We start from the raw sequence: 53,346 nt of genomic DNA on the forward strand, positions 1-53,346 counted from the left end.
CAACCGATCATGCGGGTGCAAATTCATGTGCCCTCTGTCTTTACCGGCGGGCTGGTGCCGATGGTTAGCGGCATGAAGGGGCAGATCCTGGGGTTCGAGGCCGAGGACGGCGTTGCGGGCTGGGACGTGTTCGAGACCCTGCTGCCGATGGCGGCCCAGGACGAGCTGTGCAACACGCTGGCCAGCGCAACCCGCGGCACCGGCTGGTTCAGCACCGACTTCGACCATTACGAGGAAGCCAGGCGAGCCGATTTCGCGGACGCGTGAAGCCCGCTTGTCCGCAAAGCTGGATGCAGGCGGCGCTTCGCCCCTTGCATCCGGCGGCAATCCGGCGTGATCTGCGCCGCAATTCGAACCCGAACTGCGGAGTAAGACTATGGACGCATCCTCGGCCTTTCAGGACAGCCTGCCTGTCACCTCGGACGCGCTGTTGCGCCAGCTTGACGATTGGGGGCTCGCCTGCACGCTGCACGAGCACGTGCCGCTGCGCACGGTGGAGGATGCCAAATCGGTGGAAGCGCAGTTCCTGTTGCCGGGGCAGAAGGCCTTGCGCGTCAAGAACCTCTACCTGCGGGACAAGAAGAAGCGGAACTACCTGGTGACACTGCAGCAGGATCGCGAGATAAACCTCAAGGCGCTGGCGGCAGCGCTGGGCGCGGGCAACCTCTCCTTCGGTTCGGCCGACCGGCTGATGGAGAACCTCGGCATCCGCCCCGGCGCGGTGAGCCCTCTGGCGATGATCACCGGCGCGGAGAAGGGCGTGGCGTTCTACCTCGACAAGGCGGCGCAGGAAGCAGAGGTGATCTGCATGCACCCGCTGGTGAACGACCGCACCGTAGTGATGGCGCGGGAGGACGTAATGGCGTTTTTCGAGAGAACCGGCGTCACGGTGAACTGGATCTAAGCCGCAGGCAAAGCCGTGCGGCGGCCTTCGGCCCTGTCCCGCGCTGGGCACCCATATTGCCGGTCTGAGGCGGCCAATCACGAAGCAGGGCCGCAGGAAAAAGGGCCGGAGTCACCTCCGGCCCTCGCTTTCAGCAGGGGTGCCCGGTCAGGCAGCCAGCGCCTCGATCTGGCCCTTTGCCTTCTCCAGCGCGCCATCGGCATCCACCGCCATGGCATCTGCCGCGACCAGCTCCACCTCGGTGATGCCGAGGAAGCTTAGCATGTGGCGCAGGTAGCCGGTGGCAAAGTCGATCTCGGACCCGGCCGGGGTGCCGCCAGAGGCCAGCGCAATGATCGCGCGCTTGCCTTCAAGGAGCCCAACGGGGCCGTTTTCGGTGTACTTGAAGGTCAGCCCGGCGCGGGCCACCAGATCAATCCAAGCCTTCAGCGCCGCGGGCACCGAGAAGTTGTAGACCGGGGTTCCGATCACGATGGTATCGGCGCGCTGAAGCTCCTCCACCAGCGAGTCCGACAGCGCCAGATGCGCCTCCTGTGCCGCGCTGCGCTGATCGGCTGGGGTGAAATTGGCAGCGACCCAATCCTCGGTCAGGAGCGGAAGCGGGCTGGCGAGATCGCGGCGGATGACCTCCTCAGCGCCCAGCCGCGCGGTGATGCGGGCAGACAGATCGCGGGTGACCGAGCCTTCGCGGCGGGCCGAGGAGTCGATGTGCAGAACGGTGTTGGTCATGGTGGTGTTCCCTTGCTCATTGCTGAGGGAGAAATGGGATATTGCATTTACGAACTCAATGCTGCTTTCTTCACATGGGGTGTGCGCCTGCGCGCAGCTGATGGGGCGAGGAGCCTAAGATGGAGTGGTCTGATGGATAACTGGGACGAGGTCCGCACTGCCTATCAGGTGGCGCGCATGGGCACGGTCAGCGGCGCCGCGGAGGTGCTGGGCGTGCATCATGCCACCGTGATCCGCCATATCGACGCGATCGAGGCGCGGCTTGGGGTCAAGCTGTTCCACCGCCACGCCCGCGGCTACACGCCGACCGAGGCGGGGCAGGACCTGCTGCGCGTGGCGCAGGCCACCGATGACCAATTCAATCAGCTGGTCGGGCGGCTGAAGGGGCAGGGCGATGATGTCTCGGGCGAACTGGTGGTAACCTCGCTCGCGTCCTTCGCGCCGATGATGGTGCCGGCGCTGAAGGACTTCCAGGACATGCACCCGGGGCTGATCATCCGCTACCTGACCGGCGACAGGCTGTTCCGGCTGGAATATGGCGAAGCACATGTGGCGATCCGCGCGGGCTCGGTTCCGGATCAGCTCGACAACGTGGTGCAGCCCTTCATGAAGCAGCAGATCGGCCTTTATGCCTCTAAGGACTACGTGGAGCGATACGGGCCGCTCAAGGGGCTGGAGGATTTTGCCAACCACCGCTTCGTCGGCCAGGATGACGAAAACACGAGGGCGCCGTTTTCGCGCTGGCTGAGAGCACATGCTCCGGCCGAGGCGATCGCCTTCCGCTGTACCAACGGCTTCACCATGCAGGCCGCGTTGCGCGCCGGTGCAGGTATCGGCTTCATGGCGGCCTGGGAGGCGCGCCAGCAGCCGGATCTGGTAGAGATGATGGCGCCCCTCGAGGAATGGTCGGGCGCGCTTTGGCTGGTAACCCATGTCGACCTGCACCGCACCACCAAGGTGCAGGCCTTCCTCAGCTTCCTCAAGGAACGGGCCAAGCAGTGGCAGCTCTGAGCGAAGCGCTGAAGGGGCATCTGGCGATGCTTTTGTTCTCGGCCCTGGTGGCGGGGTCGTTCTCGCTTGGGGTGATGGTGGCAAACGAGATCGCACCCGCGGCGCTGAATGCGGCGCGCTTCGGCATTGCCGCTGTTGTGATCGGCATCGCGGCGCTTGCGACCACCGGGCTCAGGCGCAGCCAGTTCCGGGCGTCCTGGCGTTACGTCCTGCTCGGCGGGCTCTTCGGCGGTTATTTCGTGCTGATGTTCTACGGGCTGAAGACGGCGGCACCGGTAAGCGCGGCAGCGGTCTTTACCCTGGTGCCGGTGATGAGCGCGCTGTTCGGCTGGCTGCTGCTGAGGCAGGTGACCACGCGCTGGATGGCGCTGGCGCTGGCGATCGGGGCGGCGGGCGCAGTCTGGGTAATCATGCGCGGCGACCTGCAAGCGCTCGCTGCCTTCGAGATCGGCCAAGGCGAGATCATCTATTTCTGGGGCTGCGTGCTGCACGCGATCTACACGCCGATGGTGAGGAAGCTGAACCGGGGCGAGCCTGCGGTGGTCTTCACCTTCGGCACGCTGATTGCCGGGGCGGCACTGCTGCTGACGCTGGGCTGGCGCGACATAACTGCCACCAACTGGCTGGCGCTGCCGCCGATTGTCTGGCTCGGGCTGTTCTACCTTGCGCTTTTTGCCAGTGCCGCGACCTTCGTGCTGCTGCAATATGCGGCGATGCGGCTGCCTTCGGCCAAGGTGATGGCCTATACCTACCTTACCCCCAGCTGGGTGATTTTGTGGGAGATCGCCCTGGGCCGCGCCGCACCGCCGGGACTGGTGCTGGTGGGCGTGGCGATGTCGGCGCTGGCGCTGGTGATGCTTCTTGAAAGCGACGCCAAGCCTGCGCGCGCCAAGGTCTGAGTCTGATAAGGCTGTATCGGGCGGGAAGAATCGGATTTTCCGGCGGCTTAGCTTTCGCCGCCCTCGCCCAGCTCGGTTTCGAGGAAACGTTCGAAGGCTTCCAGGTTCACCGGCTCGAACTGGCCGAAGCCCTGCATCCAAACCGAGACCGCGCGCATCGCGTCGGGTTCCAGCTTGCACCACTTCACCCGGCCGCGCTTCTCCTGCGCGATCAGCCCGGCGCGGGTGAGGATCGCCAGATGCTTGGAGACCGCGGCCAGCGACATCTCGAAGGGCTCGGCCACGTCGGTCACCGCCATGTCATCTTCCAGCAGCATGGTCAGGATCGCCCGGCGGGTCGGATCGGCCAAAGCGGCAAAGACGCTGTCGAGAGGATCGCTCATGCCTTCACTCCTAGCCAGCGTCCCGCGGTTTGACAATCTGGCAAATCCGGCAGAGGCTGCGCGTTTTCAGGCAGGGGCGGCTGTCATGGCATTGAAATACTGGCTTGTGATTTTCATTCTCGGCATCGGCTGGGGCATGTCCTTCATGTTTAACGCCATCCTTCTGCGCGAGCTCGGGCCCCTGTCGGTCTCGATGGGGCGGGTCGGCTTCGGGGCGCTGGGCTGCTGGATCTACGTGCTGGCGGCGCGGAAGCGCGTGCCGCTGGCGCCGAAGCGCTGGCTGGCGCTGTTCGGCTTCGGCGCGCTGACCTATGCCGGGCCCTTTGCCTTCTACGCCATCGGCCAGCAGCATATCGCCAGCGGCGTCGCCGGGATCGTCAATGCCTCCACCCCGGCCTTCGCGGTCGTCGTGTCGCATTTCTGGCCCAGCAGCGAACGGGCGACGGTACTGAAGACGCTGGGCGTGGTCTGCGGGTTTGCGGGCATCGTGGTGCTGTCGCAGCCGATCCTGGCAAGCGGCGAGACGTCGGCGGCCTGGGCGGTGCTGATCACCCTGCTGGCGCCGCTCTGCTATGCGATCTCGGTCAACATCGCGCGCAACTTCCGCGACATGGAGCCGGTGGCGCTGGTGGCGATTGCCATGACCGGCGCCACGGCGGCGATCGCGCCGCTTGCGCTCTGGAGCGACGGCCTGCCGCATATCACCCGGGCTGAGACCTGGGCCTCGCTCTTCGTGATCGGCTTCGTGCTGACTTCCGCCGCCTTCATCGCCTTCTACTGGGTGCTGCCCAAGGTGGGGCCGACCAATACCACGCTGCCGACCCTCATTGCGCCGGTCTCGGCGCTGGTTATGGGCACTTGGATCCTGCAGGAGGAGCTGCTGGCCGAACACCTCTGGGGCATGGCGGCGATCCTCTTCGGGCTGCTGCTGATCGACGGGCGCATCCTGCGCTGGCGCCGGGCCGGAGCGCCTGCGGGTTAAGATCAACCGCGCGGTTGAATATGCATTTTGGCGGCTTTCCGCGGGGATACGCACCGCGCGGGCAGCGCGATGCCCGTGATGTGATATTTTTATCCATTGTTTTTCAGCGTCTTGCGCGGAGATTTCAGCGGCAATCCTTGTAATTGACTCTGGCGCCCCGCCGGCTTAGCACCCTTCCAAGATTTCGCGTGAGGATGGCGCCCGTGACAGACGACGACCAAAAGCAGCGCCTGGCGCAGCTGGAGGAGAGGCTGGCGAAGGCGCGTAAGGCCCAGGAGCCCAAGCCGCGCGCGGATCAGCACTATTCGATGGCGAACCTCGCCTGGCGGATGGTGATCGAATTGGTGGCCGGTCTCGGGATCGGTTTCGGCATCGGATACGGGCTCGACCTGCTGTTTGGCACGCTGCCCGTCTTCATGGTGCTGTTTGTATTTCTGGGGCTTGCGGCCGGGGTAAAGACGATGCTCCGCAGCGCGCAGGAGATCCAAGAGAAGAAACTGGCCGAAGAGGCCGACGAGAATGCGCAGGACCGGGACTGATCCGGCGGGATCGGCAGACGGTGACAGGAGAAGCGGACAGATGGGCAAAATTTTCTTTTACGTAGCGCTGGCGCTGGTGCTGGTCTCGGGCCTGATTTTCACTCCCGCGGAGTCGAAGCTGGCGATCCACCCGATGGACCAGTTCGAGGTAAAGCCGCTGTTCGGCGGTGAGCACGTGGCCTGGTACACCCCAACCAACGTGACCCTGTGGATGGCGCTGGCCGTGGCCGCGGTGTTTGCACTTCTGGTGCTGGGCTCCTCGCGCCGCGCCATCGTGCCCTCACGCGCACAGTCGGTGGCGGAGCTGGCCTATGGCTTCATCTACAAGATGGTGGAAGATGTGACCGGCAAGGAAGGCGTCAAGTTCTTCCCCTATATCATGACCCTGTTCATGTTCATCGTGATGGCCAACTTCCTGGGCCTCATTCCGATGTCCTTCACCACCACCTCGCATTTTGCCGTCACCGCTGTGCTGGCGCTGCTGGTCTTCGTGACCGTGACCGTCACCGGCTTTGTGCTGCACGGCACCAAGTTCCTCGGCCTGTTCTGGGTGAGCTCGGCGCCGCTGCTGCTGCGCCCGGTGCTGGCGGTGATCGAGCTGATTTCCTACTTCGTGCGTCCGGTCAGCCACTGCATCCGTCTTGCAGGCAACGTGATGGCGGGCCACGCGGTTCTGAAAGTGTTCGCAGGCTTCGCAGGTGCCCTCGGTGTAGGTGCCTTCCTGCCGGTCTTCGCGATCACCGCGGTCTACGCACTCGAAGTTCTCGTGGCCTTCATCCAGGCCTACGTGTTCACCATTCTGACCTGCGTCTACCTGAAAGACGCGCTGCACCCCGCCCACTAAGGGCAGGCTGCACGGTCCGGAAATCTACAATCAACTTCCAATCGTAAGGAGATATCACAATGGAAGGCGATCTCGCATACATCGGCGCAGGCCTGGCAGGCATGGGTACCGGCATCGCGGCTCTCGGGGTTGGCAACGTTGCAGCCAACTTCCTGGCCGGCGCGCTGCGCAACCCCTCCGCGGCTGCTTCGCAGACCGCAACCCTGTTCATCGGCATCGCATTCGCAGAAGCACTGGGCATCTTCTCGTTCCTGGTTGCCCTGCTGCTGATGTTCGCCGTCTAAGACCTTAGGAACCTTTTTCCTTACGGCCGGGCGGTGCGGAACCCCGCACCGCCCGGTGTAACGGCAAGTTCCCAAGGAGGACGACATGGCATCTAGTACGAATGATGCAGCTCAGGGCGCAGCGGACGCGGCGCACGGCGGTGGCGGCATGCCGCAGCTGGACTTCTCGACCTTCGGGAACCAGATTTTCTGGCTCGCAGTCACGCTGGTCGCGATCTACCTGATCCTGTCGCGCGTCGCGCTGCCCCGCATTGGTGCGGTGCTGGCCGAGCGCCAGGGCACGATCACCAACGACATTGCCGCGGCCGAGGACCTGAAGGCCAAGGCCGCCGAGGCTGAAGCTGCCTACAACCAGGCGCTGGCGGATGCCCGTGCCGAGGCGCAGCGGATCGCAGCCGAGACCCGTGCCGAAATCCAGGCTGACCTGGACGAGGCCATCGCCAGAGCCGACGAGCAGATCGCCGCCAAGGCGGCCGAGTCGGAAAAGGCGATTGCCGAAATCAAGGCGGGCGCGCTGGAAAGCGTGAAAGCCGTCGCCACCGACACCGCAGAGGCCCTGGTGGCCGCTCTGGGCGGTTCGGCGGAGAAGGACGCGATTGCCAAGGCAGTTGCAGAACGGACGAAGGGATAAGGACATGCGCAACATTCTCGCTCTTGCCCTGACCTTTGGCGCAGCCGGCCCGGCACTGGCGGCGGAAGGCCCGTTCTTCTCGCTGGCCAACACCGACTTCGTGGTGGTGCTGGCGTTCCTGCTGTTCGTCGGCATCCTGCTGATGGCGAAGGTTCCGAGCATGCTGGGCAAACAGCTCGACGGCCGGTCCGAAACCATCCGCAAGGAGCTGGAGGAAGCCCGGGCGCTGCGTGAAGAAGCGCAGACCATCCTGGCCTCCTACGAGCGCAAGCAGAAGGAAGTTCAGGCCCAGGCAGAGGCAATCGTCGCCGCAGCCCGGGACGAGGCTACCCGCGCGGCCGATCAGGCCAAAGCGGATCTGGAAGTTTCCATCGCGCGCCGGATCAACGCCGCCGAGGAGCAGATCGCTGCGGCGGAAGCATCGGCAGTGAAGGAAGTCCGTGACCAGGCGATCACCATCGCCGTCGCCGCTGCGGATGAGGTGATCTCCAAGCAGATGACCGCAGCCGAAGCCAACAAGCTGATCGACGCGGCAATCGCGGATGTGGACGCCAAGCTGCACTAAGCAGCCCCTGGGCCGGTCGTATCCGCCTTAAGAAAAGAACCCGGCCCTCGCGGCCGGGTTTTTCGTTGGCAGGGGGAGGGGCCGCGCCGGGCAAGGCGCCGCGGCCTTCTTTTCACGCAGCGGCATCGCCGCGGGCGGCTTGGCTTTGCAGGGCTGGCTCGCATTCAAGCTCCAGTGTCAGCCCGAGGCTCTTGAACAGGGGCAGACGGCGGGCGGCAAAGGCATGGGCACGGGCCCGCAGCACCGCGAGGTTCTCCTCCTCCGTTTCCAGCACCCGGCCTTCGTGCTGCAGCCGCTGGCCCTGCGGCGCGAGGATCTGCCAGGCGAGACCGGCCCAGTCCTGGGGTGTTTCGCGCCCTTCGCTGCGGGCCAGCAGGAACAGCTGCTCGAACCAGTCCACCGCGATTCCGCCACCAGTGAGGGGGGAGGCGAGGAAGCGGTAGGTCTCGATCTCCTCGGCCCGTTTGCAGACCGCAAGGTTGAAGGCGCGGCATCGCTCGGCACGCTCGGCCAGTCCTTCCCGCGGCAGGCAGGGCGCGATATGGCCTGCGCCTGTGAGCAGCGTCAGCATCCGGGTGATGCGGCCCCAGACCATGTCCCCGAAGGCGCCTTTGTCCAGCAGCTCCCGCACCGTGGCGGGACCGCGGGAGAGCGCGCTGAGGACCGGACCATAGTGCGCCTGCTCCAGCAGCTCGCCGGTCTGGCTTTCGGGCAGTTTCAGAACGCCGCCATTGTAGGGTCTGGTCAGCGCCAGCGGGGTTTCGAACCAGGCCCCTACAGCGCCGCGCTGGGTGTGGGGCAGGCGCCCGCGCACAAACAGGTCGCTGCGGAACTGGGCGTTCACAAGGATGTCGCGCAGCCCCTCGCGGCACACCGGGTCGGCCTCTGCCGCGAGCATTTCGCATTGCGCGCCGGTCAGCACGATGTCGTCGACGCGGTCGAGCGGACTGGCGGCACCGAGGAAACTGAGCTTGGAACCTGCCAGATCCTGCGCCACGTCAGCGAAGTGAAACGGCGTCCAGTCCTTGTTGAAGAACTCATGCGCGAGGTAGTTGGCGGGCATGCCCTCCAGCTTGGCAAGGCGTGTGGTGGCGGAGGGGTTGGCGGCGAAATAGCCCGCACCTGCCTGTTGCAGCAAGGAGGCGAACTCTACTGCCTCGCCGATGCGCGGCGCCAGCGGGCCGCTGCCCTGGGCGGCACGGTCCGCAAGGATGCGCCGGAGCGGCAGCGCCGCGGCCCAGCCGGGCAGGGCGTTGTAGCTGATGTAAACCAGCCCGCCCGGCTTGAGCCGCTGCGACAGAAAGCCGAGGATATGCTGCTGGTTCTCCCGCGACACCCAACTGTAGACACCATGCAGTGCGATCACGTCGAAGGCATCGGGCAGACCCGGGGCATCCCCGAATTCCAAAAAGCTGCGTTCGTGGAAGGTGACATTGTCCAGCCCGGCCTCCGCGGCCAGCTCGGCCGCGCCCGCGATCATCGCCGGGTTAAAGTCCATCGCGTGGAACTGCACGTGCGGATTGGCCGCCGCCAGGAGGTTCGCCGAAAACCCCTGCCCGCAACCCAGCTCGCAATAGGTAAGACCCGGTTTGCCCAGCCCGTGTTTCATCCCTTGCGAGGTAACGCTGAAGGCCATGTTCGCAGGAGAGAGCTCCTGGAAGAAATCGTGCGTGTAGTCGAGGTCGGCGACGTAGCCGGACGTCCAGTCGTTCATGAAATGCCTTGCCTAACCGGGTGTGGGACGGTGGGATGTAGGCCCAGTTTTTCTCAAATTCGTGAGAAATGCGTAAACGCCCGCAAAGCGTCCGTCAGCGTAGCGTGAAGGCGGCGGCTTAGGCGCGCCGGGTCTCGTGCTCCAGCCGCTGGCGGGCAACTTCGGCGTTGCGCTCGGCGCGCTGGTGGTCGGCCAGCGCCTGTTTCACATAGTCGAGGTGCGCCTCCACGGCAGCGCGGGCGGCCTTGGGGTCGCGTGCCTGCAGGGCCGCGTTGATGGCCCGGTGCTGCTGCAGCAGCGCATCATAGGTCGTGTGCTGCTGGAACATGATGCGGCGGTTGTAGAACACGCCCTCCCGCAGGAGGTCGAACATCGAACGCATCATATGCAGCATGACCACGTTGTGGCTCGCGTCCATAATCGCGGAGTGGAACTCGGCATCGAGCCGTGCCGCCTCCTCCGATACCGCCGGATCGCCCGCCGCTTCCATCTTTTCGAAGATGGTCTGGATCACCTGAAGGTCGTAGTCCGAGCCGAATTGCGCCGCGCGCTCGGCCGCAAGCCCTTCCATGTCACGGCGAAAGGAGAGGTAGTCAGCGACCGCCTCGTCATGAGTGGCAAACAGCTGGATCAGGGCGGGCGAGAAGGCATTGCCCAGAACCTCCGCGACGAAGACGCCGGAGCCGGCCCGCGTCTCCAGGAGACCCCGGCCCTGCAGCTCACCGATCGCATCGCGTAGGGACGGGCGGGAAACGCCCAGCCGTTCGGCCAGTTCACGCTCGGCAGGCAGGCGCTCGCCGGGTGACAGGATACCGCGCAGGATCAGCTGCTCAATCTGCCGGACAACCGCGGCGGAGAGTTTCTCGGACTGGACTTTCTGGAAGGGCATGCGAGCGCTCTTGCGGATTGGTCAAAACATATGACCACGGCGCGGGCGCAGCCGCAAGACTGCGCCGCTTGGCGTGCTGGTGCGGCGCCCCGGCAGCGGGGTATGGCTTCAAATCGGCAAAACCCCGCTGAGGTAGGGATTTATCCCCAAGATATGGTGGGGGTATATGGCCCCTTGCCCCGATTTGGGGGTGCACCACATTGACACGCCGGCTAGGTAGCGATGAAAATCTACGGCAAGAAAACACGAAGGGGCAGCTTTGCGGTTTTCCAAACTCAGGCTGAACGGCTTCAAGAGCTTCATCGATCCCACGGAGCTGGTGATCGCGGACGGGCTGACCGGCGTGGTCGGCCCCAACGGCTGCGGCAAATCCAACCTGCTGGAGGCGCTGCGCTGGGTGATGGGTGAAACCCGCGCCAAGGCGATGCGCGGCGGCGGCATGGAGGATGTGATTTTTGCGGGCACGTCGACGCGTCCCGCGCGCAACTTTGCCGAAGTGGGCTTGCAGATCGACAATGCCGAGCGGCTGGCGCCCGCGGGCTTCAACGACAGCGACGTGCTGGAGATTGTGCGCCGGATCACCCGCGACATCGGCAGTGCCTACAAGTTGAACGGCAAGGACGTAAGGGCGCGCGACGTGCAGATGCTGTTTGCCGATGCCTCCACCGGCGCGCATTCGCCCGCGCTGGTGCGGCAAGGGCAGATCGCCGAGCTGATCAATGCGAAACCCAAGGCGCGGCGCCGCATTCTCGAAGATGCGGCCGGGATCTCGGGGCTTTACCAGCGCCGACACGAGGCCGAACTGAAGCTGAAGAGCACCGAAGCGAACCTGCTGCGCGTCGATGACGTGATCGAGCAGCTGGCCGGGCAGCTGTCCTCGCTGGCGCGGCAGGCGCGGCAGGCGCAGCGCTACCGCGAGATCGGCGAGAAGCTGCGGCTGGCGGAGGGCATGCTGCTTTACCGGCGCTGGCGCGAAGCGGACGAGGCGCGGCTTACCGCCGAGGAGGAACTGCGGCTGCGGGTCGAACAGGCCTCCAAGGCCGAAGCGCTGGTGCGCGCCGCCGCTGCGAGCCGCGCGGCGGTGGAGGAACGGCTGCCGCCCCTGCGCGAGGAAGAGGCCATTGCCGCGGCGGTGCTGCAGCGGCTGACCGTGCAGCGGGATTCGCTCGACGGGCAGGAGGCGCAAGCACGCCAGATCATCGAACGGCTGACCGGGCGTATCGAGCAGCTCGGCAACGACATCGAGCGCGAAACCGGCCTCAACCGCGATGCGGGCGATACCATCGAGCGGCTGGAATGGGAGCAGCGCGAGCTGTCCCGCGCAGGCATCGGCGAGGACGAGCGGCTGGCGGAGGCTGGGGAGCTGGCCGCCGAGGCCGCCGCGGTACTGGAAGACCGCGAGGAGCACCTGACCCGCGTGACCGAGGAAACCGCCCGCCTGGCGGCGCGGCACCAGTCGGGCCGCCGCGCGGTGGACGACAGCCGCCGCGCGCTGGAGCGCTCGGAAGCCGAGGCCGCCCGGGCCCGCGCGGCGCAAGGCGAGGCGGAGGCGGCTTTGGCGGAAGCTGAGGCTGCTTTCGAGACCGCAGTCGCCACAGAGGAAGAGGCCCGCGAAGCCGCGGAGATGGCCGAAGAGGCGCTGGCCGCCGCCGAGGAAACCCGCGGCGCGATCCAGGACCGGGAAGCCGAAGCCCGCAACGGCCGCGCCGAAGCCGAGGGCGAGCTGGGCACCCTGCGCTCGGAAGCCGCGGCGCTGGCCAAACTGGTCGAGCGGGAGGCCTCCGGCGACGGCCAGGTGCTGGACGCGCTCACCGTGGCGCCGGGGTACGAGAAGGCGCTTGGCGCGGCGCTTGCCGATGACCTGCGCGCGCCCCTGGCCGAGACCGATGGCCCGACCGGCTGGCTCTCTCTGCCAGGATACGACACAGAGGCTGCGCTGCCTGCCGGGGCAGAGACGCTGTCGCAGCACGTGGCCGGCCCCGCGGCGCTGTCACGGCGTCTGGGGCAGATCGGTATTGTCGAGGCGGACACTGCGGCCGCGTTGCAAAAGCAACTGCAGCCCGGCCAGCGGCTGGTCACGCTGGCGGGCGATCTCTGGCGCTGGGATGGCTACCGCGCCTGGGCCGGGGACGCGCCGAGCGCGGCTGCGCTGAGGCTGGAACAGAAGAACCGGCTGGCCGCGCTGCGCGAGGCGCTGGCCGGGGCCGAAGCCCGCGCCGAAGCCGCCCGCGCCGCGCATGAGGCGCTGCTGCGGCAGCTTGAAGACGCGACGAAAGCCGGACAGGACGCCCGCCAGGCCCGCCGCATGGCCGACCAGCGGGTGGCCGACGCAGGCCGCGCCCTGAGCCGCGCCGAGGCCGCGCGCAACCTCGCCGAAGGCAAGCTGGAAACCCTGGCCGCAGCACTTGCCCGCCACGACGGCGACGCCGAAGCCGCCCGCGCACAGCTGCAGGAGGCCGAGGCCGCGCTGGCGGAGCTCGGCGATCTGAACGAGGCCCGCGCCGCGGCCGAAGACATCAAGCAGTCGGTCGAGGCCGCGCGCATCACCATGCTGACGCACCGCTCCTCGCACGACGAGCTGCGCCGCGAGGGCGAGGCCCGCACAAGGCGTGTGCAGGAGGTGACCAAAGAGCTGTCGGGCTGGCGCCTGCGGCTGGAAAGCGCCGAACAGCGCATCGAGGAACTGGCCGAGCGCCGCGAGGCTTCGCTTGAGGAGCTGGAAACGGCTAACGCCGCCCCCGCCGAAATCGCTGAGAAGCGCGAGGAGCTGAACAGCGCGATCCGCGAGGCGGAGGCGCGGAAATCGGCGGCGACGGAGATGCTGGTGGCGGCCGAAGCCGAGCTGCGCGAGACCGTGCAGAACGAGCGCGAGTGCGAGCGCCTGGCCTCCGAGGCGCGCGAGGCACGGGCCCGCTCGGAAGCGCGCTGCGACGCGGCGCGCGACGGCGTGACCCAGGCTGCGGGCCGCATCATCGAGGCGCAGGAGATCACCCCGCAGGCGCTCCTGGAGAAACTTGGCCTGTCGCCGGACAACATGCCGCCGCTGAAGGCGCTGGAAGACGAGGTCGACCGTTACAAGCGGCAGCGCGACGGGCTTGGCGCGGTCAACCTGCGCGCCGAGGAGGACGCCCGCAGCGTGCAGGAGGAGCACGACCAGCTGGCGGCCGAAAAGCGCGACCTGGAAGAGGCGGTGAAGGCCTTGCGCAACGGCATCGCCAGCCTCAACCGTGAGGGCCGCGAACGGCTGCTCACCGCGTTCGAGCAAGTAAATAGCAGCTTTGCCATGCTGTTCACCCATCTGTTCGGCGGCGGCGAGGCCAATCTGGTGATGGTCGAAAGCGACGATCCGCTGGATGCGGGGCTCGAGATCATGTGCCAGCCGCCGGGCAAGAAGCTCTCGACGCTGTCGCTCTTGTCGGGCGGCGAGCAGACGCTGACGGCGATGGCGCTGATCTTTGCGGTCTTCCTGTCGAACCCGGCACCGATCTGCGTGCTGGACGAGGTCGACGCGCCGCTGGATGACGCCAACGTCACCCGCTTCTGCGATCTTTTGGACGAAATGTGCCGCCAGACCGACACCCGCTTCCTCATCATCACCCACCACGCGGTGACAATGGCGCGGATGGACCGGCTCTACGGCGTCACCATGCAGGAGCAGGGCGTGAGCCAGCTGGTGTCGGTTGATTTGAAGAAGGCCGAGGCGCTGGTGGCCTGAGCGCCGTGCGGCCGCGGCTCGGCGGCGTAACCCGATCGTGACCGCGGGGTGATGCACAAGCAGCTAGGCTCGGGGCATGAGACATTTGATCCTTGCCCTGATGCTTGCCCCGCTGCCCGCCGCGGCCGCCGAGTGGCAGCTGAGACCCGGCGACGAGCCCCTCAGCGCAGCGGAACTTGCGGCACTGCCGGGGCAGGCGTTCCGGTTTTTTGACGGCGGCGAGTCGCGCTATGGCATGGCGGGGGCCTATTCCTACACCTACTCGGCGGAGAACGGCGGCGGCACCGCCTGGGGCAGCTACCGCCTGCTGCCAGACGGCAGCATCTGCGTGGACTTCGTGAACGGTTTTTCGCGCTGCGACATCTACGTGCGAAACGGCGAACGGATGCTCCTGATCACCGAGGAGGGCGCGCGCTTCCCGGTGCGGCGCTGACCGGCGGCAGTGCGCTTACTGCTTAACAATTCGGCAACCAGCTTACCAACGCTCAATCATAACCGGTCACAATGGCTCCACCGCCAACCTTGGCGGTGAGAGGAGGTGATGAACCTGGATCAAAAATCGTTCTCTAAATGGATGGTGATCCTGTCAGCCGCAGCGCTGATAGTCTCCATCGTGAAGCTTGTTCTGGAGTACCTGTAGGCCCGGAATAAGAAGCCGGGTAGAGCGGCAACTCTACCCGGCACTTTGATTCAGTGATGAACTGGATCACGTTCTCTAGCCCTGTTTATACCCCAAACCTTGCCAAAAGGCAAACCTCGCAACCGCTCAGAGACGCCCTAGCAGCCCCGGAGTGGGCCAGGCGTCGGCGGGCAGGCCGAGGCGTTTCTGTTCCTTTTTCACCGCCATGCGGGTGCGCGCGCCGAGGATGCCGTCGATGCCGCCGACATCGTGGCCGCGGGCCTGAAGTTTCTCCTGCAGCTCGCGAATCTCGGCGCCGCTGAGGCCCGGTTCCGGGCGGCCCGGATCGTAGACCGCGGCCCCTTCCAGCCGGGTGGCGAAATAGGCGGCGGTCAGCACGTAGGTGAAACTCTGATTCCAGTCGAAGAACACGTCAAAATTGGGGTAGGCGAGGAAGGCTGGCCCCTTGTGCCCCTGCGGCAGCAGAAGAGCTGCTTTCATCTCCGGGCCGGCCAGTGCACCGCTGCGCGCGCGCAGTCCGAGCTGCTGCCAGTCGGAGGCCGGTTTCTTGTGCAGAAGCCCGCTCTCGCCCGGGGCAAAGCCCTCTGGCAGCACGACTTCCTGCAGCCAGGGCTCCCCCGGCCGCCAGCCCAAATGTGACAGCATCCGGGCTGCCGACATCAGTGCATCGGCGGCGGAGCCTTTAAGGTTCACCTGCCCGTCGCCATCGGCGTCCACCCCGTGGTTCAGGATGTCGCGGGGCAGCATCTGAACCATGCCGATCTCGCCCGCCCAAGCGCCGGTGGTGTTGGCAGGATCGAAATTGCCTTGCCGGTAGAGCTCCAGCGCGGCCAGCACCTGCGGACGGAACAGCTCCGGGCGGCGGCAGTCATGCGCCAAGGTAACCAGCGCGTCGCGGGTGTTGAAATCGCCCTGGTAGCTGCCGTAGTCGGTCTCGAACGCCCAGAAGGCCAAGAGCACGCCGCGGCTGATGCCATAGGTCTCTTCGATCCGGCGGAAGATGCGGTCGTGCTCCGAGGCCATGCGGCGGCCGCGCTGCAGGCGCTGCTCCGAGATCAGGCGCCGGGAGAACTCGAGGAAGGGTTTCTGGAACACCCCTTGGCTGCGGTCTGCCTTCAGCACCTCAGGGTCCTGGCGGGTGCCGCCGAAGAAGCCCTGGATGGTGGCAGCGCCGTAGCCTGCGAGCACGGCCTCGTCCTTCAGGGCTTGCACAAAGCTGCGGAAATCGCCGCCGCACTGGGCCTGCACGGCGGCGGGCATCAGGGCGGCCACGATGGCGAAGGGCAATAGGCGCATGGGTCCCGGGTTCCTAGTCATGTCGCTCTCCCCGGTCCATATGTGCTAAAAAATCGCGGCGATGGCAACCAGCAGAACAACGGCGAGGCCCCAGGTGCGCCAGAGCATGGAGACGGAGCGTGTGATGGTTTCAGCGCTTGCGCTTTTTGAACCGGCGCTATGGACCCAGGGGAAATCGCGGATCTTGCCGTCATAAGAGCGGGGGCCGGACAGCGCGCTGTTCAGCGCCCGGGCCATCGCGGCCTCGGGCCAGCCGGCGTTGGGCGAGCGGTGCTGGCGGGCATCGGCGGCAATGGCGCGCCAGTCGCCGAGCTGGCCGCCGGCCAGCGCGATGAGCAGGCCGGTGAGCCGTGCAGGGATCAGGTTCAATAAGTCATCCAGCCGCGCCGCGGCCCAGCCGAAGTCTCTATAGCGCGCGTTGCGGTATCCGATCATGCTGTCGGCGGTGTTGATCAGCTTATAGGCCACAAGCCCGGGCAGTCCCGCCAGCAGGAACCAGAAGGCGGGCGCTATAACCCCGTCGGAGAGGTTCTCGGCGCCGCTTTCGATGGCGGAGCGAGCGACTTGCGGCGCGGTCATCTGGCCGGTGTCGCGGCTGACGATCATCGCGACGGCCTCACGCCCGGCGGCGAGGCTCTGGCGCAGGCCGTCTGCCACCGCTTGCACATGCGCGGTAAGCGAGCGGTGCGCGATCAGGATGGCGGCGATCACGATCTCGGCGGGCGCGCCGGGCAGGGCCAGCAGCGCGCCAAGCAGCAGCCCGCCAACAAGCAGCGCCAGCGCCGCAAGCACGCCCTTGGCACGGCGGTTGTCTCCGTGGTTCAGGCGGGTGTCGAGCCAGCCTACCGCGCGGCCCATCAGCACTGCCGGATGCGGAATCCGCGACCAGAGCCACTTGGGTTCGCCAAGGGCGGCGTCGAGCATCAGGGCCAGAACCAGTATACCCGCGGTACTCACAGCGCTGCCTCCAGCCGGTCCCAGCCCTCGGCGGGCGGCAGGCCAAGCCGCAGGAAGCTTCGGGAATAGGGGAAAATGCGGCTCCAGATCCGGGATCTGGCCAGGCGGTCCTGCCAGGCGGCGGCATCCGGCACCTCGCAAAGGCGGATGAGGTCGGTGCCGCCCAGAACACGCGCGCCCTTGCGGGTGAGCAACGCGTCCATGCGGCGCGCGTCCTCCGCAAGCCGGGTGCGGGTGGTTGCGGCCCAGGCCTGATCCGCCAGCGCCATCCGCCCGGTGCGCAAGGCTGGGCCGGAGACCGCCCAGGGTCCCTGCCAGGCTGCGAGCTTCGCGATCAGCTCCGGATCCCCGATGGCGAAACCCAGCCGCATGCCGGCCAAGCCCCAAAACTTGCCGAAACTCTTCAGGACAACCACACCAGGGCGGGTGGCCATTTCGATCAGGCTCTGCTCCGGACAGGTGTCGCAGAAGCTTTCATCGATCACGCTAAAGGGCGCCTTCAGCTCGCATGGCTGCCAGAGCCGGCCGTCCGGGTTGTTGGGATGCACCGCGACCAGCGCTTCCGCAGGGCCGTTCTGGCGGAGCTTCCAGCCGTGTGCCTCGAAGGCGGCGGCGTGTTCGTTGTAGGTAGGCTGCGTGATTTTCACCCAGCGCGGCGCTGCGAGTGCGGGCAGCGCTGCGATCAGCGCCGAGGCGCCAGGGGCGGCGAGCACCGCGGCGCCGGCGGGTACGTTCCAGAAGTCCCGGGCGACCCGTTCCAGATCCGCAAGCGAGGCTGCGTCCGGAAGCGCCGCCCAGTCGGCAGGCGTGAACCCGGGCAGCGGATAAGGCTGCGGATTGATACCGGTCGAGAGATCGATCCACTCACCCGCGCGGCCGCCATAAGCCGCGATCGCAGCGCTGAGATTTCCGCCGTGGTCCCGCCCGGGCGGCGGGTTTGTGATCTCGGATTCAGGCATCGCGGTATAAACGTGGCAACTACTCTATTAAAACAGGCTCCTCGCCGTATGAAACATGCGGTTTGATAAAGCAACTGCGGCGGCGCACCCGTTGGGGAAATGATGCATCAAATTCCCGCGGCCCGTCAGTCCCGGCCGTGCGGCGCCGTCCAGTCGGGCCGCGGGTTCACCGGGATGATGCGGTGCGGATTGATGGTGTCGTGGCTGTAGTAGTAATGGCGCACGATGTGATGCATGCCCACGGTCTCTGCCACCCCCGGCCATTGGTAGAGCTCGCGCGCGTATGCCCAGAGATTGGGGTAGTCGATCAGCCGTGCCCGGTTGCACTTGAAATGCACATTGTAGACCGCATCGAACCGCACCAGCGTGGTGAAAAGGCGCCAGTCGGCCTCGGTCAGCTTGTCTCCCATCAGGTAGCGGTGTTCGGACAGCAGGTCCTCCAGCCAGTCAAGGGTTTCGAACAGCGGGCTCACGGCCTCGTCGTAAGCCTCCTGCGAGGTGGCGAAGCCGCATTTGTAGACTCCGTTGTTCACGGTGCTGTAGATGCGGACGTTCACCGTCTCGATCGGCTCGCGCAGCGCCTCGGGCCAGTAGTCGTCCTGGTTGCCGGTGATGCCGTCGAAGGCGCTGTTGAACATGCGGATGATCTCGGCGCTCTCGTTGGAGACGATGGTGCCGCGCTCCTTGTCCCAGAGCACGGGTACAGTAACGCGGCCGGTATAGTCCGGCTCGGCCCTGGTGTAGATCTGGTGCAGGTGGGTCTTGCCGAACAGGCGGTCGCCGGTGGCGCCGTGTTCATCGGTCTTGAAGGTCCAGCCTTCGCCCAGCATGTCGGGGTGCACGACGGATACAGAGATATGCTCCTCCAGCTCTTTCAGCTTGCGGAAGATCAGCGTCCGGTGCGCCCAGGGGCAGGCCAGCGAGACATAGAGGTGGTAACGGCCGCTTTCCGCCTTGAAGCCGCCCTCGCCGGAGGGTCCCGCGCTGCCGCCGGCAGTAACCCAGTTGCGGAAATGCGATTCCTTGCGTTTGAAGGCGCCGCCCGTGGAGGCGGTGTCGTACCATTTGTCTTGCCACTTGCCGTCGACCAGAAGACCCATTGCGCCTGCTCCCCATGTTGCTGTCTTGCCATGAACATAGGGGCGCGGGCCTCGCGCGCCCATGCGAGGCTGCGCGCAGGCGGCCTGCATGCCTGCACATCCCATGGGCCGGGCTGAAGCTTCTTAAAAAGTTCACTTGATTTTATCCATTAGCGGCGCACCCTTATGAGGACGCCATTTCACAGGCCCTGAAACGGGAAGACCGGACCGATGAACACCTATGTGCCCAAAGCCGTGCAAGACGCCCTCGATGCCGCCCGCGAGGCGGGGACGCGCAGGAAGAACCGCCTGCGGGTGATGGCCGGGGAGGAAACTGTGCCGGTGCTGCGGATGTGGAAGACGGGCTTTGCCGTCGCCGCCGGCTGTGCCCCGGCGCTGCGCGGGCGGGTGGATCTTTACGACGGGGCGCGGCAGTTGTCGCAGTGCCTGATCGTCGCCAGCGAAGAAGAGGGCGGCGAGATGCGCTACGAGTTCAAGCGCGCCACTCTCGCTTCCGACCAGCCGCCGTTGGATTTCTGCAAATCGCCGGATGCCCCGGCCGGGCTGATCCCCTTCGATCCGTCTCTTGGTTTGACCTGACGGCCGCAGGGGCTTTGAGTTCCGGAGCACGCAGCGGCTGAAGCCGCTTGCAGGCGGCTTCAACGCGGTTCGAGGCCGCCCCGGTATGGGGCACGGCCACTGCCATCACGCTGAATTGCAGAGGCGGGCAGCGTTTTGGCTGCGGCCGTCTTGCCGGGTGTGTCCAGGTGCAGCAGGTGCAGCGCGGGTATGTTTCCGTTCCTGAAGCGCCCATCTAAGGGGCGCTCCGGTGCCAGGCCGGGCCCGCCGGCTCAGGGCCGGATTTCCACCTCTGTGCCTACCTGCGCCAGCCGCCAGAGCGTTTCCATCTGTTCGTTGCTGACGGCGATGCAGCCAGCGGTCCAGTCGCCCGGCAGAGTGACGAGGCTTCCCAGCGCGTTCGGCTGGCCGTGGATAAAGATGTCGCCGCCAGGACTTACACCGGCGGCACGGGCACGGGCGCGGTCCTGGGGCCGCGGATAGTTGATGCCAAGGGACAGGTGGTAGGCGCTGTCCGGGTTGCGCCGGTCGATCCGGAAGCGCCCCTCCGGTGTCCTGCCGTCGCCTTCCTGCGCCTTGTCGCCCTCGGGCGCGAAGCCGAGGGCAATGGGGAACTCCAGCACTGTCTCGCCGCGGCGGCTGGCGGTCAGGCGGCGGGCGGATTTCTCGATCAGGATTCGGTCGACCTGCTCCACCGCCGGGGCAGGGGGCGGCGCGGGGCGCGGGGTGAACGCCTCCCAGGCTGTCCAGGCGGCGCCCGCCAGTAGCACCAGCGCCAGAAGCCGCAGGAGGCGCCGCATCGCTACTGCAAGTCCGAGAACGCCTCGGTCAGGCGGCGGCAGGCCTCCTCCACCCGGGCCCGCTGGGTTCCGAGGTTGAAGCGCAGGAAGCTCTCGCCGCCGGTGCCGAAGCTGGTGCCGTGGTTCACCGCGATCTTCGCCTGCTGCTCGACCCGGGTGGTGAACTCTGCCCGCTCCATCCCGGTGCCGGAGAAATCGACCCAGGCCAGATAGGTCGCTTCCAACGGCATCGACTTAAGCCCCGGGACCGCATTGACCGCAGCGTCAAACAGCTTGCGGTTCTCATTCAGGTAGGCGACCTGTGCGTCAACCCATTCGGCGCCCTCGGGGGAGTAGGCAGCGGCGGTGGCGAACTGGCCGACCGAATTCGGTGCCAGCGACAGTGCCTGCATGCGCTTGGCGAAGCGGCCGCGCAGCTCGGGGTCGGGGATGATTACCTGGCCGGTATGGAGGCCTGCGATGTTGAAGGTCTTCGACGGCGCGGTCAGCATCAGCAGCCGGTCGGTAATTTCCGGCGCGGCCATCTGCATCGGGATATGGGTGTGGCCCGGGAAGACCAGATCGTGGTGGATCTCGTCCGACAGCAGCAGCAGATCATGGCGCCTGGCGAAATCGGCAACCGCTTGCAGCTCTGTTTGCGTCCAGACGCGGCCGCCCGGGTTATGCGGCGAGCAGAGGATCACCATCTTCTCCTTGCCGGTCATCTGCGCATCGTAAGCGTCGAAGTCCAGCTCGTAACGGCCATCGCTGTTCTCCATCCGGCATTCGACGACCTCGCGCCCCGCATTGCGGATCACCCGGGCAAAGGCGTGGTAGACCGGCGTGAACAGAACAATGCCGTCGCCCGGCTGGGTGAAAGTGTCGAGGCACATGCCGACGCCGTTGACCAGCCCGGTAGTGGTGAAGATCGCGTCCGCCTCCACCGTCCAGTCGTGGCGGTTGCGCATCCACCAGCGGATTGCGTCCTTGTAGGGCTTTTCGGCATTCACATAGCCGAAGACGCCGTGGTCCAGCATTTCCTGCAGGCGTTCGCGCACGACTTCAGGTGCGCGGAAATCGGTATCGGCAACCCACATCGCCAATCCATCGCTTGCCGGCACGCCGTAAACAGGTTCCATCAGGTCCCACTTGTGGCAATGGGTGCCGTGGCGGTCGATGAGGTCGTCAAAATCCATGAGCCAATCTCCTCTGTCCATGGAAGCGAAGCTATCGGCTATTCCGGCCGGCGCAAGGGGGCGTTGCGGCGGCGGGGGCAATGGCTTACATGATTGCCATGAAAAGACCGATCCTGATCCATCCCGACCCCCGACTGAAGAAGGTTTGCGCGCCGGTGGCCGACCTGAGCGACGAGCTGCGCGCGCTGGCGGATGACATGCTGGAAACCATGTATGCCGCGCCGGGCATCGGGCTGGCGGCGCCGCAGATCGGCATCCTTCAACGGCTGATCGTGCTGGACTGCGTGAAGGAGGGCGAGGGCGAGTCGCGCCCGCTGGTGATGTTCAATCCCCAGATCCTGTCGGCGTCCGACGAAACCAGCGTCTACGAGGAAGGCTGCCTGTCGATCCCCGACCAGTACGCCGAAGTGACCCGCCCGAAGGTGGTGGAAGTCGAATGGTTGGACCGCGATGGCAACGCCCAGCGGGAAACCTTCGACGGGCTTTGGGCGACCTGCGTGCAGCACGAGATCGACCATTTGAACGGCAAGCTGTTCATCGACCATTTGAAGCCGCTGAAGCGGCAGATGATCACCCGCAAAATGCAGAAGCTCAAGCGCGAGCGCGCCCGGGCCTGAGCCCGCGGCTTTGGGGAAGTTCCAGCCATGACCGTCCGCACCTGCCTGCCCTGGCCCGACAAGCGCCTGCGCACGAAGGCCGAGGAGGTGACCGGGATCACCGACGAGATCCGCGCGATCTGGGATGACATGATCGACACGATGGAGGCGATGCCCGGCGTTGGCCTCGCCGCGCCGCAGATCGGGGTGATGCTGCGGCTTGCGGTGGTCGACGGTTCTTCCGAGCGCGGCCGCGCGGTGAGGCTGGCTAATCCGGAAATCCTGCACGCCTCGGTCGAACTGCGCGAGCACGAGGAAGCCAGCCCCAACCTGCCCGGCGTCTCGGCCAGGATCAAACGCCCGCGCGCGGTCACCGTGCGCTACCTGAACGAGCAGGGCATGGTTGACCGGCGTGATTTTGTCGGCATCGAGGCGACCTCGGTACAGCACCAGATCGACCATCTGAACGGCAGGATGTATTTCGACCGCCTGAGCAAGGTGAAGCGCGACATGCTGATCCGGAAGGCAAAGAAGCTGAACGGTTGACCGCACGATCAAGCCCCGCCCGGCTGCAAGCCGGGCCGCGCTGGCCCGCCCCAATGGGGCGGCGCGATTGCGCCACCCCGCGGGCCTGCGCACCCTTCTGCGCTCAACAGCGGGAGTTTGAATCTCGCCGGTGATGAGCCGGAAATGAAGCCGCAGGAGGCAGACGACGAAATGCGCATCATCTTCATGGGAACGCCTGATTTCTCGGTGCCGGTGCTGGATGCGCTGGTGGAGGCGGGGCACGAGATTGCTGCCGTCTACTGTCAGCCCCCCCGGCCTGCGGGCCGCGGCAAGAAGGACCGTCCAACCGCCGTCCACGCCCGCGCCGCGGCACTGGGGCTGGAAGTGCGGCACCCGGTTTCGCTGAAAGGCGCAGCGGAGCAGGAGGCATTTGCGGAGTTAGGGGCGGATGTGGCGGTGGTGGTGGCCTACGGGCTGATCCTGCCGCAGGCGGTGCTGGATGCACCGCGGCACGGTTGCCTGAACATTCATGCGAGCCTGCTGCCGCGCTGGCGCGGGGCGGCGCCGATCCACCGCGCCATCATGGCGGGCGACGCGGAGACCGGCGTCTGCATCATGCAGATGGAGGCCGGGCTCGACACCGGGCCGGTGCTCCTGCGCGCGGCCACCGCGATTGGCGCGGAAGAGACCACGGCCGGGCTGCATGACCGGCTGTCGGAGATGGGCGCGCGGCTGATCGTCGAGGCCCTGGCCCGCCTGCCGGAGCTGACACCCGAGGCGCAGCCGGAGGCCGGCGTCACCTATGCCGAAAAGATCGGCAAGGCCGAGGCACGGGTGGACTGGGGCCGCCCCGCGGCAGAGGTCGACCGGCAGATCCGGGGGCTCTCGCCCTTCCCGGGCGCCTGGTGCGAGATCGGCGGCCAGCGGGTGAAGCTCCTGGCCTCGCGGCTGGCGGAGGGGCGGGGCGCGCCGGGCGAGGTGCTGGACGATGCCCTCACCGTGGCCTGCGGCAGCGGCGCGGTCGTGCTGTTGCGCTTGCAGCGGTCGGGCAAAAGCGCGCAGGATCGTGAGGTGTTCCTGCGCGGCTTCCCGGTGGAGAAGGGCAGCCGCCTCTAGATAGGTAGCGGAGGCAGCATGTCCATTATCGCGCTTGTCATCATCGGCGCCGCAGCGGGGTTCCTGGCAACCCGCCTGATGCGGGTGGAAACTGATATCGTCACCACCGTCGTGATCGGCATGGCGGGCGCGCTGATAGGCGGTCTTCTGCTGCGCGCGCTGCTGGCTGTCCTGGGATTTGCTGCCGGTTTCCTCGGCGCGCTTCTGGGGGCGCTGGCGCTGATCTGGTTCTGGCAGCGCTACGTCCAGCGCTAGCGCCGCCGGGACGGGTCAGCGGCGCGGCGGGCGGCTTCTGTAGACTGGCAGATGCCAGCCGAATGTGATTGACCCGGCGCGGAGCGTCCAGCAGACACCGGCGCAGGCGAGGAGAGCAATGCGCAGCTCCACCCCGGCCCCGATCGCCACCACCGCGGTGATCGCCCCCGCCATGGCGCAGGTGATGTAAAGCTCGCCCTGCTTCAGCACCAGCGGCACCTCGTTGCAGACTACGTCGCGCATCAGTCCGCCGAGCGAGCCGGTCGCCATGCCCATCAGCACCACGATCACCGGCCCTTTTCCCAGCGCAATCGCAACGCCGGTGCCCGCAGGCACGGCCACGGCGAGCGCAAAGCTGTCGAGCCAGACCACCCAGCGCAGGCGGCTTTCGACCAGATGAGCAGTGAAGAACACGATCACAGCGGCGAGGGTTGCGAGCAGGATATAGTTCGAATCGCCGATCCAGAACACCGGGTCGCGGTCCAGCAGGAGGTCGCGAACCGTGCCGCCGCCCACTGCGGTGAGGCAGGCGACAAAGGCAAAGCCCACAATGTCGAGCTGCGCGCGGCTCGCCACCAGCGCGCCGGTGAGCGCAAAGACCAGCACCGAGGCATAGTCCAGCAGGGTGAGGAAGCTCATGCGCCGCCACCGGGCCGTTTGGCCCGCCTCACTTGGAGCGCGCTTTCTTGAACGGGGCCATGCCCGCCCGTGCGAGTTCGTCCGCGCGCTCGTTCTCGGGGTGGCCTGCGTGGCCCTTGACCCACTCCCAGGTCACCTGGTGGCGGCTCTGCGCTTCGTCCAGGCGCTGCCAGAGCTCAACGTTTTTCACCGGCTTCTTGGCAGCGGTTTTCCAGCCATTCTTCTTCCAGCCGAAAATCCAGCCGGTAACGCCGTTCTTCACATAGGCCGAATCGGTCACTACGGTGATCTTCGAAGGCCGCGCCAGGCTTTCCAGCGCGTTGATCGCGGCCAGAAGCTCCATCCGGTTGTTCGTGGTCTCGGCCTCGCCGCCCTGAAGCTCGCGCTCCTTCACCACGGTGTCCCCGTCCATCGCGCGCAGCAGCACGCCCCAGCCGCCGGGGCCTGGATTGCCCGAGCAGGCGCCATCGGTATATGCAAACAAATCAGCCATGTCCGCTCCCTACACCGCTGCCCCGGCGGGCGCCAGAGTGCAGGCGCGCACGGCGGCGCTTGCAGGGAGAGACCGGCGCGAGGGAACAACACCGCCATCGCCGCCAACAGCACCGGAAGCCCCAGTCAGTCCATGGCGCGGTGCGCCATCGTCACTCGTTTGCAGGCAGGCCTGCCGGACTCATGCCGGCTGGCGCAGCACCCGCGGCACCTTGAATTCGACCCGTTCCACCGCGGTTTCCACCACCTCGACCGTCACGTCATAGCGGGCGCGGAAGGCGTCGATCACCTCGTTTACCAGAAGTTCCGGGGCCGAGGCGCCGGCGGTGATGGCGATGGAGCGGATACCCTCCAACGCGCGCCAGTCGATGTTTTCGGCGCGCTGCACCAGCTGGGCGTAGCCGCAGCCGTTCTTGGCGCCGACTTCGACCAGGCGGCGCGAGTTCGACGAGTTCGGCGCACCCACGACCAGGAGCGCATCGGATTTCGGCGCCACCGCCTTCACCGCTTCCTGTCGGTTGGTGGTGGCGTAGCAGATGTCTTCCTTGTGCGGGCCCACGATCTCGGGGAAGCGGGCTTGGAGCGCGGCGACGATGTCCTTGGTGTCATCGACCGACAGCGTGGTCTGGGTAACGAAGGCGAGCCGCGCGGGGTCGCGCACCTCCACCGCGGCCACATCCTCGACAGTTTCCACCAAGAGCACCTCACCTTCGGGCAGCTGGCCCATGGTGCCGATGGTTTCCGGGTGGCCCTTGTGGCCGATCATAACCATCTGCAGCCCGTTCTCGGCATGGCGCTGCGCCTCGATATGCACCTTGGAGACAAGCGGGCAGGTGGCATCGACATAGATCATCTCCCGCGCCTCGGCCGCGGCGGGCACCGATTTCGGCACCCCGTGGGCGGAGAAGATCACCGGCCGGTCATCGGGGCATTCGTCCAGCTCCTCGACAAAGACCGCGCCTTTCTCGCGCAGGCTGTCGACCACGTATTTGTTGTGCACGATCTCATGGCGGACATAGACCGGCGCGCCCCATTTTCCGATCGCCATCTCGACGATCTTGATGGCGCGGTCAACGCCGGCGCAGAAGCCGCGCGGGGCGGCGAGGTAGAGGGTGAGGGGCGGCTTTGTCATACGGGTCTCCTTGCGGGCCAGAGGTAAGGCTTCCGGCGCGCGAGGTCCAGTCCCGGCGCGAGGTCACGGGGTTGTGACTGGAGCTTCCAGCGGCGGAAGGTTGCAGAAAGGCCTGCTTGGAACTGAAGCGGGGAGCGGGCATGAAAGCAATGCTGTTTGCGGCTGGTGCCGTACTGCTGGCGGGCGGAGCCTTTTTCTGGTCCGCGGATCGCGCCGCGCTGGCAGCGGGCGGCTTGCCTTATCAGGATCCCGCGGCGGTAGAGGAGGGGCGCAAGATCTACGCGGAATATTGCGCCAGCTGCCATGGGGCCGATCTGGAAGGCGAGCCCAACTGGCAGGAGCGCGATGAAGATGGCTACCTGCCTGCACCGCCGCATGATGAGACGGGGCATACTTGGCACCATTCGGACAGCCAGCTGCTGGCGATCACCAGGTTCGGGGTCGAGGCGCTGGCCGGCAACGGCTACCGCACACGCATGGGTGGCTACGAAGAGGTGCTGAGCGAAGCGCAGATGCTGGCGGTGCTAGCCTATATCAAGAGCCGCTGGCCTCAGCAGATCATCCAGCGCCACAACGAGATCAACGCGCTGGCGCAGCCCTGACCCGCACCGCGCTGAGACCGGCCGGCCCCTGACAAGCAAATGGCGCAGGCCGGTGCACGCCGGGTCTGCGCCATCGCTGTTTTGCCCGGGTCTCGCCGCCGGCGGCCTGCACGCAGCCGCGGGCGGCGGAAAATCAGCCTTGCGCGGCTGCGGCCGAGCGCGGGTCGTTCTGTTCCCGAGGCGGGCGGCCGATAACGTCACGCAGCTCCTCCAGCTCGATGAAATTATCGGCCTGGCGGCGCAGATCGTCGGAGATCATCGGCGGCTGGCTGCGGATGGTGGAGACCACCGACACCCGCACGCCCTGGCGCTGCAGGCTGGCGATCAGCGGACGGAAGTCACCATCGCCGGAAAACAGCACGATATGGTCGACGCGCGGCGCCAGCTCCATGGCATCGACGGTCAGCTCGATATCCATGTTGCCCTTCACCTTGCGGCGGCCCATGCTGTCAGTGTATTCCTTGGCCGGTTTTGTGACCATGGTGAAGCCGTTGTAATGCAGCCAATCCACCAGCGGCCTGATCGGGGAATACTCGTCGTTTTCCAATAGCGCCGTGTAATAAAACGCCCGCAACAGTTTGCCACGGCGCATGAATTCCTGCCGCAACAGCTTGTAGTCGATATCGAACCCAAGCGCCTTGGCCGCGGCGTAGAGGTTCGATCCGTCTATGAACAGCGCAAGCCGTTCGTCCTTGTAAAACATCAAATTTGTCCTTCCGGTCGGCCCGCTTAAGCTCTGGTTCCGTGAGTGAATGACTGAAATCGGCTAAACGGGTGGACTTAATGTATGTTATTTGCCATCTGCCGCAAGGGCGGTGGCATTCAGAAACAGGGTCAAAAATGACCGGATACCGGACAAAATCACTCATCGCACTCGGCGGTAATATGCCTGCTGACGCTAGGGTGCCTCAGGTTACGCTGTCAATGGCGGTCGCAGCGCTGGCGCAGCCGGGCATCGTCCTGCGGGCGGTGTCGCGGTTCTTCCGCACGCCCTGCTTTCCCGCCGGGACCGGGCCGGACTATGTGAACGCCGCGGTGGAGGTGGAAAGCACGCTCAGCGCGGAAGAACTGCTGGAACGGCTGCATGCGGTGGAAGCGCGTTTTGCCCGGGTGCGCGCCGAGCGCTGGGGGCGGCGCACACTGGATCTGGACCTGATCGATCACGGCGGCGCGGTGCGCCCCGACGCGGCCGGTTTTGCCCGCTGGCAGGGGCTGCCACTGGAACGGCAGATGCAGGAGGCACCGGGCGAGCTGATCCTGCCGCATCCGCGGATCCAGGACCGTGGCTTCGTGCTGGTGCCGCTCTGCGATATCCGCCCCGATTGGCGCCATCCGGTTCTGCATCAGAGCGCCGCCGCACTGCTTGCCTCCCTGCCGCCCTCGGAAACCGCCGGGATCGTTCCGCTGTAGCGATTTCGCTGCGGCATTTTCTGGTCTTGTCAAGAGAAACATTTGAGCGTACATCTCTGCGCTCCGGACCCACAATACTTGGAGAGTCGTTCATGGCCCGCGTGACGGTTGAAGATTGCGTCGACAAGGTTCCCAACCGGTTTGAGCTGGTTATGCTGGCGGCACACCGCGCCCGCGAGATCTCGGCCGGAGCCGAGCTGACCGTGGACCGCGACAACGACAAGAACCCGGTTGTCTCGCTGCGCGAGATCGCCGAGGAAACCCAGAGCGCCGACGCCCTGCGCGAGCGCCTGATCGAGGCCAACCAGACCCAGATCGAGGTGGACGAGCCGGAAGAGGATTCCATGGCCTTGCTGATGGGCGGCGAGAGCGACAAGCCGGCCGAAGACGACATGTCGGAAGAGAAGCTCCTGCGCGCACTGATGGAGGCCCAGGGGCAGGGCTGATTTGCCGCGACGGACAATTGAGGCTGCGGACCGGACATGATTTCGCCTGATGACCTGATTGAACTGGTCCGCAACTACAATCCGAAAGCCAATGCGTCCCGGATTGCCGAGGCCTATGCCTTCGGGGCGCAGATGCACGAAGGGCAGTACCGCCATTCCGGCGAGCCCTATTTCACGCATCCGGTCGCGGTGGCCGCGATCCTGACCGAACAGCGGCTGGATGATGCGACCATCATCACCGCGCTTCTGCACGACACCATCGAAGACACCAAAGCCTCTTACGAGGAGGTTGCGCGCCGCTTTGGCGATGAAGTGGCAATGCTCGTCGATGGCGTCACCAAGCTGACCAACCTGCAACTCTCGAGCCGGGAAACCAAGCAGGCGGAGAACTTCCGCAAGCTGTTCATGGCGATGTCCAAGGATTTGCGGGTGATCCTGGTGAAGCTGGCCGACCGGCTCCACAACATGCGCACCATCAAGGCGATGCGGCCGGAGAAGCAGGCCCAGAAGGCGCGCGAGACGATGGACATCTACGCGCCGCTGGCAGGCCGCATGGGCATGCAGTGGATGCGCGAGGAGCTTGAAGATCTGGCGTTCCGGGTGCTCAATCCCGAGGGCCGCCAGTCGATCATCCGCCGCTTCGTCACCCTGCAGCGCGAAACCGGCGATGTGATTCACCGCATCACTGGCGACATGCGAACCGAGCTGGAGAAGGCAGGTATCGAAGCCGAAGTCTTCGGCCGCGCCAAGAAGCCCTATTCGATCTGGCGCAAGATGCAGGCCAAGGACCAGGGCTTCTCGCGGCTGTCCGACATCTACGGTTTCCGCGTTATCACCGGGTCCGAAGAAGACTGCTACTTGGCGCTTGGCGCCATTCACCAGCGCTGGCGCGCGGTGCCCGGCCGGTTCAAGGACTACATCAGCCAGCCGAAATCCAACGGCTACCGTTCCATCCACACCACCGTGTCAGGCCGCGACGGCAAGCGGGTGGAGGTGCAGATCCGCACCCGCCAGATGCATGACGTGGCTGAAACCGGAGTGGCGGCGCATTGGTCCTACCGCGACGGGGTGCGCACCGAGAACCCGTTTGCCGTCGATCCTGCGAAGTGGATCGCGTCGCTCACTGAACAGTTCGACGCCGAGGAGGACCACGACGAATTCCTCGAGGCGGTGAAGCTGGAGATGTACTCCGACCAGGTGTTCTGCTTCACCCCGAAGGGCGAGGTGATCAAGCTGCCCAAGGGGGCAACGCCGATCGACTTTGCCTACGCCATCCACACCCGCATCGGCCATGCCTGCGTCGGCGCCAAGGTGGACGGCATCCGGGTGCCCTTGTGGACCCGGCTCAGGAACGGCCAGTCGGTCGAGGTGATCACCGCCGAGGGCCAGACCCCGCAGGCAAGCTGGCTGGAGATCGCCACCACCGGCAAGGCCCGCACGTCGATCCGGCGCGCCCTGCGCGAAGCCGACCGGGCGCGGTTCGTGAAGCTGGGCCACGAGCTGGCGCGTTCGGCTTTTGAGCATGTCGGGCGCAAGGCCACCGACAAGGCGCTGGAAACCGCCGCTCGGGCGCTGCGCGTGGGCAGCGTGGACGAACTGCTGTCGCGGCTCGGCGCCGCGGTGATCACCGCCCATGACGTGGTGCAGTCGGTCTACCCCGAGCTGACCACGGGCAAGGGCGACGAGGTCTCCCCGCGCCGCGCAGTGATCGGCCTGCAGCCGGGCCAGAGCTTCGAGCGCGCGCCCTGCTGCCAGCCTCTGCCGGGCGAGCGCATCATCGGCATCACCTACCGCGGCCGCGGCGTGGTGGTGCATACCGCCGATTGCGACAAGCTGGGCGAGTTCGAGGACCAGCCGGAGCGCTGGGTCGACGTGCATTGGCACAGCGGCACCCACCCGGCGGCCTATGGCACCACGCTGGAACTGACCATCGGCAACGATGCCGGCGTTCTGGGGCGTATTTGCACATTGATCGGCGAGAAAAAGGCCAATATCTCGGACCTTGAATTTGTCGACAGGAAACCGGACTTTTACCGGCTTATGGTCAACGTGGAGCTGCGGGATGTGGAACAGCTGCACTCGCTGATGCTGACGCTGGAGGCGGAAAGCGATGTCGCCGCGGTGGCGCGGTTCCGGGAAAAGCCGGAGCGGCGGTTCACGCCGGGATAGGCCGCTGACGCGCCAGCCGGAAACTGGGAAGGACGGACGGCTTTGGTTTTCAGGCGCCGGGACAGACGCCCGCCCCTGCGTGCGGTGGCGGATTTCTTCTGGCCCCGCGGCGGCTGGGGCCGGGCCTTCCTGTACGTGCAGCACAGGGTCCGCCGCCTGCCCGATTCGCCCGAACGTATCGCCCGCGGCATCTGGGCCGGAGTTTTCACCACCTTCACGCCTTTCTACGGGCTGCATTTCGTGGTTGCGGCGCTGATCGCGCGGCTGATGAATGGCAATATCCTCGCGGCTCTGAGCGCCACTTTCTTCGGCAATCCGCTCACTTATGTGCCGATTGGGGTGGCGGCGCTGCAGACCGGCCACTGGCTGTTGGGCACCGAGTTCGACAAGGATGTCGACAAGTCCCTGGTAGGGAAGTTCTTTGCCGCCGGTGCGGACCTGAAGGACAACCTCTTTGCGCTGTTCATGGACCGGCCTGCGGACTGGCAGGGGCTGCTGCTGTTTTTCGATGAGGTGTTCTACCCCTACATGATCGGCGGCATCCTCCCCGGCATGATTAGCGCGACTGTATGCTACTTCCTCAGCCTGCCGGTGATCCGGGTCTACCAGCAGCGCCGCCGCGCCCGTATCAAGGCCAAGTTCGACGCCATCATGCAGCGCGCGGAACTCGCCTCCGGTCCGGTTTCAGGCCGGGCTGCGGCCCCGGCGCCGCAGGCGCAGGAAGGTGCCACGGCAGCGGTCAACCCGCCCCCCGCCGCCCCTTCGAAGCTGGCGCCCGGCACCGCACCGGAAGCGCCGCGCGCCGCAGGCGGGCGCAACCGGGAAGCCGGATAGGGCTTGCCCTTCCTGCCCTTGCGTCTAGTGTTCTGCGCAAAGGGCTACCAATTTCAGGACTTGACGATATGGCACAGAATTCCCTGCGGCTGGGCGTGAACATCGACCATGTGGCCACCGTGCGCAACGCCCGCGGCGGCGCCTATCCGGACCCAGTCCGCGCCGCGAAGCTGGCCGAGGAAGCAGGCGCCGACGGCATCACCGCGCATCTGCGCGAAGACCGCCGCCACATCACCGATGAAGATATCGACGGGCTGATGGCGGCGCTGAAGGTGCCGCTGAACTTCGAGATGGCGGCGACGGAGGAAATGCAGAAGATCGCGCTCCGCCATAAGCCGCACGCGGTCTGCATCGTGCCGGAGAAGCGCGAGGAGCGCACCACCGAGGGCGGGCTGGAGGTCGCGCGCGAGGAAAACAAGCTTGCCCATTTCATCGCGCCCTTGCGCGAGGCGGGCTGCCGGGTGTCGATCTTCATTGCCGCCGACAAGCGGCAGATCGAGGCGGCCCACCGCATCGGTGCAGAGGTGATCGAACTGCACACCGGCGCTTATTGCGACTACCACGCCGAGGGCAAGCTGGCCGAGCGCGACCGCGAGCTGGAGGCGCTGCGCGAGATGTCGGCCTACGCCCATTCGCTGGGGCTGGAGGTGCACGCGGGCCATGGCCTCACCTATGACACGGTGGAGCCGGTCGCGGCCTTCCCGGAGGTGCGCGAGCTGAACATCGGCCACTTCCTGATCGGCGAAGCAATCTTCCGCGGCCTGACCCCGGCAGTGCAGGAGATGCGCCGGCTGATGGACGGCGCGAGGGCATGAGGCGGGGGCCGTATTCATCAATGAATACGGGCCGGAATTTTCGGAATTTCCGGCACCCGTTGCGAGCGCAGCGATGATCCTCGGCACCGGCACAGACCTCGCCAACATCGAGCGCATTCAGCGCACGCTGGACCGCTTTGGCGACCGGTTCCGCAACCGTGTGTTCACCGAGGTGGAGCAGCGCAAGGCCGAGCGCCGCCGCGATGTGGCGGGCACCTACGCCAAACGCTGGGCCGCCAAGGAGGCCTGCTCCAAGGCGCTTGGCACCGGCCTGCGCATGGGCATCGCCTGGAAGGACATGGCGGTTTCCAACCTGCGCACCGGCCAGCCCGTCATGCATGTGACTGGATGGGCCGCCGAGCGTCTGGCCGAAATGACACCCCCTGGCCATGAGGCGGTGATCCACGTGACCCTCACCGACGACCACCCCTGGGCGCAGGCCTTCGTGGTGATCGAGGCCCGGCCTCTGCCGCAGGACCCCGACGCCGCCGCGGTCCCGGCGGAAAGCCCCGGCGGAGCTTGACTCGCGCCCGGCGCGCCCGCATGTAGCCCCCGACCCAGTTACCAAACCGGAGAGCCTGATGACGGCAAAAGCTAAGGCCGGAAGTTCCATTCTCGAAACCGTGAAGACAGTCGTCTACGCGCTTTTGATCGCAGGGATCTTCCGCACCCTGTTCTTCCAGCCCTTCTGGATTCCCTCCGGCTCAATGAAGGAAACCCTGCTGATCGGGGATTTCCTCTTTGTGAACAAGATGGCCTATGGCTACTCCTACGCCTCGTGCCCCAGCGTGCGCCTGCCTGCCATCGGCATCGACATTGATGCCGAGGACATCTGCGGCTTCCTCGATGGTGACAACACCCGCTTCTGGGGCGGGGAGCCCGAGCGCGGCGACGTGGTGGTGTTCCGCCACCCGGTCAACGGCAATGATTTCATCAAACGGCTGGTTGGCCTGCCGGGCGACAAGATCCAGATGAAGAACGGCGTTCTGCACATCAACGGCAATCCGGTGAAGCTGCAAGATGCGGGCGAGTTCGAGGAAGTGATGCAGCGCCAGGGCCCTCAAGGCTCGCTGCCGCGCTGCGAGAACGCGCCGGTGGGACAGGGCGGTGTCTGCAAGAAGTCCCGCCAGATCGAGACTTTGCCTGGCGGTACTTCGCATGCGGTCCTCAATATCACCAACCAGGGCGTCGACCACACCGGCGTCTACCAGGTGCCTGCGGGTCATTACTTTTTCATGGGCGACAACCGGGACAACTCCTCGGACAGCCGCCTGCCGCAATCCGCGGGCGGGGTCGGCTTTGTGCCGTATGAAAACCTGATCGGCCGTGCCGACCGGGTCATGTTCTCCTCGGCCGGGCGGTCCATGCTGTACTTCTGGACCTGGCGCGGCGACCGTTTCTTCAAGAGGATCGAGTGAAACTATCCAAGGAATTGCGCGCCTTCGAGGAGCGCATCGGCCACCGTTTCGAGCGGCCCGAGCTTCTGCAGCGCGCTGTGACCCATGCTTCCGTCTCTTCACCCAACCGCAAGGACAACCAGCGGCTGGAATTTCTGGGCGACCGGGTGCTGGGGCTGGTGATGGCGACCGCGCTTCTCGAGCACGACAAGACCGCCACGGAGGGCCAGCTGGCGCCGCGCTTCAACGCGCTGGTGCGCAAGGAGGCCTGCGCCGAGGTCGCGCGCGAGATCGACCTGGGCGCGGTGCTGAAACTGGGCCGCTCGGAGATGATGTCCGGAGGGCGCCGCAAACAGGCGCTTCTGGGGGACGCGATGGAAGCGGTGATCGCGGCGGTCTACAAGGACGCAGGTTTTGATGCCGCGCGGGAGATGATCCTGCGGCTCTGGGGCAAACGCGTCCACCAGGTCGAGGAAGACGCCCGCGATGCCAAGACCTCGCTTCAGGAATGGGCCCAGGCGCGCGGCCAGAAGCCGCCCGACTACGTCGAGGTGTCGCGCAGCGGCCCGGATCATGCGCCGGTCTTCACCATCGCCGCCCGGCTGGAGGATGGTGCCGAGGCGCAGGCCACCGCAGGCTCCAAGCGGCAGGCCGAGCAGGCCGCGGCCAAGGCGCTGCTGGCGCAGCTGGGCTGAGAGCCCGGCCGCCGGTGGCGGAAACCTGTCCGGCAGGCAGCGCCCTGGCCACCGGAAAACCCCTCTGGCCCCAGCGGGCGTTTTCCTGTAGGGGAACTGCTCTGCTAACAGGACCAGACAGATGACCACACGCGCCGGATTCGTTGCCCTGATCGGGGAGCCCAACGCGGGCAAATCGACCCTCTTGAACCGTATGGTCGGGGCCAAGGTCTCGATCGTCACCCACAAGGTGCAAACCACCCGCGCCCGTATCCGCGGCGTGGCAATGGAGGGCGATGCGCAGATCGTCTTTGTCGACACCCCCGGCCTGTTCCGCCCGCGCCGCCGGCTCGACCGCGCGATGGTCGCGGCCGCCTGGGGCGGGGCGGCGGATGCCGACATCGTTGTGCTGATGGTGGAAGCGCACCGCGGCATCACGGAAGGGGTGGAAACCATCCTCGAAGGCCTTTCCGAAGTGGGCGAGGGCCGCACCGTGGCGCTGGCGATCAACAAGATCGACCGGGTGCCCGCCGAAAAACTGCTCGGGCTCGCCCAGGACCTGAACGCGCGCTACAGCTTTGCGGAAACCTTCATGATTTCGGCCGAGCGCGGCCATGGCGTCGACGACTTGCGGGTCTGGCTTGCGGGCAAGCTGCCGGAAAGCCCCTGGCTCTACCCCGAAGACCAGATCGCCGATCTGCCGATGCGGATGATCGCGGCCGAGATGACGCGTGAAAAGCTGACCCTGCGCCTGCACCAGGAGCTGCCCTATCAGCTCACCGTCGAGACGGAAAAGTGGGAAGAACGCAAGGACGGCTCCGCCCGGGTGGACCAGATCATCTACGTGATGCGGGACGGCCACAAGGGCATCGTGCTGGGCAAGCGCGGCGAAACCATCAAGGCGGTGTCGCAAGCCGCGCGGGCCGAGCTGGAGGAGTTTCTGGGCCGCAAGGTGCATCTTTTCCTGCAGGTGAAGGTGCGCCCGAACTGGCTGGAGGAGGCCGAGCGCTACTCGGAAATGGGGCTCGACTTCAAGGACGGCAACTGAGCCGCGCCGCCCCGTGATCTTCATCTTTCCGCAAATACTCCCGCCGGAGGCACCCGCGGCTGCCGTCCGTGCGGACAATGGCGGCGGCGCGGCATGACCCGCCTCACGGCCGAATTCTGGGTGCAAGCCTACCTCGCGCGGCTGCGGCTGATGGATATCCCGGCCTTTGTCACCGCGCATGGCGATGACACGGCGGGCGCGGTGCTGGTGAAGCTCAACACGCTCGATGGACAGGCCCGCGCCTTTCACCGCACTTTCGACCTGATGACCGGCGCGCGCAAGTGGGACACGCTGGCCGCGGGGGATGAGACAGAGGTCGACGCCTCGATCCGCCGCCAGCAGGGTTTCGACCCCGACCTCTGGGTGATCGAGGTCGAGGACCGCGGCGGCCGCCACCTGCTGGATGAGCCGGGCCTGGAATGATTACCAGCCCCCGGTCTTGCCCATTATGTCATGGCCGGTGGCCCGCGGAGCGCCACCGGCAAACTCCCTGACACGCCCCGCGAAACTCTTGAAGTAGTCCTGCGACTGTACATGGGCGAGCGTTTCGGCACTGTCCCAGCGGCCCCAGTGGATCCGGGTCTCCCCGTCATCCGCAACCGCCACCTGATAGGTGAACTTGCCGGCCGCCCCGGGGTCCGCGTTAATGGCCGCGATGAACTCGGATGTGGCCTCCCGCCAGGCGTTCTCGTCGCCGCTGTAGGTGTAGATAATGGTGATGCCGCGCATAGGGGCCTCCTTTATTTAACCGTGGCGTTAAATAGAAGCCGCCGCTGCGGCGCAGTCAAGGGATGTCTTGAAGATGGCCGTCATTTCGTCTCTGCTGCCCGGCAGGGGATGAGGTAAAGCTGAGCACGGGAGCAGCCGGTGGAATGGCGTGATCACGGGATATTGCTGGCTATGCGCCGCCACGGCGAACATGCCGCCATCATCGATGTTTTCACCGAGGGCCACGGCCGCCACGCAGGTGTGGTGCGCGGCGGTGCGGGCAGGAAGATGGCGCCCATTCTGCAGCCTGGCGCGCAGCTCGACCTGACTTGGCGCGCGCGGCTGGAGGATCACCTCGGCAGCTACCACGCCGAGCCCCTGCGCAGCCGCGCTGCAGCGGCGCTGTCGGGGCGGCTGGCGCTGGCGGGGCTGAATGCAGTGACGGCACTGCTGGTGTTCTGCCTGCCCGAGCGGGAGCCGCACCCGGATCTCTACACGCGCAGCGAGCGGCTGCTCGATCTTCTGGAACAGGAAGACCTTTGGCCGCTGGCCTATCTGCGATGGGAGATGGCGCTGCTGGAGGAAATGGGCTTCGGCCTTGATCTCAGAGCCTGCGCGGTGACCGGCGCGGCGGGGGGGCTTTTCTATGTCTCGCCCAAGTCGGGGCGGGCTGTTTCACGTGAAGGCGCGGGCGAATGGGCCGACCGGCTGCTGCCCTTGCCGCCGGTGATGCTGGGGCAGGGCGAGGCGGGCGATGCCGAGATCCTGCAGGGCTTGCGAACCACGGGGTATTTTCTGGAGGCGCACTTGGCGCCGTCTCTGGGTAACCGCCCGCTGCCGGAGGCGCGCGGGCGTCTTCTCGATACGCTCAGCCGCCGGCTCTGAAAAGCATTTCCCGGCCCGCGTCATTGCTGAAGATTATCACGTTGCCTGCGGCCGCGGCCAGGGTCATCTCGTGCAGCGCTTAAGGACGGCAGGTTCTGCTGCCTGCTCCGGGCAGGCGGCGCCCGGACCGATGGCACCCACGCATTCTTTACGGTGCGCGGAAGGAGGCGGGAGTGCCGCCTTGGCTGTGGCGGCGGCTTGCCATCGGCTCACTGCGCGCGGATGATCGCGGCTAGCCTGCTGCCAATCTCGCGGCTGGCCTTCACCGACGGGTGGATCATGTCGGGCGCGTGATAGGAGCGGTCGCCCTGAGGCACCATGTCCTTGAGCGAGACAAAGAACACGCCGGGATCGCTCTCCGCGTGGCGGGCGAAGCGGCGCTCCAGGGTGTCGCCCTCGTCGCGGCAGTGCTCGATCAGCGAGCCGCGCCCGGGGCTCCGCAGATAGCCGACATAAATTACCCTGGCCCCGGTGCTCCGCAGCTGGGTGAGCAGGTCCGGGATCGCGCCGCTCTCCCCGTCCTCGGAGATCAGCCGGTCCAGCTTGCCCTTGCAGGCGACGCAGCCGCAGCCCAGCCAGAGGTCGTTGCCGCCGCCGTTCACGATGATCCACTTCCAGGGGCCTGGGCGGTACTGCCTGGCGATGTTCAGCCCCGCAGCGCCGGTGAGCGGCAGGCGGTAGATGTGGCGCGCGCCGCTCACGGAGCGGTCCGCCACCGGCCTTCCCAGCGCGTCCTCAACCGCGTCTGCGATCGAATTGCCGGAGAGGCGGTTCCAGGCGAGGAGCGAGTCACCCATCACCAGAATGTGCGCCTTGCCCCCGGGCGGCACCGGCGCGGCGCAGGACGTAAGCAGGAGGATGAAACAGAAAGGCGCGATGAGACGGGCGAAGAAGGTCATGCGGCGTCTTCTAGCGCCGAACCGGCGGTGCGGGAACCGCCGGCGCCCGCGAAGCGCTGCATTGGCCCGCGGAGGCAAGTGGAAAAAAATCCCGGCGCCGGGGCGCCGGGTGAGGCGGGGAAACTGCCCGCAGTTGGAAAACAGAAGCTGTCAGCTCAACAGGCGGCGGGCGATCACCTGGGCCTGAATCTCGGCCGCTCCCTCGAAAATGTTGAGAATGCGGGCATCGCAGAGCACGCGGGAAATCTTGTACTCCAGGGCAAAGCCGTTGCCGCCGTGGATTTGCAAGCCGTTGTCGGCAGCAGCCCAGGCCACGCGCGCACCGAGCAGCTTGGCCATGCCGGCCTCCAGATCGCAGCGGTGGCCGTTGTCCTTCTCCCAGGCGGAGAAATAGGTGAGCTGGCGGGCTATCATGATCTCCACCGCCATCATCGCCAGCTTGCCGGAAACGCGGGGGAAGCGGATCAGGGATTTGCCGAACTGCTTGCGCTCCTGCGCGTATTGCATCGCGATGTCGAGCGCCGACTGCGCGACGCCGATGGCGCGGGCGGCGGTCTGGATGCGGGCGGACTCGAAGGTCTCCATCAGCTGCTTGAAACCCTTGCCCTCTTCGCCGCCGAGGAGGTTTTCGCCCTTCACGTGGAAATTGTCGAAGCCGAGCTCGTATTCCTTCATGCCGCGGTAGCCGAGCACCTCGATCTCGCCGCCGGTCATGCCCTCGGTGGGGAAGGGGGCCTCGTCGGTGCCGGGGGTTTTTTCGGCGAGGAACATCGACAGCCCGCGGTGGTCGGTGGTTTCCGGATCGGTGCGCGCCAGCAGGGTCATCACGTGGGTGCGGGCGGCATGGGTGATCCAGGTCTTGTTGCCGGTTATGCGGTAGTCGCCGTTGTCGTCCTTCACTGCGCGGGTGCGCAGGCTGCCGAGGTCGGAGCCGGTGTTGGGCTCGGTGAACACTGCGGTGGGCAGGATCTCGGCGCTCGCGAGCTTGGGCAGCCAGTTGGCCTTCTGAGCCTCAGTGCCGCCGCAGAGGATCAGCTCGGCTGCGATCTCCGAGCGGGTGCCAAGGGAGCCCACACCGATATAACCGCGCGAGAGCTCCTCGGAGACCACCACCATCGACGCTTTCGACAGGCCGAAACCGCCGTATTCCTCGGGGATGGTGAGGCCGAAGACGCCCATTTCAGCCAGCTCCGCGATCACCTCCATCGGGATCAGCTCGTCCTTCAGGTGCCATTCGTGGGCGTAGGGTTCGACCTTTTCAACCGCATAGCGGCGGAACTGGTCGCGGATCATCTCCAGCTCTTCCTCCAGGCCGGAGGTGCCGAACATGGTGGCTCCTGTCTGCGCCTCCATCAGCTCCACCAGCCGGCTGCGCGCGGCCTGGGTGTTGCCTTTCGCGCAAAGCGCGGTCACTGCGGGCGTCATCAGCGCGGTGCGGGCATCCTCGCCGAGACCCAGGTCCTGCAGGCGGACGACTTCGCCCTGATTCATCTGGATGCCGCCCTGCACCTGAGAGAGGTATTCGCCAAAGCCGATCTGGTGGATCAGCTGCTCCATCTCGCCGAACTTGCCCTCTGCGTCGAGCTTCTCGGCCCATTTCTGCATCTGGCGAAGGCAGTAGACGTAGGTCGCAAGCCAGGACAGCCCGTGCGCCGCGGTCTGTTCCGCCTCCATCAGGCGGCCGGAGACGCGGCCGTCTTCGCTGACCTTCTCCCGGACCGCGCTGCGGGCGGCTTCGAACAGCTGGTCAAGCGGGTCCAGGGCGGCGGCGGTCTGTGCCAGAAGGCCGGGGATGAGCGTCGGTGTCATGTGCAAGTCCTGTCCGTCGTGGGCCATGAATCAGATCCTTCTTCGGTCGCTTGGTGGTAATTCATTTCGCAGTTGCAGCGCAACATAAATACCATTTGCTGCGGCGTTTAGTTCAAAAATTACGTGATGATTTTGCCCGTGCAGCAGGCCGCGGTTCCGTATAGAGCGGGAGGGATGGACATGCTGCACGCCCTAACCACCCTGCTTTCGCCCATGGAAATGGCCGCCGCGGCCGCCGTTGCGCTGCTGGCCGGGACGGTGAAGGGAATGGTCGGCTTTGCCATGCCGATGATCCTGATTTCGGGCCTCGGCTTCTTCCTGCCGCCGGAGCTGGCGCTGGCCGGGCTGATCCTGCCGACGCTGGCTACCAACGGCATGCAGGCGCTGCGGCAGGGAACGAAGGCCGCGATGGAGTCGGTGCGCCGCTTCCGGGTGTTTCTGCTGATCGGTCTGGTCTGCCTGCTGCTCAGCGCTCAGATGGTGCGCATCCTGCCGCAGCAGGCGATGATGCTGATTATCGGCCTGCCGGTGTCGCTTTTTGCGCTGATGCAGCTGCTGGGGCGGTCCTTCACGCTTAGCAAGCCAACGCGCAAGGCGGAGGCCATGGTGGGCGGGATTGCCGGGCTGATCGGCGGTATCTCTGGTGTCTGGGGCCCGCCCACAGTGGCATATCTCACCGCGCTTGGCACCGAGAAGCGCGAACAGGTGCGGGTGCAGGGAGTGATCTATGGGCTCGGTGCGGTGGCGCTGCTGGCAGCCCATACCGGCTCCGGCGTGATGCGGGCCGAAACGCTGCCGTTTTCACTTGCGCTGATTCCGCCCGCAGTGGCGGGCATGTGGATCGGCGGGCGGCTGCACGACCGCATCGATCAGGCCGCCTTCCGGCGCGCAACGCTGGTGGTGCTGCTGGCGGCTGGGCTGAACCTTTTGCGCCGCGGGCTGTTCCTGTAGGCAGAAGGCAGCGGCCGGCGCGGGACCGGGGCCGCGCGCGGCGGGCGGAGGCAGCATGCTCAGGCAATGGAACGCGGAACAGCTTGCGGCGGGCTCACTGGTGGTGGCGCTGGCGGTGATGGCGCTGAAAGCGGCAGCCTGGGCAATGACGGGCTCGCTGGCGCTGATGTCGGATGCGCTGGAATCTTTGGTCAATATCGGCGGCGCGGTGATGGCCTGGTGCGCGGTGCGCTATGCCCGGAGGCCGCCGGATGCGGGCCATCCCTTCGGTCACCACAAGGCGGAGTATTTCTCGGCGGTGGCCGAGGGCATTCTGATCGTCATCGCCGCACTGGTGATCCTGCACGAGGCCGCGGGCGCGCTCTGGCAGCCAAAGGCCGCCGACTGGCAACCGCTGGGTCTTGCGGTGAACGCGCTGGCGCTGGGAGCGAACTTGATCTGGGCCCGTATCCTGCTGGGCGCGGGCGCACAGCTTCGCTCTCCTGCGCTCACGGCGGGCGGACGGCATCTGATGAGCGATGTCTGGACCTCGGCCGGGGTGCTGGCAGGGCTGGGGCTGGCGCTGCTGACCGGCTGGGCCGTGCTCGACCCGCTGCTGGCGCTGCTGGTCGCAGTCAATATCCTGCGTGAAGGCTGGCGGGTGATCGCGGCCTCGCTCGGCGGGCTGATGGACACCGCCGCCCCCGAAGCCGAGCGCGCAAGGATCGAGGAAATTATCCGCCGAAGTGCCGCAGGCGCGTTGCAGGTGCATGGATTGAAAACCCGCCGCGCCGGGCAGGCACTGTTCGTGGAGTTCCACATGGTGGTCGATGGGGCGATGGCGGTGCAGGCCGCGCATGAGATTTGCGACCGTGTGGAGGCCGAGATCCGCGCCGCGCTGCCCGGCGCGCAGGCGGTGATTCACGTGGAGCCGCAGCATAAGCTGGAGCCGCGCGGCATACGCCCGCGGTGAAGCGTTTGCATTCTCCCGGCCGCTTGAGTTTAACCAAATGCAACAGGGCAAACCCGGCAGGCAGAGGAAGAGGCGAATGGTGATGCAATGGAACAAGCTTCTGAACCCGGGGCGGCTGGCGCGGCCGGACTTTCCCGAAAAGCCAGGCCGCCCGGCCTATCTGCAGGATTACGACCGTATTCTGTTCTCCGAGCCCTTCCGGCGCCTGGCGCAGAAGACCCAGGTGCATCCGCTGCACGACCATGATCACGTGCATCACCGGATGATCCACAGTATGGAAACCGCAAGCGTCGGCCGCTCGCTGGGGGCGGGCGTGGGCGCAGCGCTGGCGGAGAAGGGTTTGATCACCGCGGATCAGGCGCCGCGGCTCGCGGGTCACGTGGAAGCCGCCTGCCTCGTGCATGACATCGGCAACCCGCCGTTCGGCCATTCCGGCGAGGACAGCATCGGCGAGTGGTTTGCCGCCCGCTTCCGCGATGGCGAGGGCGTGGCGGGCCGCGTGCCGGCGCATCTGCGCGCCGAGTTCGAGCATTTCGAGGGCAACGCCCAGGGCCTGCGCATCACCGGGCGCCTGCAATACGCCCGCCGCGAGGGCGCGATGCGGCTCAGCTACGCGACCCTGGGCGCCTTCATGAAGTACCCCTGCACCCGCGCCATGCGCGACCGGGCGGTGGCCGCTGGCAACTGCGGCTACGCCGGGCTCAAGAAGTTCGGCGTCTTCGAGAGCGAGAGGGCGCTTTTCGAAGAGATCGCCGACGCGCTTGGCCTCCCCGAAGGCCCGGGCGGCGGGCGGCGGCGGCATCCGCTGGCCTTTCTGGTCGAGGCCGCGGATGACATCTGCTACCGAATCCTGGACATCGAAGACGCCGCCAGCATGGGCGATCTCGAGCGCGCCGAGGTCGCGGAGGCTCTGGAGGGGATCATAGGGAAGCAGAACGATGACCGGGAATTGACTCTGCGCGACCGCATTGGACTGTGGCGCGCCTATGCCATCGGCCAGTCAATCGAGGCCGCAGTGGAGGCCTTCCTCGCCCATTACGATCCGATCATGGCGGGCGAGTTCAGCGCCGGGCTGATGGAGGTTTCCAGTAAGGCCGAAGCCTTCGCGCGCCTCAAGGACCTGTCCGAGCGGCGTATCTTTACTGCCCGGCGCAAGACCGGGCTGGAGGTTGCCGGGCGGCAGGTTCTGCATGCGGTGCTGAGCCATTTCCACGGGCTCTACAGCGACCTGCGGGACTGCGGCTGGGATGTGGAGGCCTTGCAGCAGCGCCACGGCTACTGGGCGCGGCTGATCCGGGCGGTGGATCTCGACCTGCGCGGGGTAGAGGACGAGTATACTGCGATGCATTCGCTGGCCGATTTCGTTTCCGGCATGACCGATCGCTACGCCGTGAAGGTGCGGGACATGATTTCAGGCTCACTGCTACAGGTCTGAGCGGCCCGGCAAAGGCGGGGCGGCAGGCTTGCATGCCGGCTTTCACCCGCCCGCCGTCCCGCCTCCCCCAGTACTGCGCTTGGCCATCGTATCCGTGATGCGGCTGGCCCAGAGGCTGTTTTCATCCGCCAGCGCCTTGATCTCCCGCGCCAGATAGGCAAAGCCCGCCCCCGCCTTGCCCGCCCGTGCGGCCTCGATCCCGGTGTTGATCGACAGAATCGACAGCTTGCGGACCGAGCGCAGGATGTTTTCCGCGAGCCCGAGAATTTCGGCATTGGCGGCTTCGGTGCTGCGCAGGGTCTCCTCCAGCGTGCTGCGCAGCTGCACCTCGGCGGAGGCATCCACCACCAGCCCCTCCAGAAAGCGCAGCGTGCCGTCGTCGTCATAGATCGCGCTGCCGCGCTCGCGTACCCAGGCCGCGGAGCCGTCCGGGTGGCTCAGCCGGTAGGAGACATCCCAGGCCTTGCCCGCCGCGATGGCGGCGTCGATCTCCGCCAGCGCCCTTTCGGTGTCGTCTTTGTGCATGGCATCGACAAAGGAGAGATTGCGGTTGCCGAGGATGTCGGCGCGCGGGCGGCCGCAGAGCTCCTCCACCTGGCCGGCCATGAAATGCATCGTGAACTGCGCATCATTTGCGCAGCGGTAAACAAAGGCGCTGCCCGATGTGAACACGCTGTTGAAAATTTCCAGGGCGTTCTGATCTGTCGTTGGCTCCATGCCGGGATCCTCATTGGGGCGCCGTGGAAACAGGTAATGTCGGCGCAAAACAACATTTGACGGAAGCTTTGCGGGAATCGGTTAACAGTTGGTTAATGGGGAAAATGTATTTCCTGAAATGAAAAACCCCGGCGCTCAGGCCGGGGTTCTGCTCTTGCAAGGGGCGGCGCCGTCAGCCGATGGCAGCGGCCTTCACGTCCTCGTCGATATGGGGCAGGTACTGCTCGAAATTATCCGAGAACATCTCCACCAGCTTGGCCGCCTGACGGTCGTAGGCTTGCTTGTCGTCCCAGGTGCGGCGCGGGTCGAGCAGCAGCTCGGGCACACCGGGGGCGTTCACCGGCACGTCGAAGCCGAAGTTCGGATCCTTGCGGAACTCAACCTCCGCCAGTGAGCCGTCCAGGGCCGCGGTCAGCAGCGCCCGGGTGGCCTTGATCGGCATCCGCGAGCCGGTGCCATAGGCGCCGCCGGTCCACCCGGTGTTGACCAGCCAGCAGGTGGCGCCATGCTGGGCAATTTTCTCGCGCAGCAGGTTGCCGTAGACCTCGGGGCGGCGCGGCATGAAGGGGGCACCGAAGCAGGTGGAGAAGGTGGGTTCCGGCTCGGTCACGCCGCGCTCGGTGCCCGCCACCTTGGAGGTGAAGCCCGACAGGAAGTGATACATCGCCTGCGCCGGCGTCAGCCGCGCGATCGGAGGCAGCACGCCGAAGGCATCACAGGTCAGCATGATGATGTTTTTCGGGTGGCCGCCGCGCGCGCTTTCGGACGCGTTCGAGATGTAGTGCAGCGGGTACGCGCAGCGCATGTTGGCGGTCAGGCTGTCGTCATTGAAGTCCAGCTCTTTGGTTTCCGGATCAAAGATCATGTTCTCGATCACGGTGCCGAACTTCTTGGTAGTGGCGTAGATCTCGGGCTCCGCCTCGGGGTTGAGGTTGATGGTCTTGGCGTAGCAGCCGCCCTCGAAGTTGAAGGTGCCGTTGGAGGCCCAGCCGTGCTCATCATCGCCGATCAGCACCCGGTCCGGATCGGCCGACAGCGTGGTCTTGCCGGTGCCGGAGAGGCCGAAGAAAACGGCGGTGTCGACGGCATTGCCCTTGGCATGGTTGGCCGAGCAGTGCATCGGCATGATGCCCTTTTCCGGCAGCAGGTAGTTCAGCAGGGTGAAGACGGACTTCTTGTTTTCTCCCGCGTATTCGGTGCCGCCGATCAGGATCAGCTTGCGGTCGAAGTTCAGCGCGATCACGGTTTCCGAGCGGCAGTCGTGTTTCTTGGGATCGGCCTGGAAGGAGGGGCAGTTGATGATCGTGAAATCTGCCACGAAGTCGTTCAGGTCCTCGCGGTCGGGACGGCGCAGCAGGTGGCGGATGAACAGATTGTGCCAAGCCAGCTCGGTGACCATGCGGACGTTGATCGCATGCACCGGATCGGCGCCGCCGACCAGATCCTGCACGAAGTAGTCGCGGCCCTTCATGTGCTCCAGCATGTCCGCATAGAGCGCGTCGAAGCCTTCCGGGCTCATCGCTGCGTTGTTTTCCCACCAGATGGTGTCAGCAACGCCCGCGGTCTTTACCACGTGCTTGTCCTTGGGGGAGCGGCCGGTGAACTTGCCGGTTGTCACGAGGAAGGCGCCGCCATTGCCCAGCGTGCCTTCGCCGCGCTGCAGCGCGGTCTCGATCAGCGCCGGCTCCATGAGGTTGTAATAGACATGTCCCAGTCCCTCGATGCCCTGATCCTCGAGGCGGAATTGCGGGTTAACCCGTCCAGATGTCATGCGTTCTCTCTCCTGTGGCGGCGCGTCCAGCACGCAGGTCGCGCGCGGCTGCGCCAGGGGGCAATAGCACGGCTGAGCTGCCGTTACCGGCGGTCTTAACATGAGGTTTTGGGGGGTGAACAGGTTGCTTTCCACAGGTTAGCGCCACCACGGTAATGTTTAGCGCAACCATTTTTTGGCCGCCGCCGCGCCTTCCGCCATTCAGCAGATGCTAAGGTATTTTTGCTGCTATCGGTGGCCAGGGGCCCAGCGATTCGCTTATGGGGATTGATTCGGGGCTGCAGAAGGGCGATGAAGGTTAAAAAATACCGGCGTTGAGCAGATTAGGGGCAATTGCGATGTCAAAGATTGCTTTGGTGGATGATGACAGGAACATTCTTACTTCGGTGTCGATGACGCTGGAGGCGGAGGGGTTCGAGGTCGAAACCTACAATGACGGCCAGGCGGCGCTGGATGCCTTCAACAAGCAGCTGCCGGACATGGCGGTGCTTGACATCAAAATGCCGCGCATGGATGGCATGGACCTGCTGCAGCGGCTGCGCCAGAAGACCCAGATGCCGGTGATCTTCCTCACCTCCAAGGATGATGAGATCGACGAGGTTCTGGGTCTGCGTATGGGCGCGGACGACTACGTGAAGAAGCCATTTTCGCAGCGCCTACTGGTGGAGCGCATCCGCGCGCTCTTGCGCCGCCAGGAAGCGATCAGCGGCGATGCGTCTGGTGCCGCCAGCCCCGAGGCCAAGGTTATGGAGCGCGGCAACCTGCGCATGGATCCTCTGCGCCATTCAGTCAGCTGGAAGGGCCAGGACGTGTCGCTGACCGTGACAGAGTTTCTGCTGCTGCAGGCCCTGGCGCAGCGCCCTGGTTTCGTGAAGAGCCGCGACCAGCTGATGGACGTGGCCTACGATGACCAGGTCTATGTGGATGACCGCACCATCGACAGCCATATCAAGCGGCTGCGCAAGAAGATGCGCAGCGCCGATCCGGAATTTGCGGCAATCGAAACCCTCTACGGGATCGGCTACCGCTACAACGAAGAGTGACGTGTTTGACGAGTGGCCGGCGGTGCGCCGCCGGAGGGAGCAGGCGCGGATGCGCGATACCAGTATGATAGAGCAGCGGCCCGAAGGCGATGTTGTCCTGGGGGAGGATTGGGTCTCCCCCGATCCCGCTATGGCGCAGGAAATGCAAGTCAAGCGCGCCCGGCGCGGCCTGCTGACGCTCAAGGGCTCGCCGCTCACCCGCAAGATCATCACTTTCAACCTGATCGCCCTCACCATCCTGGTCGCGGGCATTCTCTACCTCAACTCCTCGCGCCAGAGCCTGGTGGCGCAGCGCGCCGGGGCCTTGGTGTCCGAAGCGATGCTGGTGGCTGATGTCTTCGAGGCCGAACTGCCGTCTTCCGGCGCGGTCAGCCTCGCCGCCGGGGACGGTATCGACCCGGCCCGCACCCTGGCCGGGCTGAGCTTGCGGGGCGGCGTGGAGGCCTTTGTCTTTGACATTTCCGGCAATCTGATCTCCCACGCCAAGGGCGTAAGCCGTGGTGATGCGCTTAATGCGCTGAACGAAAACCGCCGCGGCCGCACCCTGATCAGCGACGGGCTGTCGGCCTTGTGGCCCGCGGCAGGCAGCAGCCCGGCCGAAGGCGGTGCGGTGCCGATGGAGGACCGGCTGCGCGGCTTGGTCGAACGCGCCGTGAGCGGCGGCACCGGCATCGAGGCGGTGGTCGACACCAGCGGCGGCACCGTGTTCTCTGCTGCCACCCCAATCGTGCACAACGGCCGCGCGCTGGGCGTGGTCGCACTGACCTCGCCCACCGGCGAGATCGACACGCTGGTGCGCGGCGAGCGCGAACGGGTGCTGCAGATGTTCGTGGTGGCGCTGCTCGTGTCGGTCGGGCTCAGCCTGGTCTTGGCCTCCACCATCGCCAATCCGCTCGCGGACCTGGCCGAAGCCGCCGAGCTCGGCCGCGACCGCAACAACCGCAAGTCGAACCCGGGCCGGGTGCGCATCCCCGATCTCTCCGCCCGCCCGGACGAGATCGGCCGCCTCAGCCGGGCCCTGCGCGGCATGGTCAAGGCGCTCTACACCCGGATCGACAGCAATGAACAGTTTGCCGCCGACGTGGCGCATGAGATCAAGAACCCGCTCGCCAGCCTGCAGTCCGCCGTCGGAACGCTGCGCATGGTCAAGCGGGATGACCAGCGGGAGAAACTGATGGACGTGATCGAACATGACGTGCGCCGCCTGGACCGGCTGGTCAGCGATATCTCCAATGCCTCGCGATTGGACGCCGAACTCGTCAAGGAGCAGGAAGAGGAGTTCGACCTTCTCACCATGCTCGGCAACCTGAACCAATACCTGGGTGAGGACGCCCGCTCCCAGGGTATCGACTACATTACCGACCTGCCGCGGCAGCCGGTGATGATCCAGGGGCTGGAGGCGCGGCTGGCGCAGGTTTTCGTCAACCTGATCACCAATGCGATCTCCTTCTGCGAAGAGGGCGACGCAATCCGTGTCTGGGCCCGGCGCCGCGCGAACCGGGTGCTGGTGGTGGTTGAGGACACCGGCCCGGGCATCCCCGACCAGGCCCTGTCGAAGATCTTCAAACGCTTCTATTCGCAGCGTCCCGAGGAGCATTTCGGCAATAACTCCGGCCTGGGCCTCGCGATCTCCAAACAGATCGTGGAAGCGCATGGCGGCGTGATATGGGCCGAGAACATCCGCCCGACCGAGGCTGACGTGACCTCCGAACCGCTGGGCGCGCGTTTCGTCGTCGGTCTGCCCGTCTGAGCCATGCCCGCCCGCGACAGCCTCTGCCTGCATGCGTCCTGCGTGGCGCTCGAGGGGAGGGCGCTCTTGATAACCGGTGCCTCCGGCAGCGGCAAGTCGAGCCTGGCGCTGCAGCTGATGGCCTATGGCACGGCGCTGGTCGCCGATGACCGGGTGGTGCTGGAGGCGCGGGATGGCCAGCTTTTCGCGCATGCGCCCTCCGCCACCGAGGGTCTGATCGAAGCGCGCGGGGTCGGTCTCCTGCGGGCCCCGGCACAGGGTCCGGTCCTTGTGACGGCGCTGGTGGATCTCGATGACGTGGAAGACACCCGGCTTCCCGTGCGGCAAACAACGCTTATATTGGGGGTGCGGCTGATCCGGCTGCGGCGGGCAGAGGGTGCCCATTTCGCACCGGCCCTGCTGCAGTATCTGAAATGCGGAGCCCTCGACCCGGATGCCTGAACGCCATGCCTGACCACGATACGTGACCCAGATGTCTGACGCAGAACAGAAAACGGTGCCTTTGGTGCTGGTTACCGGTCCCTCCGGCGCCGGGCGCACCACCGCGATCAACGTGCTGGAAGACCTGGGCTTCGAGGCGATAGACAACCTCCCGCTGCGCCTGCTGCCTGGTCTGATCGAGGCTGCGCCCAGCCCGTCCCGGCCCCTCGCGCTTGGGCTTGACAGCCGCAACCGCGATTTCTCCGCGCCCGCGCTTTTGGACGTGATCGGCATGCTGGCGGGCCGCGGCGGGATGCAGCTCACCGTTCTCTACCTTGACGCCCAAGAAGATGTGCTCGTGCGCCGCTTCTCAGAGACCCGCCGCCGCCACCCGCTGGCGCCCGCGGAATCGCCGGGCGAGGGAGTGCGCCGGGAACTTGACCTGATGGCGCCGATCCGCAACCGCGCCGACCTCCTGCTCGACACCTCGGAGATGAACGTGCACCAGCTGAAGGCCGAGATCGAGCGCTGGTTCGCGCCTGGCGGCCGCGCCCTCGCGGTTTCGGTGCAGAGCTTCTCCTACAAGCGCGGCATCCCGCACGGCGCCGACATGGTGTTGGACTGCCGCTTCCTGTCCAACCCGTATTGGCAGCCCGGCCTTCGGACCCAAGACGGGCGCGACGCGGCGGTACAGGACCACGTGCGCGGCGATCCTCGTTTTGAGGATTTCTTTGCCCGGGTGCTGGACCTGATCCGCTTCCTGCTGCCCGCTTACAAGGCCGAGGGGAAGTCGCATTTCTCCATCGCTTTCGGCTGCACCGGCGGCCAGCACAGGTCGGTAATGCTGGCAGAAACCCTGGCCAAGGCCCTTGCGGAAGAGGGCCAGCAGGTGTCAATTAGACACCGCGAGCTGCAGGGCCAGCTAACAGGTAAGAGGCCGGGTTGATCGGAATTGTCATCGTTGCGCATGGGGGGCTGGCGAAGGAATACCTCGCCGCTGTGGAACACGTTGTGGGTCCGCAGCCCTGCCTGATGGCCATCTCCATCGGCCCGGAGGACAACCGCGATGACAAGCAGGACGAGATCTGCATCGCCGCCAACGAGGTGGACGCCGGCGACGGTGTCGTGGTGGTGACCGATCTGTTCGGCGGCTCGCCCTCGAATCTGAGCCTCAAGGCCTGCGCGCCCGCCAACCGCCGCATACTGTACGGGGCCAACCTGCCGATGCTGATCAAGCTGGCAAAATCCCGCCACTTGCCGGTGGCCGATGCGGTGCGGCAGGCAATGGAGGCCGGGCGCAAGTACATCAATGCGCAGAACGTCAACCCTGATGGGGAGCAGGCACATTAAATGGCTGTGAAAACGCTGAAAATAGTCAATGAAAAAGGGCTGCATGCCCGCGCGTCGGCCAAGCTTGTGGAAGTCGTCGAGGGCTTTGATGCCACTGCCGAAGTCAGCAGGGACGGCATCTCCGCCTCCGGTGACAGCATCATGGGGCTTTTGATGTTGGCAGCCTCTAAAGGAACGACTATTGACGTCGAAACTTCGGGCCCGGATGCGGAAGCGCTTGCGCATGCGCTGGAAGCGCTGGTGGCCGACAAGTTCGGCGAAGGCTACTAGTGGCCGGGCCGGCAGCGCAACGGGATGGGCACAGTGGCGGACACCGCACATGAAAGCAACACCGGCATGGCGCCGGACTCGGGGGCGGAACCCGGCGAGATCTACGACCGCCGCACCCTGACCTACGCCAATTCCTTTGACGACCGCTGGACCGCGCTGGCGATCAAGTCGATCGAATGGTGCACCGGCAAGATCAGCATCCTGCGCATGGTCAGCAAGTTCGAGCGCCAGAACGCCCAGTACCGCGGTCAGAAGTTCTGGCGCGGCGCACTCAACGTGATGGGCATCGACCTCCAAACCCCGCAGGCGCAGATCGAGAACATTCCCGCCGAAGGACCGGTGGTGATCGTCGCCAACCATCCCCACGGCATGGTCGATGGCATGATCTTCGCCGATCTGATCGGGCGGCGGCGGCTCGACTACCGCATCCTGACCCGTTCTGTGCTGACCGGTCTGGACGAAGCAGCAACCTCCTTCATGATCCCGGTGCCCTTTCCCCATGACCCCGAAGCGCAGCGCAAGATGGTGGAGATGCGCGGCAAGGCAATGGCGCATCTGAAAGCGGGCGGCGCGGTGGCGCTGTTCCCCTCGGGTGTGGTGATGTCCTCGGACAGCTGGTTCGGCCCCGCCGTGGAGCGCGAATGGAACGTTTTCACCGCCCAGCTGATCCGCCGCTCCGGTGCCCGGGTCGTGCCGATCTTTTTCCCCGGCCACAATTCGCGCTGGTACCAGATCGCCTGCCGGATCTCTCCGGTGCTGCGTCAAGGCCTGCTCCTGCACGAGATCGTACGCTCCTGCAACAAGCCGCAGAAACCCGTCGTGGGCAAACCGCTCACCGACGCGCAGATGGAACGGCTGCACAGCGACCCGCGTGGTTTCATGGCCTGGCTGCGCGAGCACACGCTGGCGCTCGGCAAGGACAGCTAAGGCCGCGCCAGGGCGCGCCGGATGCTGAACTGATTTCTGGAAAGACCGTGTGAGCCGGCCACGAGGGGCGCGGTACATCCGCTTCGCCCGTGGCGCAACACGGCAGCCGCCGCCCCAGTCCGAAGCCACTTTCTGACCGCAAATACCCCGGGGGGTGAGGCCCGGCAGGGCGAGGGGGCAGCGCCCCCTCTTAACGCACCCGGATCAGCGCGTCGGCACCGGCGCTTCGCCGCGGTAGTCGTAGAAGCCGCGCTGGGTCTTGCGCCCGAGCCAGCCGGCTTCGACGTATTTGGTCAGCAGCGGGCAGGGGCGGTACTTGGTGTCCGCAAGCCCGTCGTGCAGCACGTTCATGATCGCAAGGCAGGTGTCGAGGCCAATGAAATCCGCCAGCTCCAGCGGCCCCATCGGGTGGTTCGCGCCCAGCTTCATCGACTCGTCGATGGATTTGACCGAACCCACCCCCTCGTAAAGCGTATAGACCGCCTCGTTGATCATCGGCATCAGGATGCGGTTGACGATGAAGGCGGGGAAGTCCTCGGCGCTGGCAGCGGTCTTGCCGAGCCGTTCCACTACCTCCTGGCAGGCCCGGAAGGTCTCCTCATCAGTGGCGATGCCGCGGATCAGCTCGACCAGCTGCATCACCGGCACCGGGTTCATAAAGTGGAACCCCATGAAGCGCTCCGGCCGGTCGGTGCGGCTGGCCAGCCGGGTGATCGAGATGGAGGAGGTGTTGGAGGTGAGGATCGTATGCGGCTGCAGATGCGGCAGCAGGTCCTCGAAGATCGCCTGTTTGACGGTTTCCCGTTCGGTCGCGGCCTCGATCACCAGGTCGGTGGCCCCGACATCCGCCAGCGTCAGCGACGGCACGATCCGTGCCAGCGCCGCCTTCATCTCGTCTTCGGTGATTTTGCCCTTGCCGGCCTGGCGCTCCATGTTCTTGTGGATCAGGCTCAGCGCGCCGTCGAGCGCTTGCTGGCTGACGTCGTTCAGCACGACATCATACCCCGCAAGCGCCATGACATGGGCGATGCCATTGCCCATTTGACCGGCGCCGATCACGCCGACTTTCTGAATTTCCATTCCCAAGGCTCCCGAAACATTTGCCGCGATCTTATCGGCGGCGCGCGGCCGGGCACAAGGGCAGCAAGGATGGATTTGAGGCAAATTCTAGCTTTAGGGAATTTGCAATCATTCACGTTCAGGGTGAGTCTCGGGTGAAATATTGGTGGGTACTATGAGCTACGAACTCAAAAGCGCGGGGGCGCTTTGGGGTGAGCCGTGCAGATATGGCGAATCCAGATTGCTGGTACGCGGTCCCGAACGGGATTTGAGCCAGCCCTATATTGCCGTCCTGGGCGGCACCGAAGTCTACGGCAGATATGTTGACGTTCCCTTCACTGCAGGCGCGGAGCAATCGCTCGGCGTGCCCTGCATCAACCTCGGCAGCGTCAACGCCGGGCTGGACAGCTTCCTGCGAGATGAGACCCTTCTGGGCATTGCCCGGGCAGCCCGGGTTTCGGTCCTGCAGATGCTGGGGGCGCAGAACATGTCGAACCCCTATTACCGGGTGCATCCGCGCAGGAATGATCGCTTCCTGCAGGCCCAGCCGGCGTTGCAATCGCTCTATCCTGAGGTCGACTTCACCGAGTTCCACTTCAACAAGCACCTCTTGAGCACCCTGCGGGACATCTCCGCCGGGCGGTTCGAACAGGTGCGGGAGGAGCTGCAGCGCAGTTGGGTAGAGCGGATGAGC

The 53,346-nt window shown here is 65.8% G+C and carries 60 protein-coding genes (2 of these 60 cut by a window edge); 40 read left to right on the forward strand and 20 right to left on the reverse strand.

Going from position 1 to position 53,346, the window contains the following annotated elements:
• On the forward strand, positions 1–267 hold the end of the coding sequence (locus ACOHWE_RS16230) for an elongation factor G (RefSeq protein WP_420667769.1). Its footprint begins 1,641 nt before the window's first position; only the last 267 of its 1,908 coding nucleotides appear in the window; its start codon lies beyond the left edge, outside the window; it ends in the stop codon at positions 265–267.
• Positions 268–376: 109 nt separating this feature from the next.
• On the forward strand, positions 377–904 hold the full coding sequence (locus ACOHWE_RS16235; RefSeq protein ID WP_420667770.1) for a prolyl-tRNA synthetase associated domain-containing protein: 528 nt from the start codon (positions 377–379) through the stop codon (positions 902–904).
• Between the two features lie 147 nt (positions 905–1,051).
• On the opposite strand, the gene ACOHWE_RS16240 is transcribed toward ACOHWE_RS16235, so the two are convergent.
• Positions 1,052–1,633 carry an FMN-dependent NADH-azoreductase gene (locus ACOHWE_RS16240; protein WP_420667771.1) on the reverse strand — a complete coding sequence of 194 codons (582 nt, stop codon included), beginning with the start codon at positions 1,631–1,633 and terminating at the stop codon, positions 1,052–1,054.
• Positions 1,634–1,765: 132 nt separating this feature from the next.
• Here ACOHWE_RS16240 and ACOHWE_RS16245 point away from each other — a divergent pair, with 132 nt between their 5' ends.
• Complete coding sequence (locus tag ACOHWE_RS16245) at positions 1,766–2,644, forward strand: LysR family transcriptional regulator (protein WP_420667772.1); 879 nt, start codon at positions 1,766–1,768, stop codon at positions 2,642–2,644.
• A complete protein-coding gene (locus ACOHWE_RS16250) occupies positions 2,641–3,543 on the forward strand; it encodes a DMT family transporter (RefSeq protein ID WP_420667834.1) in 903 nt (300 codons plus the stop codon). Before ACOHWE_RS16245 ends, ACOHWE_RS16250 begins: the two co-directional genes overlap by 4 nt.
• Positions 3,544–3,590: 47 nt before the next feature.
• On the opposite strand, the gene ACOHWE_RS16255 is transcribed toward ACOHWE_RS16250, so the two are convergent.
• Complete coding sequence (locus ACOHWE_RS16255; protein ID WP_420667773.1) at positions 3,591–3,926, reverse strand: ArsR/SmtB family transcription factor; 336 nt, start codon at positions 3,924–3,926, stop codon at positions 3,591–3,593.
• Positions 3,927–4,011: 85 nt separating this feature from the next.
• On the opposite strand from ACOHWE_RS16255, the gene ACOHWE_RS16260 reads away from it, so the two are divergent.
• The 6 genes from ACOHWE_RS16260 to ACOHWE_RS16285 all read left to right on the forward strand — a co-directional run bounded on the left by ACOHWE_RS16260 (position 4,012) and on the right by ACOHWE_RS16285 (position 7,771).
• Positions 4,012–4,908, forward strand: a complete 897-nt coding sequence (locus ACOHWE_RS16260) for a DMT family transporter (RefSeq protein WP_420667774.1) — start codon at positions 4,012–4,014, stop codon at positions 4,906–4,908.
• A gap of 194 nt (positions 4,909–5,102) precedes the next feature.
• Complete coding sequence (locus tag ACOHWE_RS16265; RefSeq protein WP_420667775.1) at positions 5,103–5,447, forward strand: AtpZ/AtpI family protein; 345 nt, start codon at positions 5,103–5,105, stop codon at positions 5,445–5,447.
• Between the two features lie 40 nt (positions 5,448–5,487).
• Positions 5,488–6,291, forward strand: a complete 804-nt coding sequence (locus ACOHWE_RS16270; RefSeq protein ID WP_420667776.1) for a F0F1 ATP synthase subunit A — start codon at positions 5,488–5,490, stop codon at positions 6,289–6,291.
• 59 nt (positions 6,292–6,350) lie between these two features.
• Complete coding sequence (locus ACOHWE_RS16275) at positions 6,351–6,575, forward strand: F0F1 ATP synthase subunit C (protein WP_005636439.1); 225 nt, start codon at positions 6,351–6,353, stop codon at positions 6,573–6,575.
• Positions 6,576–6,660: 85 nt separating this feature from the next.
• Complete coding sequence (locus ACOHWE_RS16280) at positions 6,661–7,206, forward strand: F0F1 ATP synthase subunit B' (protein ID WP_420667777.1); 546 nt, start codon at positions 6,661–6,663, stop codon at positions 7,204–7,206.
• 4 nt (positions 7,207–7,210) lie between these two features.
• A complete protein-coding gene (locus ACOHWE_RS16285) occupies positions 7,211–7,771 on the forward strand; it encodes a F0F1 ATP synthase subunit B (RefSeq protein WP_420667778.1) in 561 nt (186 codons plus the stop codon).
• Positions 7,772–7,883: 112 nt separating this feature from the next.
• On the opposite strand, the gene ACOHWE_RS16290 is transcribed toward ACOHWE_RS16285, so the two are convergent.
• On the reverse strand, positions 7,884–9,485 hold the full coding sequence (locus ACOHWE_RS16290; RefSeq protein ID WP_420667779.1) for a class I SAM-dependent methyltransferase: 1,602 nt from the start codon (positions 9,483–9,485) through the stop codon (positions 7,884–7,886).
• 118 nt (positions 9,486–9,603) lie between these two features.
• On the reverse strand, positions 9,604–10,374 hold the full coding sequence (locus ACOHWE_RS16295; protein WP_420667780.1) for a FadR/GntR family transcriptional regulator: 771 nt from the start codon (positions 10,372–10,374) through the stop codon (positions 9,604–9,606).
• 259 nt (positions 10,375–10,633) lie between these two features.
• Here ACOHWE_RS16295 and ACOHWE_RS16300 point away from each other — a divergent pair, with 259 nt between their 5' ends.
• The gene (locus ACOHWE_RS16300) at positions 10,634–14,089 is read left to right on the forward strand and encodes a chromosome segregation SMC family protein (RefSeq protein ID WP_420667781.1); all 3,456 of its coding nucleotides are present in this window, start codon (positions 10,634–10,636) and stop codon (positions 14,087–14,089) included.
• A gap of 76 nt (positions 14,090–14,165) precedes the next feature.
• Positions 14,166–14,522 (forward strand): hypothetical protein, encoded by a 357-nt coding sequence (locus ACOHWE_RS16305; RefSeq protein WP_420667782.1) that lies wholly within the window; start codon positions 14,166–14,168, stop codon positions 14,520–14,522.
• Positions 14,523–14,855: 333 nt separating this feature from the next.
• Here the strand turns inward: ACOHWE_RS16305 and ACOHWE_RS16310 are convergent, their stop codons facing one another.
• The 4 genes from ACOHWE_RS16310 to ACOHWE_RS16325 form a co-directional block, all read right to left on the reverse strand.
• Complete coding sequence (locus ACOHWE_RS16310) at positions 14,856–16,025, reverse strand: lytic murein transglycosylase (protein ID WP_420667783.1); 1,170 nt, start codon at positions 16,023–16,025, stop codon at positions 14,856–14,858.
• 45 nt (positions 16,026–16,070) lie between these two features.
• Entirely contained in the window at positions 16,071–16,982 is a 912-nt protein-coding gene (cbiB, locus tag ACOHWE_RS16315) for an adenosylcobinamide-phosphate synthase CbiB (RefSeq protein ID WP_420667784.1), read from the reverse strand.
• A complete protein-coding gene (locus ACOHWE_RS16320) occupies positions 16,979–17,941 on the reverse strand; it encodes a threonine-phosphate decarboxylase (protein WP_420667785.1) in 963 nt (320 codons plus the stop codon). The genes cbiB and ACOHWE_RS16320 overlap by 4 nt, the downstream gene beginning before the upstream one ends.
• 125 nt (positions 17,942–18,066) lie before the next feature.
• Positions 18,067–19,041 carry a glutathione S-transferase family protein gene (locus ACOHWE_RS16325; protein WP_420667786.1) on the reverse strand — a complete coding sequence of 325 codons (975 nt, stop codon included), beginning with the start codon at positions 19,039–19,041 and terminating at the stop codon, positions 18,067–18,069.
• A gap of 210 nt (positions 19,042–19,251) precedes the next feature.
• On the opposite strand from ACOHWE_RS16325, the gene ACOHWE_RS16330 reads away from it, so the two are divergent.
• On the forward strand, positions 19,252–19,620 hold the full coding sequence (locus ACOHWE_RS16330) for a hypothetical protein (RefSeq protein ID WP_420667787.1): 369 nt from the start codon (positions 19,252–19,254) through the stop codon (positions 19,618–19,620).
• Positions 19,621–19,871: 251 nt separating this feature from the next.
• On the opposite strand, the gene ACOHWE_RS16335 is transcribed toward ACOHWE_RS16330, so the two are convergent.
• A complete protein-coding gene (locus ACOHWE_RS16335; protein WP_420667788.1) occupies positions 19,872–20,399 on the reverse strand; it encodes a L,D-transpeptidase family protein in 528 nt (175 codons plus the stop codon).
• A 2-nt stretch (positions 20,400–20,401) separates the two neighbouring features.
• The gene (locus tag ACOHWE_RS16340; protein WP_420667789.1) at positions 20,402–21,574 is read right to left on the reverse strand and encodes a MalY/PatB family protein; all 1,173 of its coding nucleotides are present in this window, start codon (positions 21,572–21,574) and stop codon (positions 20,402–20,404) included.
• Positions 21,575–21,672: 98 nt separating this feature from the next.
• Here ACOHWE_RS16340 and def (ACOHWE_RS16345) point away from each other — a divergent pair, with 98 nt between their 5' ends.
• The 4 genes from def (ACOHWE_RS16345) (at position 21,673) to ACOHWE_RS16360 (ending at position 24,048) form a co-directional block, all read left to right on the forward strand.
• On the forward strand, positions 21,673–22,191 hold the full coding sequence (def, locus tag ACOHWE_RS16345; RefSeq protein ID WP_420667790.1) for a peptide deformylase: 519 nt from the start codon (positions 21,673–21,675) through the stop codon (positions 22,189–22,191).
• Between the two features lie 27 nt (positions 22,192–22,218).
• Positions 22,219–22,716 carry a peptide deformylase gene (gene def / locus ACOHWE_RS16350; RefSeq protein WP_420667791.1) on the forward strand — a complete coding sequence of 166 codons (498 nt, stop codon included), beginning with the start codon at positions 22,219–22,221 and terminating at the stop codon, positions 22,714–22,716.
• A gap of 171 nt (positions 22,717–22,887) precedes the next feature.
• Positions 22,888–23,793, forward strand: a complete 906-nt coding sequence (fmt, locus tag ACOHWE_RS16355; protein WP_420667835.1) for a methionyl-tRNA formyltransferase — start codon at positions 22,888–22,890, stop codon at positions 23,791–23,793.
• Between the two features lie 18 nt (positions 23,794–23,811).
• Positions 23,812–24,048, forward strand: coding sequence for a GlsB/YeaQ/YmgE family stress response membrane protein (locus tag ACOHWE_RS16360; protein ID WP_420667792.1), 237 nt, complete (start codon positions 23,812–23,814; stop codon positions 24,046–24,048).
• A gap of 15 nt (positions 24,049–24,063) precedes the next feature.
• On the opposite strand, the gene ACOHWE_RS16365 is transcribed toward ACOHWE_RS16360, so the two are convergent.
• The 3 genes from ACOHWE_RS16365 to ispH form a co-directional block, all read right to left on the reverse strand.
• Positions 24,064–24,687: a trimeric intracellular cation channel family protein gene (locus ACOHWE_RS16365; protein ID WP_420667793.1), complete on the reverse strand. Its 624-nt coding sequence runs from the start codon at positions 24,685–24,687 to the stop codon at positions 24,064–24,066.
• A 28-nt stretch (positions 24,688–24,715) separates the two neighbouring features.
• Positions 24,716–25,180, reverse strand: coding sequence for a ribonuclease HI (gene rnhA / locus ACOHWE_RS16370; protein ID WP_420667794.1), 465 nt, complete (start codon positions 25,178–25,180; stop codon positions 24,716–24,718).
• 180 nt (positions 25,181–25,360) lie between these two features.
• A complete protein-coding gene (ispH, locus tag ACOHWE_RS16375; protein WP_420667795.1) occupies positions 25,361–26,311 on the reverse strand; it encodes a 4-hydroxy-3-methylbut-2-enyl diphosphate reductase in 951 nt (316 codons plus the stop codon).
• A 140-nt stretch (positions 26,312–26,451) separates the two neighbouring features.
• Between ispH and ACOHWE_RS16380 the strand changes: the two genes are divergently transcribed.
• Positions 26,452–26,913: a c-type cytochrome gene (locus tag ACOHWE_RS16380; protein ID WP_420667796.1), complete on the forward strand. Its 462-nt coding sequence runs from the start codon at positions 26,452–26,454 to the stop codon at positions 26,911–26,913.
• 133 nt (positions 26,914–27,046) lie between these two features.
• Here ACOHWE_RS16380 and ACOHWE_RS16385 read toward each other — a convergent pair whose 3' ends face one another.
• Entirely contained in the window at positions 27,047–27,616 is a 570-nt protein-coding gene (locus tag ACOHWE_RS16385; protein WP_420667797.1) for a LabA-like NYN domain-containing protein, read from the reverse strand.
• A gap of 137 nt (positions 27,617–27,753) precedes the next feature.
• Here ACOHWE_RS16385 and folK point away from each other — a divergent pair, with 137 nt between their 5' ends.
• From folK to ACOHWE_RS16435, 10 genes are all read left to right on the forward strand, one after another.
• Positions 27,754–28,323, forward strand: a complete 570-nt coding sequence (gene folK, locus ACOHWE_RS16390) for a 2-amino-4-hydroxy-6-hydroxymethyldihydropteridine diphosphokinase (protein ID WP_420667798.1) — start codon at positions 27,754–27,756, stop codon at positions 28,321–28,323.
• 92 nt (positions 28,324–28,415) lie between these two features.
• Complete coding sequence (rpoZ, locus tag ACOHWE_RS16395) at positions 28,416–28,769, forward strand: DNA-directed RNA polymerase subunit omega (RefSeq protein WP_420667799.1); 354 nt, start codon at positions 28,416–28,418, stop codon at positions 28,767–28,769.
• A gap of 36 nt (positions 28,770–28,805) precedes the next feature.
• Positions 28,806–30,938 (forward strand): RelA/SpoT family protein, encoded by a 2,133-nt coding sequence (locus ACOHWE_RS16400; RefSeq protein ID WP_420667800.1) that lies wholly within the window; start codon positions 28,806–28,808, stop codon positions 30,936–30,938.
• Positions 30,939–30,980: 42 nt separating this feature from the next.
• Positions 30,981–31,772, forward strand: a complete 792-nt coding sequence (locus ACOHWE_RS16405; RefSeq protein WP_420667801.1) for a DUF2062 domain-containing protein — start codon at positions 30,981–30,983, stop codon at positions 31,770–31,772.
• Between the two features lie 68 nt (positions 31,773–31,840).
• Positions 31,841–32,587, forward strand: coding sequence for a pyridoxine 5'-phosphate synthase (locus ACOHWE_RS16410; protein WP_420667802.1), 747 nt, complete (start codon positions 31,841–31,843; stop codon positions 32,585–32,587).
• Between the two features lie 73 nt (positions 32,588–32,660).
• Entirely contained in the window at positions 32,661–33,110 is a 450-nt protein-coding gene (gene acpS, locus ACOHWE_RS16415) for a holo-ACP synthase (protein ID WP_420667803.1), read from the forward strand.
• Between the two features lie 58 nt (positions 33,111–33,168).
• Positions 33,169–34,005, forward strand: coding sequence for a signal peptidase I (gene lepB, locus ACOHWE_RS16420; RefSeq protein ID WP_420667804.1), 837 nt, complete (start codon positions 33,169–33,171; stop codon positions 34,003–34,005).
• Positions 34,002–34,679, forward strand: coding sequence for a ribonuclease III (gene rnc, locus ACOHWE_RS16425; protein WP_420667805.1), 678 nt, complete (start codon positions 34,002–34,004; stop codon positions 34,677–34,679). The genes lepB and rnc overlap by 4 nt, the downstream gene beginning before the upstream one ends.
• A 121-nt stretch (positions 34,680–34,800) precedes the next feature.
• Positions 34,801–35,706 carry a GTPase Era gene (era, locus tag ACOHWE_RS16430; protein ID WP_420667806.1) on the forward strand — a complete coding sequence of 302 codons (906 nt, stop codon included), beginning with the start codon at positions 34,801–34,803 and terminating at the stop codon, positions 35,704–35,706.
• 93 nt (positions 35,707–35,799) lie between these two features.
• Positions 35,800–36,129, forward strand: a complete 330-nt coding sequence (locus tag ACOHWE_RS16435) for a DUF1491 family protein (protein ID WP_420667807.1) — start codon at positions 35,800–35,802, stop codon at positions 36,127–36,129.
• On the opposite strand, the gene ACOHWE_RS16440 is transcribed toward ACOHWE_RS16435, so the two are convergent.
• Entirely contained in the window at positions 36,130–36,435 is a 306-nt protein-coding gene (locus ACOHWE_RS16440; protein ID WP_420667808.1) for a putative quinol monooxygenase, read from the reverse strand.
• A 138-nt stretch (positions 36,436–36,573) separates the two neighbouring features.
• Here ACOHWE_RS16440 and recO point away from each other — a divergent pair, with 138 nt between their 5' ends.
• Positions 36,574–37,299 (forward strand): DNA repair protein RecO, encoded by a 726-nt coding sequence (gene recO / locus ACOHWE_RS16445; protein WP_420667809.1) that lies wholly within the window; start codon positions 36,574–36,576, stop codon positions 37,297–37,299.
• 209 nt (positions 37,300–37,508) lie between these two features.
• Here recO and ACOHWE_RS16450 read toward each other — a convergent pair whose 3' ends face one another.
• Positions 37,509–38,198 (reverse strand): SGNH/GDSL hydrolase family protein, encoded by a 690-nt coding sequence (locus tag ACOHWE_RS16450; RefSeq protein WP_420667810.1) that lies wholly within the window; start codon positions 38,196–38,198, stop codon positions 37,509–37,511.
• Between the two features lie 150 nt (positions 38,199–38,348).
• Positions 38,349–40,034, reverse strand: a complete 1,686-nt coding sequence (locus ACOHWE_RS16455) for an acyl-CoA dehydrogenase family protein (protein WP_420667811.1) — start codon at positions 40,032–40,034, stop codon at positions 38,349–38,351.
• A 153-nt stretch (positions 40,035–40,187) separates the two neighbouring features.
• On the opposite strand from ACOHWE_RS16455, the gene ACOHWE_RS16460 reads away from it, so the two are divergent.
• From ACOHWE_RS16460 to dgt, 3 genes are all read left to right on the forward strand, one after another.
• Positions 40,188–40,958, forward strand: a complete 771-nt coding sequence (locus tag ACOHWE_RS16460; RefSeq protein ID WP_420667812.1) for a sulfite exporter TauE/SafE family protein — start codon at positions 40,188–40,190, stop codon at positions 40,956–40,958.
• 55 nt (positions 40,959–41,013) lie between these two features.
• Positions 41,014–41,910: a cation diffusion facilitator family transporter gene (locus ACOHWE_RS16465; RefSeq protein ID WP_420667813.1), complete on the forward strand. Its 897-nt coding sequence runs from the start codon at positions 41,014–41,016 to the stop codon at positions 41,908–41,910.
• 76 nt (positions 41,911–41,986) lie between these two features.
• Positions 41,987–43,345 (forward strand): dGTP triphosphohydrolase, encoded by a 1,359-nt coding sequence (dgt, locus tag ACOHWE_RS16470; RefSeq protein WP_420667814.1) that lies wholly within the window; start codon positions 41,987–41,989, stop codon positions 43,343–43,345.
• Positions 43,346–43,387: 42 nt separating this feature from the next.
• Here dgt and ACOHWE_RS16475 read toward each other — a convergent pair whose 3' ends face one another.
• Both ACOHWE_RS16475 and ACOHWE_RS16480 read right to left on the reverse strand, forming a co-directional pair.
• Positions 43,388–44,062, reverse strand: coding sequence for a PAS domain-containing protein (locus ACOHWE_RS16475; protein ID WP_420667815.1), 675 nt, complete (start codon positions 44,060–44,062; stop codon positions 43,388–43,390).
• A 172-nt stretch (positions 44,063–44,234) separates the two neighbouring features.
• The gene (locus ACOHWE_RS16480) at positions 44,235–45,833 is read right to left on the reverse strand and encodes a phosphoenolpyruvate carboxykinase (RefSeq protein ID WP_420667816.1); all 1,599 of its coding nucleotides are present in this window, start codon (positions 45,831–45,833) and stop codon (positions 44,235–44,237) included.
• Between the two features lie 338 nt (positions 45,834–46,171).
• On the opposite strand from ACOHWE_RS16480, the gene ACOHWE_RS16485 reads away from it, so the two are divergent.
• Genes ACOHWE_RS16485 through ACOHWE_RS16515 form a run of 7 tightly spaced genes read left to right on the forward strand, consistent with a single transcriptional unit; the run spans position 46,172 to position 51,593 of the window.
• Positions 46,172–46,876, forward strand: coding sequence for a response regulator transcription factor (locus ACOHWE_RS16485; RefSeq protein ID WP_420667817.1), 705 nt, complete (start codon positions 46,172–46,174; stop codon positions 46,874–46,876).
• 49 nt (positions 46,877–46,925) lie between these two features.
• On the forward strand, positions 46,926–48,626 hold the full coding sequence (locus tag ACOHWE_RS16490) for a sensor N-terminal transmembrane domain-containing protein (RefSeq protein WP_420667818.1): 1,701 nt from the start codon (positions 46,926–46,928) through the stop codon (positions 48,624–48,626).
• 3 nt (positions 48,627–48,629) lie between these two features.
• Positions 48,630–49,067: an HPr kinase/phosphorylase gene (locus ACOHWE_RS16495; RefSeq protein WP_420667819.1), complete on the forward strand. Its 438-nt coding sequence runs from the start codon at positions 48,630–48,632 to the stop codon at positions 49,065–49,067.
• Positions 49,068–49,098: 31 nt separating this feature from the next.
• Positions 49,099–49,992 carry an RNase adapter RapZ gene (gene rapZ, locus ACOHWE_RS16500; protein ID WP_420667820.1) on the forward strand — a complete coding sequence of 298 codons (894 nt, stop codon included), beginning with the start codon at positions 49,099–49,101 and terminating at the stop codon, positions 49,990–49,992.
• A complete protein-coding gene (locus ACOHWE_RS16505; protein ID WP_420667821.1) occupies positions 49,989–50,396 on the forward strand; it encodes a PTS sugar transporter subunit IIA in 408 nt (135 codons plus the stop codon). Before rapZ ends, ACOHWE_RS16505 begins: the two co-directional genes overlap by 4 nt.
• Positions 50,397–50,666: an HPr family phosphocarrier protein gene (locus tag ACOHWE_RS16510; protein ID WP_420667822.1), complete on the forward strand. Its 270-nt coding sequence runs from the start codon at positions 50,397–50,399 to the stop codon at positions 50,664–50,666.
• A 33-nt stretch (positions 50,667–50,699) separates the two neighbouring features.
• Positions 50,700–51,593 (forward strand): lysophospholipid acyltransferase family protein, encoded by an 894-nt coding sequence (locus ACOHWE_RS16515; RefSeq protein ID WP_420667823.1) that lies wholly within the window; start codon positions 50,700–50,702, stop codon positions 51,591–51,593.
• 204 nt (positions 51,594–51,797) lie between these two features.
• Here the strand turns inward: ACOHWE_RS16515 and ACOHWE_RS16520 are convergent, their stop codons facing one another.
• The gene (locus tag ACOHWE_RS16520) at positions 51,798–52,673 is read right to left on the reverse strand and encodes a 3-hydroxybutyryl-CoA dehydrogenase (protein WP_420667824.1); all 876 of its coding nucleotides are present in this window, start codon (positions 52,671–52,673) and stop codon (positions 51,798–51,800) included.
• A 154-nt stretch (positions 52,674–52,827) separates the two neighbouring features.
• Between ACOHWE_RS16520 and ACOHWE_RS16525 the strand changes: the two genes are divergently transcribed.
• Positions 52,828–53,346 carry the 5' portion of a DUF6473 family protein gene (locus ACOHWE_RS16525; RefSeq protein WP_420667825.1) on the forward strand. Its footprint extends 306 nt past the window's final position, so 519 of the gene's 825 nt are visible here — the first part of the coding sequence; the start codon lies at positions 52,828–52,830; its stop codon lies beyond the right edge, outside the window.

The organism is Cribrihabitans neustonicus, from assembly GCF_048820895.1.
In the GTDB taxonomy this organism is placed as follows: Bacteria; Pseudomonadota; Alphaproteobacteria; order Rhodobacterales; family Rhodobacteraceae; genus Cribrihabitans_A; species Cribrihabitans_A neustonicus.

Bases quoted from the DNA above. Each gene is read 5' to 3' on its own strand.
- ACOHWE_RS16235 (WP_420667770.1), top strand. From the start codon at position 377: ATGGACGCATCCTCGGCCTTTCAGGACAGCCTGCCTGTCACCTCGGAC.
- ACOHWE_RS16240 (WP_420667771.1), bottom strand. From the start codon at position 1,633: ATGACCAACACCGTTCTGCACATCGACTCCTCGGCCCGCCGCGAAGGC.
- ACOHWE_RS16245 (WP_420667772.1), top strand. From the start codon at position 1,766: ATGGATAACTGGGACGAGGTCCGCACTGCCTATCAGGTGGCGCGCATG.
- ACOHWE_RS16255 (WP_420667773.1), bottom strand. From the start codon at position 3,926: ATGAGCGATCCTCTCGACAGCGTCTTTGCCGCTTTGGCCGATCCGACC.
- ACOHWE_RS16260 (WP_420667774.1), top strand. From the start codon at position 4,012: ATGGCATTGAAATACTGGCTTGTGATTTTCATTCTCGGCATCGGCTGG.
- ACOHWE_RS16265 (WP_420667775.1), top strand. From the start codon at position 5,103: ATGGCGCCCGTGACAGACGACGACCAAAAGCAGCGCCTGGCGCAGCTG.
- ACOHWE_RS16270 (WP_420667776.1), top strand. From the start codon at position 5,488: ATGGGCAAAATTTTCTTTTACGTAGCGCTGGCGCTGGTGCTGGTCTCG.
- ACOHWE_RS16275 (WP_005636439.1), top strand. From the start codon at position 6,351: ATGGAAGGCGATCTCGCATACATCGGCGCAGGCCTGGCAGGCATGGGT.
- ACOHWE_RS16280 (WP_420667777.1), top strand. From the start codon at position 6,661: ATGGCATCTAGTACGAATGATGCAGCTCAGGGCGCAGCGGACGCGGCG.
- ACOHWE_RS16285 (WP_420667778.1), top strand. From the start codon at position 7,211: ATGCGCAACATTCTCGCTCTTGCCCTGACCTTTGGCGCAGCCGGCCCG.
- ACOHWE_RS16290 (WP_420667779.1), bottom strand. From the start codon at position 9,485: ATGAACGACTGGACGTCCGGCTACGTCGCCGACCTCGACTACACGCAC.
- ACOHWE_RS16295 (WP_420667780.1), bottom strand. From the start codon at position 10,374: ATGCCCTTCCAGAAAGTCCAGTCCGAGAAACTCTCCGCCGCGGTTGTC.
- ACOHWE_RS16305 (WP_420667782.1), top strand. From the start codon at position 14,166: ATGAGACATTTGATCCTTGCCCTGATGCTTGCCCCGCTGCCCGCCGCG.
- ACOHWE_RS16310 (WP_420667783.1), bottom strand. From the start codon at position 16,025: ATGCGCCTATTGCCCTTCGCCATCGTGGCCGCCCTGATGCCCGCCGCC.
- ACOHWE_RS16320 (WP_420667785.1), bottom strand. From the start codon at position 17,941: ATGCCTGAATCCGAGATCACAAACCCGCCGCCCGGGCGGGACCACGGC.
- ACOHWE_RS16325 (WP_420667786.1), bottom strand. From the start codon at position 19,041: ATGGGTCTTCTGGTCGACGGCAAGTGGCAAGACAAATGGTACGACACC.
- ACOHWE_RS16330 (WP_420667787.1), top strand. From the start codon at position 19,252: ATGAACACCTATGTGCCCAAAGCCGTGCAAGACGCCCTCGATGCCGCC.
- ACOHWE_RS16335 (WP_420667788.1), bottom strand. From the start codon at position 20,399: ATGCGGCGCCTCCTGCGGCTTCTGGCGCTGGTGCTACTGGCGGGCGCC.
- ACOHWE_RS16340 (WP_420667789.1), bottom strand. From the start codon at position 21,574: ATGGATTTTGACGACCTCATCGACCGCCACGGCACCCATTGCCACAAG.
- def (WP_420667790.1), top strand. From the start codon at position 21,673: ATGAAAAGACCGATCCTGATCCATCCCGACCCCCGACTGAAGAAGGTT.
- def (WP_420667791.1), top strand. From the start codon at position 22,219: ATGACCGTCCGCACCTGCCTGCCCTGGCCCGACAAGCGCCTGCGCACG.
- fmt (WP_420667835.1), top strand. From the start codon at position 22,888: ATGCGCATCATCTTCATGGGAACGCCTGATTTCTCGGTGCCGGTGCTG.
- ACOHWE_RS16360 (WP_420667792.1), top strand. From the start codon at position 23,812: ATGTCCATTATCGCGCTTGTCATCATCGGCGCCGCAGCGGGGTTCCTG.
- ACOHWE_RS16365 (WP_420667793.1), bottom strand. From the start codon at position 24,687: ATGAGCTTCCTCACCCTGCTGGACTATGCCTCGGTGCTGGTCTTTGCG.
- rnhA (WP_420667794.1), bottom strand. From the start codon at position 25,180: ATGGCTGATTTGTTTGCATATACCGATGGCGCCTGCTCGGGCAATCCA.
- ispH (WP_420667795.1), bottom strand. From the start codon at position 26,311: ATGACAAAGCCGCCCCTCACCCTCTACCTCGCCGCCCCGCGCGGCTTC.
- ACOHWE_RS16380 (WP_420667796.1), top strand. From the start codon at position 26,452: ATGAAAGCAATGCTGTTTGCGGCTGGTGCCGTACTGCTGGCGGGCGGA.
- ACOHWE_RS16385 (WP_420667797.1), bottom strand. From the start codon at position 27,616: ATGTTTTACAAGGACGAACGGCTTGCGCTGTTCATAGACGGATCGAAC.
- folK (WP_420667798.1), top strand. From the start codon at position 27,754: ATGACCGGATACCGGACAAAATCACTCATCGCACTCGGCGGTAATATG.
- rpoZ (WP_420667799.1), top strand. From the start codon at position 28,416: ATGGCCCGCGTGACGGTTGAAGATTGCGTCGACAAGGTTCCCAACCGG.
- ACOHWE_RS16400 (WP_420667800.1), top strand. From the start codon at position 28,806: ATGATTTCGCCTGATGACCTGATTGAACTGGTCCGCAACTACAATCCG.
- ACOHWE_RS16410 (WP_420667802.1), top strand. From the start codon at position 31,841: ATGGCACAGAATTCCCTGCGGCTGGGCGTGAACATCGACCATGTGGCC.
- acpS (WP_420667803.1), top strand. From the start codon at position 32,661: ATGATCCTCGGCACCGGCACAGACCTCGCCAACATCGAGCGCATTCAG.
- lepB (WP_420667804.1), top strand. From the start codon at position 33,169: ATGACGGCAAAAGCTAAGGCCGGAAGTTCCATTCTCGAAACCGTGAAG.
- era (WP_420667806.1), top strand. From the start codon at position 34,801: ATGACCACACGCGCCGGATTCGTTGCCCTGATCGGGGAGCCCAACGCG.
- ACOHWE_RS16435 (WP_420667807.1), top strand. From the start codon at position 35,800: ATGACCCGCCTCACGGCCGAATTCTGGGTGCAAGCCTACCTCGCGCGG.
- ACOHWE_RS16440 (WP_420667808.1), bottom strand. From the start codon at position 36,435: ATGCGCGGCATCACCATTATCTACACCTACAGCGGCGACGAGAACGCC.
- ACOHWE_RS16450 (WP_420667810.1), bottom strand. From the start codon at position 38,198: ATGACCTTCTTCGCCCGTCTCATCGCGCCTTTCTGTTTCATCCTCCTG.
- ACOHWE_RS16455 (WP_420667811.1), bottom strand. From the start codon at position 40,034: ATGGCCCACGACGGACAGGACTTGCACATGACACCGACGCTCATCCCC.
- ACOHWE_RS16460 (WP_420667812.1), top strand. From the start codon at position 40,188: ATGCTGCACGCCCTAACCACCCTGCTTTCGCCCATGGAAATGGCCGCC.
- ACOHWE_RS16465 (WP_420667813.1), top strand. From the start codon at position 41,014: ATGCTCAGGCAATGGAACGCGGAACAGCTTGCGGCGGGCTCACTGGTG.
- dgt (WP_420667814.1), top strand. From the start codon at position 41,987: ATGGTGATGCAATGGAACAAGCTTCTGAACCCGGGGCGGCTGGCGCGG.
- ACOHWE_RS16475 (WP_420667815.1), bottom strand. From the start codon at position 44,062: ATGGAGCCAACGACAGATCAGAACGCCCTGGAAATTTTCAACAGCGTG.
- ACOHWE_RS16480 (WP_420667816.1), bottom strand. From the start codon at position 45,833: ATGACATCTGGACGGGTTAACCCGCAATTCCGCCTCGAGGATCAGGGC.
- ACOHWE_RS16485 (WP_420667817.1), top strand. From the start codon at position 46,172: ATGTCAAAGATTGCTTTGGTGGATGATGACAGGAACATTCTTACTTCG.
- ACOHWE_RS16490 (WP_420667818.1), top strand. From the start codon at position 46,926: ATGCGCGATACCAGTATGATAGAGCAGCGGCCCGAAGGCGATGTTGTC.
- ACOHWE_RS16495 (WP_420667819.1), top strand. From the start codon at position 48,630: ATGCCCGCCCGCGACAGCCTCTGCCTGCATGCGTCCTGCGTGGCGCTC.
- rapZ (WP_420667820.1), top strand. From the start codon at position 49,099: ATGTCTGACGCAGAACAGAAAACGGTGCCTTTGGTGCTGGTTACCGGT.
- ACOHWE_RS16510 (WP_420667822.1), top strand. From the start codon at position 50,397: ATGGCTGTGAAAACGCTGAAAATAGTCAATGAAAAAGGGCTGCATGCC.
- ACOHWE_RS16520 (WP_420667824.1), bottom strand. From the start codon at position 52,673: ATGGAAATTCAGAAAGTCGGCGTGATCGGCGCCGGTCAAATGGGCAAT.